This window comes from Benzoatithermus flavus (genome assembly GCF_037908215.1).
GTDB classification, from domain to species: Bacteria; Pseudomonadota; Alphaproteobacteria; order Geminicoccales; family Geminicoccaceae; genus Benzoatithermus; species Benzoatithermus flavus.
Genome location: NZ_JBBLZC010000030.1, coordinates 1 through 51592, shown reverse-complemented (window position 1 = coordinate 51592; position 51592 = coordinate 1). Strand labels below are relative to the sequence as shown.

40 protein-coding genes and 2 pseudogenes are annotated in these 51592 nt (G+C 69.6%); 22 read left to right on the top strand and 20 right to left on the bottom strand.

What is annotated here, in order from left to right; translation table 11 throughout:
- Positions 1-193: 193 nt before the first annotated feature.
- Together U1T56_RS20980 and hemN are read right to left on the bottom strand one after the other, a co-directional pair.
- A complete protein-coding gene (locus U1T56_RS20980) occupies positions 194-904 on the bottom strand; it encodes an SDR family NAD(P)-dependent oxidoreductase (RefSeq protein WP_418161459.1) in 711 nt (236 codons plus the stop codon).
- Positions 905-1003: 99 nt separating this feature from the next.
- Positions 1004-2356 (bottom strand): oxygen-independent coproporphyrinogen III oxidase, encoded by a 1353-nt coding sequence (gene hemN / locus U1T56_RS20975; protein WP_418161458.1) that lies wholly within the window; start codon positions 2354-2356, stop codon positions 1004-1006.
- A 493-nt stretch (positions 2357-2849) separates the two neighbouring features.
- Here hemN and U1T56_RS20970 point away from each other — a divergent pair, with 493 nt between their 5' ends.
- The 5 genes from U1T56_RS20970 to U1T56_RS20950 all read left to right on the top strand — a co-directional run bounded on the left by U1T56_RS20970 (position 2850) and on the right by U1T56_RS20950 (position 9266).
- Positions 2850-4280 carry a hypothetical protein gene (locus U1T56_RS20970; RefSeq protein WP_418161457.1) on the top strand — a complete coding sequence of 477 codons (1431 nt, stop codon included), beginning with the start codon at positions 2850-2852 and terminating at the stop codon, positions 4278-4280.
- Positions 4281-4518: 238 nt separating this feature from the next.
- Positions 4519-5463: an ABC transporter ATP-binding protein gene (locus U1T56_RS20965; protein ID WP_418161460.1), complete on the top strand. Its 945-nt coding sequence runs from the start codon at positions 4519-4521 to the stop codon at positions 5461-5463.
- 16 nt (positions 5464-5479) lie between these two features.
- On the top strand, positions 5480-6214 hold the full coding sequence (locus tag U1T56_RS20960; RefSeq protein WP_418161456.1) for an ABC transporter permease: 735 nt from the start codon (positions 5480-5482) through the stop codon (positions 6212-6214).
- A 12-nt stretch (positions 6215-6226) separates the two neighbouring features.
- A complete protein-coding gene (locus tag U1T56_RS20955; protein WP_418161455.1) occupies positions 6227-8116 on the top strand; it encodes a Gldg family protein in 1890 nt (629 codons plus the stop codon).
- Positions 8117-8132: 16 nt separating this feature from the next.
- The gene (locus U1T56_RS20950) at positions 8133-9266 is read left to right on the top strand and encodes a DUF4340 domain-containing protein (protein ID WP_418161454.1); all 1134 of its coding nucleotides are present in this window, start codon (positions 8133-8135) and stop codon (positions 9264-9266) included.
- A 358-nt stretch (positions 9267-9624) separates the two neighbouring features.
- Here the strand turns inward: U1T56_RS20950 and U1T56_RS20945 are convergent, their stop codons facing one another.
- From U1T56_RS20945 to U1T56_RS20915, 7 genes are all read right to left on the bottom strand, one after another.
- The gene (locus tag U1T56_RS20945) at positions 9625-10605 is read right to left on the bottom strand and encodes an anti-sigma factor family protein (protein ID WP_418161453.1); all 981 of its coding nucleotides are present in this window, start codon (positions 10603-10605) and stop codon (positions 9625-9627) included.
- A gap of 44 nt (positions 10606-10649) precedes the next feature.
- Positions 10650-11186, bottom strand: a complete 537-nt coding sequence (locus tag U1T56_RS20940) for a sigma-70 family RNA polymerase sigma factor (RefSeq protein WP_418161452.1) — start codon at positions 11184-11186, stop codon at positions 10650-10652.
- 390 nt (positions 11187-11576) lie between these two features.
- Positions 11577-13361, bottom strand: coding sequence for a PHA/PHB synthase family protein (locus tag U1T56_RS20935; RefSeq protein WP_418161451.1), 1785 nt, complete (start codon positions 13359-13361; stop codon positions 11577-11579).
- A gap of 352 nt (positions 13362-13713) precedes the next feature.
- Positions 13714-14130, bottom strand: coding sequence for a response regulator (locus U1T56_RS20930; RefSeq protein WP_418161450.1), 417 nt, complete (start codon positions 14128-14130; stop codon positions 13714-13716).
- Positions 14131-14500: 370 nt separating this feature from the next.
- The gene (locus tag U1T56_RS20925; RefSeq protein WP_418161449.1) at positions 14501-14866 is read right to left on the bottom strand and encodes a response regulator transcription factor; all 366 of its coding nucleotides are present in this window, start codon (positions 14864-14866) and stop codon (positions 14501-14503) included.
- A 182-nt stretch (positions 14867-15048) separates the two neighbouring features.
- The gene (locus tag U1T56_RS20920) at positions 15049-15684 is read right to left on the bottom strand and encodes a response regulator transcription factor (protein ID WP_418161448.1); all 636 of its coding nucleotides are present in this window, start codon (positions 15682-15684) and stop codon (positions 15049-15051) included.
- Between the two features lie 16 nt (positions 15685-15700).
- Positions 15701-17785, bottom strand: coding sequence for a PAS domain-containing protein (locus U1T56_RS20915; RefSeq protein ID WP_418161447.1), 2085 nt, complete (start codon positions 17783-17785; stop codon positions 15701-15703).
- A 356-nt stretch (positions 17786-18141) separates the two neighbouring features.
- On the opposite strand from U1T56_RS20915, the gene U1T56_RS20910 reads away from it, so the two are divergent.
- The 4 genes from U1T56_RS20910 to U1T56_RS20895 all read left to right on the top strand — a co-directional run bounded on the left by U1T56_RS20910 (position 18142) and on the right by U1T56_RS20895 (position 23451).
- Positions 18142-18531: a response regulator gene (locus U1T56_RS20910; RefSeq protein ID WP_418161446.1), complete on the top strand. Its 390-nt coding sequence runs from the start codon at positions 18142-18144 to the stop codon at positions 18529-18531.
- Between the two features lie 152 nt (positions 18532-18683).
- Positions 18684-19166, top strand: coding sequence for a response regulator (locus U1T56_RS20905; RefSeq protein WP_418161445.1), 483 nt, complete (start codon positions 18684-18686; stop codon positions 19164-19166).
- A gap of 6 nt (positions 19167-19172) precedes the next feature.
- Positions 19173-21632: an ATP-binding protein gene (locus tag U1T56_RS20900; protein ID WP_418161444.1), complete on the top strand. Its 2460-nt coding sequence runs from the start codon at positions 19173-19175 to the stop codon at positions 21630-21632.
- Between the two features lie 445 nt (positions 21633-22077).
- Positions 22078-23451: a sensor histidine kinase gene (locus U1T56_RS20895; RefSeq protein ID WP_418161443.1), complete on the top strand. Its 1374-nt coding sequence runs from the start codon at positions 22078-22080 to the stop codon at positions 23449-23451.
- 406 nt (positions 23452-23857) lie between these two features.
- Here U1T56_RS20895 and U1T56_RS20890 read toward each other — a convergent pair whose 3' ends face one another.
- The 4 genes from U1T56_RS20890 to U1T56_RS20875 form a co-directional block, all read right to left on the bottom strand.
- Positions 23858-25057: a cyclic nucleotide-gated ion channel gene (locus tag U1T56_RS20890; RefSeq protein WP_418161442.1), complete on the bottom strand. Its 1200-nt coding sequence runs from the start codon at positions 25055-25057 to the stop codon at positions 23858-23860.
- Between the two features lie 105 nt (positions 25058-25162).
- The gene (locus U1T56_RS20885; protein WP_418161441.1) at positions 25163-25669 is read right to left on the bottom strand and encodes a hypothetical protein; all 507 of its coding nucleotides are present in this window, start codon (positions 25667-25669) and stop codon (positions 25163-25165) included.
- Between the two features lie 76 nt (positions 25670-25745).
- A complete protein-coding gene (locus tag U1T56_RS20880; RefSeq protein WP_418161440.1) occupies positions 25746-27419 on the bottom strand; it encodes a cation:proton antiporter domain-containing protein in 1674 nt (557 codons plus the stop codon).
- A gap of 22 nt (positions 27420-27441) precedes the next feature.
- Entirely contained in the window at positions 27442-27810 is a 369-nt protein-coding gene (locus tag U1T56_RS20875) for a hypothetical protein (protein WP_418161439.1), read from the bottom strand.
- Positions 27811-27898: 88 nt separating this feature from the next.
- Here U1T56_RS20875 and U1T56_RS20870 point away from each other — a divergent pair, with 88 nt between their 5' ends.
- A complete protein-coding gene (locus U1T56_RS20870) occupies positions 27899-28192 on the top strand; it encodes a GYD domain-containing protein (protein WP_418161438.1) in 294 nt (97 codons plus the stop codon).
- Positions 28193-28237: 45 nt separating this feature from the next.
- Here U1T56_RS20870 and ettA read toward each other — a convergent pair whose 3' ends face one another.
- Positions 28238-29914: an energy-dependent translational throttle protein EttA gene (ettA, locus tag U1T56_RS20865; protein ID WP_418161437.1), complete on the bottom strand. Its 1677-nt coding sequence runs from the start codon at positions 29912-29914 to the stop codon at positions 28238-28240.
- A 146-nt stretch (positions 29915-30060) separates the two neighbouring features.
- The gene (locus tag U1T56_RS20860) at positions 30061-32214 is read right to left on the bottom strand and encodes a sensor histidine kinase (RefSeq protein ID WP_418161436.1); all 2154 of its coding nucleotides are present in this window, start codon (positions 32212-32214) and stop codon (positions 30061-30063) included.
- Between the two features lie 260 nt (positions 32215-32474).
- Between U1T56_RS20860 and U1T56_RS20855 the strand changes: the two genes are divergently transcribed.
- The 3 genes from U1T56_RS20855 (at position 32475) to U1T56_RS20845 (ending at position 35997) form a co-directional block, all read left to right on the top strand.
- Positions 32475-32846, top strand: coding sequence for a response regulator transcription factor (locus U1T56_RS20855; RefSeq protein ID WP_418161435.1), 372 nt, complete (start codon positions 32475-32477; stop codon positions 32844-32846).
- 220 nt (positions 32847-33066) lie between these two features.
- Positions 33067-33264, top strand: a complete 198-nt coding sequence (locus U1T56_RS20850) for a hypothetical protein (RefSeq protein WP_418161434.1) — start codon at positions 33067-33069, stop codon at positions 33262-33264.
- Between the two features lie 6 nt (positions 33265-33270).
- Positions 33271-35997, top strand: coding sequence for an ATP-binding protein (locus tag U1T56_RS20845; protein ID WP_418161433.1), 2727 nt, complete (start codon positions 33271-33273; stop codon positions 35995-35997).
- 13 nt (positions 35998-36010) lie between these two features.
- Here U1T56_RS20845 and U1T56_RS20840 read toward each other — a convergent pair whose 3' ends face one another.
- On the bottom strand, positions 36011-36673 hold the full coding sequence (locus tag U1T56_RS20840) for an MlaC/ttg2D family ABC transporter substrate-binding protein (protein WP_418161432.1): 663 nt from the start codon (positions 36671-36673) through the stop codon (positions 36011-36013).
- Entirely contained in the window at positions 36670-37467 is a 798-nt protein-coding gene (locus tag U1T56_RS20835; protein WP_418161431.1) for an MlaA family lipoprotein, read from the bottom strand. The genes U1T56_RS20840 and U1T56_RS20835 overlap by 4 nt, the downstream gene beginning before the upstream one ends.
- A 198-nt stretch (positions 37468-37665) precedes the next feature.
- Between U1T56_RS20835 and U1T56_RS20830 the strand changes: the two genes are divergently transcribed.
- From U1T56_RS20830 to U1T56_RS20805, 6 genes are all read left to right on the top strand, one after another.
- Entirely contained in the window at positions 37666-38679 is a 1014-nt protein-coding gene (locus U1T56_RS20830; RefSeq protein ID WP_418161430.1) for an ArsR/SmtB family transcription factor, read from the top strand.
- Positions 38676-39599, top strand: a complete 924-nt coding sequence (locus U1T56_RS20825) for a methylenetetrahydrofolate reductase (RefSeq protein WP_418161429.1) — start codon at positions 38676-38678, stop codon at positions 39597-39599. Before U1T56_RS20830 ends, U1T56_RS20825 begins: the two co-directional genes overlap by 4 nt.
- Positions 39600-39648: 49 nt before the next feature.
- Positions 39649-43146, top strand: coding sequence for a methionine synthase (metH, locus tag U1T56_RS20820; RefSeq protein ID WP_418161428.1), 3498 nt, complete (start codon positions 39649-39651; stop codon positions 43144-43146).
- A gap of 96 nt (positions 43147-43242) precedes the next feature.
- Positions 43243-43653, top strand: a complete 411-nt coding sequence (locus U1T56_RS20815) for a hypothetical protein (RefSeq protein ID WP_418161427.1) — start codon at positions 43243-43245, stop codon at positions 43651-43653.
- A 382-nt stretch (positions 43654-44035) separates the two neighbouring features.
- Positions 44036-45682: a L,D-transpeptidase family protein gene (locus U1T56_RS20810; protein WP_418161426.1), complete on the top strand. Its 1647-nt coding sequence runs from the start codon at positions 44036-44038 to the stop codon at positions 45680-45682.
- Between the two features lie 133 nt (positions 45683-45815).
- Positions 45816-47534 carry a hypothetical protein gene (locus U1T56_RS20805; protein WP_418161425.1) on the top strand — a complete coding sequence of 573 codons (1719 nt, stop codon included), beginning with the start codon at positions 45816-45818 and terminating at the stop codon, positions 47532-47534.
- Positions 47535-47540: 6 nt separating this feature from the next.
- Here U1T56_RS20805 and U1T56_RS20800 read toward each other — a convergent pair whose 3' ends face one another.
- Positions 47541-48842 (bottom strand): NAD(P)/FAD-dependent oxidoreductase, encoded by a 1302-nt coding sequence (locus U1T56_RS20800; RefSeq protein WP_418161424.1) that lies wholly within the window; start codon positions 48840-48842, stop codon positions 47541-47543.
- Between the two features lie 94 nt (positions 48843-48936).
- Positions 48937-49779 (bottom strand): EamA family transporter, encoded by an 843-nt coding sequence (locus U1T56_RS20795; protein ID WP_418161423.1) that lies wholly within the window; start codon positions 49777-49779, stop codon positions 48937-48939.
- A gap of 177 nt (positions 49780-49956) precedes the next feature.
- Here U1T56_RS20795 and U1T56_RS20790 point away from each other — a divergent pair, with 177 nt between their 5' ends.
- Positions 49957-50556: a short chain dehydrogenase gene (locus U1T56_RS20790; RefSeq protein ID WP_418161422.1), complete on the top strand. Its 600-nt coding sequence runs from the start codon at positions 49957-49959 to the stop codon at positions 50554-50556.
- A 42-nt stretch (positions 50557-50598) separates the two neighbouring features.
- On the opposite strand, the pseudogene U1T56_RS20785 reads toward U1T56_RS20790, so the two are convergent.
- Positions 50599-50769, bottom strand: a pseudogene (locus tag U1T56_RS20785) (GYD domain-containing protein); the annotation flags it as partial.
- A 210-nt stretch (positions 50770-50979) separates the two neighbouring features.
- On the opposite strand from U1T56_RS20785, the gene U1T56_RS20780 reads away from it, so the two are divergent.
- Both U1T56_RS20780 and U1T56_RS24695 read left to right on the top strand, forming a co-directional pair.
- A complete protein-coding gene (locus tag U1T56_RS20780; RefSeq protein ID WP_418161421.1) occupies positions 50980-51321 on the top strand; it encodes a hypothetical protein in 342 nt (113 codons plus the stop codon).
- Between the two features lie 103 nt (positions 51322-51424).
- Positions 51425-51592: pseudogene (locus tag U1T56_RS24695) on the top strand (IS481 family transposase); the annotation flags it as partial.

The window sequence follows — 51592 nt, the reverse complement described above, 5'->3', positions numbered from 1 at the left end:
GCGGTCCGCTTGGCCCGCCGGCTCGGCAGCGAGCCCGCCGGGTGCGCGCTGCTGTCGGCCGGCGCCGCCGCGCCGGCGCCGGCCCGGCCGCGTCTCGCCGGCCTGCCCCGCCGCCCGCGCGGTCCTTGACGGCACGCCCGACCAGGACGTCGCTCACGAGAGCAGCCGCTCGCCGAGGCACGGCGGCCCGGCGCTAGAACCGCTCGCACCAGGGTCTGAGCTCGAGCTCGAAGGTCCAGGCGCTGCGCGGCTGAAGATGGAGCTGGTGATAGACCTCGGCGATCGCGGCCGGATCGAGCAGCGCGTCCGGCCCGCGCTCGGCTGCGAGCCTGGCGTAGCGCGGGCTCATGATCTGCCCGTCGATCACGACGTGGGCGACATGAATGCCCTGCGGCCCGAGTTCGCGCGCCATGCTCTGGGCCACGGCCCTCAGCCCGAACTTGCCGGCAGCGAACGCGGCGAAGCCGGCTCCGCCGCGGAGGGACGCCGTGGCGCCGGTGAACAGGATCGTGCCGTGGCCCGCTGGCACCATCGCCCGCGCCGCGGCCCGGCCGACGAGGAAGCCGCCGAAGCAGCCTGCCCGCCAGCTCCGCTCGAACGTCTCGGGATCGAGATCGAGGATCGGGATCCTGACCCAGCCGCCGGCGTTGAACACGACGCATTCGGGCACGCCGAGCTCGCGCCCGATCCGGGCGAACGTTTCCTCCACCTGTTCGGCTTCGGTCACGTCGCAGGGGAACGGCAGCAGCCTGCCGTCGCTGCGGGCCGCAGCCATGGCTTCCAGCGCATCCGCCCGCCTCGCCAGCATTGCCACCCGGCAGCCGGCATCGGCGAAACGGTTGCTGACGGCGAGCCCCAGGCCCGGCCCGACACCGGCCACGACCGCCACGGCCCCATCGCTCATCGATCTTCTCCCCGATCGCGCGGCGGCCGCGCCTTTGCGGCCACCCGGCTCGGGTTGTGTCATGCGCGCATGGGCCTTTGGCCGCAAGGCCGGGCGAGGTCAGACCGCGACGGCGTGGCGCCCCGCGCCGGCCGCGAGATAGCGGTCGAAGGCTGCGGCCGCGACGCGCAGCAGCGCCCGGCAGTCCTCCGCCACGATCACCCGGCTGCCGTCGCGGCGCACGATGCCGAGCCGGAGCAGCTCCGCCATCCGTTCGGGATCGGGCTCGCAGGCCGCGACCGGCATTCCGTGCGCCGCGGCGATCCGGGCGAGATCGACCTCGCCCCGGCACATCAGGGCCTCGATGACGTCGCGCACGAGCCTATCCTCGGCCGTCAGCGCCACCCCGCGCGCGGTCGGCAGGCGCCCGGCCCTGACCGCGTCGCGCCAAGCCTTGAGGTCGACCTCGTTCTGGATGTAGCCCTCGCGGAAGCTCGAGATCGAGGAGGCGCCGAGGCCGATCAGCGTGCCCGCCGGATCGGTCGTGTAGCCCTGGAAGTTGCGCCGCAGCGTGCCCGCGGCCGCGGCCTGCGCCATGGCGTCGTGCGGCAGGGCGAAATGGTCGAGGCCGATCCGGACATAGCCTTCGGCCACGAGCGCGTCGCCGATCGCCTCGTACTGCGCCACGCGCTCGGCCGCGTCGGGCAGGGCCGCCTCGTCGATCATCTGCTGGTGCTGCTTGAAGCCCGGCACATGGGCGTAGCCGAAGACGGCGATCCGGTCGGGCCGCAAGCTCGCGACCTGGCGGACGGTATCGAGGCAGTTCGTCACGGTCTGGTGCGGCAGGCCGTAGAGCAGATCGACGTTGACCCCCGGTACGCCGCGCGCCCGCAGTCCCTCGATCACCTCGGCCGTGACCGCGAAGCTCTGGATGCGGTTGATCGCCTTCTGGACGGTGGGATCGAACGACTGCACGCCCAGGCTCGCCCGGTTGATTCCGCAGTCCCGCAGCGCGTCGAGCATGGCCGCATCGACCGTGCGCGGATCGAGCTCGACCGCGAGCTCGGCTTCCGGCAGCACCCGGAAGTGCTCCTGCACCTTCCGCATCGTGACGCGGAAGCCCTCGGGCCCGAGCGTGGTCGGCGTGCCGCCGCCCCAGTGCAGGTGGGTCAAGGGCAGTCGGCCTTCGAGCTGGGCGGCGACCAGGTCGATCTCGGCCCGCAGACTCGCGCCATAGGCGTCGATCCGGCCCTGATCGCGGGTGAGCCGCGTGTGACAGCCGCAGTACCAGCACAAGACCCGGCAGAACGGTACGTGCAGATAGAGCGAGACCGGCTCGTCGGGTGCTATCCGCTGCAGCCAGAGCGCATGCTGCCCGGGGCCGATCGCCGGGCCGAAATGCGGCGCCGTCGGGTAGCTCGTGTAGCGCGGTACACGGCTGCTCTCGAACCACCGGATCAGTTCCTGCCTCATCGTCCGCTCGAGCCGCTGCTGTGGATGCCATCCCGCACCTAGAACCCGTCGCCGGAGCGCGCCTTGATCTGGGTCAACGGAGGCATCTCGTCGCGGCAGACGGCGTCGGTTAGCCCTGCCCGAAGGACCGTCCGGACCGTTCATGCGCGCACCAGCGACAAGTTGAACGCTTTGCCCTTGATCGCTTGACAGTGGAATTCCAGAAAGTTGTTATACGCCAACTCCTGGTCGCTTAACGCGATAAGCGATGCGCCTGGTCATAGAACGTGACCGCCACCTGACGTGGAACGCTGCCTGAGGCCGGCACCCGTGCGTCGGCGCCGTCGCCAAGACTCACGCGCCAGAGAGGCCGCCGCTGCCGTCCGGTCCCATCCCGAGGACCGGCTGCCGCGGCATCAAGAACGCCCGAGGAAAAGGCCTAATGTCATCACAATACGCAAAGGGCGGTCTTCGCATCGCCGCACGTCTCGTGCATCTTGTCCGCTCTCTGGGTATGGCATGTCTGCTGCTCGCCGGCACTCCCGGCCTGCTCGCCGGCGACGCCCATGCCGCGGGAGTGGAGACGCCGCCGGCGTCGGATCCCAAGATCCAGCGCATCCAGCTCCATCGCAACGGCGAGCGCAGCATCAACTATGTCCCGCTCAGAAGGCAGCTCCAGCCGGAGCGGACCGGCACGCTGCAGATGCGGGTGATCGCGAGAATCGATCTCGACGGCGATCCGCTCGCCAATGTCCGGGGCAACGTCTATCCGATCGACGTAGACGGGAACGGCTCTTACGCGTTCCTGCACTACAACGGCTACCGCTTCATGCGGATCTACAATGCCGACGGCACCAAGCGCTGGCAGATCGACGACCCGAAAGGCCGCGTGCACAAGGACACCGTTCATCGCGACACGCTCGCCGTCCTCGACATCGACGGCGACCGGAAGCAGGAGATCATCCACTGCTGGGCCAACCACGCCACCGGCAGCAAGCGGCTGGTGATCCGCCGCGGCACCAACGGCAGCATCGTCCGGCAGGTGGATCTGGACGCGCCGAAGAGCGACATCTGTCAGCTCGGCGTGTTCTACGTGACCGGGCGGCCCGATCCGATCATCCTGGTCTCGCATCGCGTCAAAGCACCCGATAGCTGCGATCACAACTTCACCGACTACTGGGCGCGGACGGTCGCCTACGATCTCCGCCTCAACAAGCTGTGGGACCGGAACACCTGCAACGCCGGGCACTACGTCTATCCGGTCGACGCCAATTTCGACGGCTACGCCGAAGCGATCTTCGTCGGCCGGCACCTGTTCAACGTCGACGGCACGCAGCGCTGCCGCTTCCCGTTCTGGGGCTCGGATCATGCGGACGCGGTGAACGTCGCCGATTTCGTTCCGGCGCGCAGCGGGATGGAAGCGATCGTCGTGGGCGCGTCCGGCCTGCAGATGGTCGATGTGGACGATTGCACCGTGCTCTGGACGAAGCCGAAATCGGTGATCGACAACCCGCAGCATCTCGGGGTGGCATGGCTCGACCCGAACGCTGTCACACCCACGATCACGGTGCGATCCAAGGGGACCGTCGCCTCTCCTAAGGTCTACATGCTCGACGGCAGCGGCAGAATCCTGAAGACGTTCGCGACGGGCATGATCGGCAGCTTCATCCCGATCCAGAACGCCAATCTCGACGGTGCGCAGGGCAGCGACGATCTGGTCGGCCAGTTCGCGCAGGTGGCGGACCGGTCGGGCGGGATGCGCCTCACCAAGTTCTGGTATTGGAATCTCAAAGGCACCAAGGTCCAGGAGGTGCCGGGCCAGTATCCCTACTCCTACGATCGCTGGTCGGCGTTCCCGGTCGTGGCGGACCTCGACCGTGACGGCCGCGACGAGATCGTCGAGTGGAGCCAGAGCCTGATCGTCGTCGGCAAGGCGGTCGACTGAAGCCGCCCGCATCTCTCGGGTTCGGGACGGAGAAGCCGTCCCAGCTGCGGCCGGTGCGACCCCATGACTCGCGAAACTGTCATTCGGCGAGGGGTTGAACGGTCATCCCGGCGTTCGTATCTGCGCGGGCGGCAGGGACTGGCAGCCGAACAAGACGAATGCTAACACGCGCGCGCCTGGAACAGACCGGGTGCTGTGCCCGAGACCGCAGATGAGGAGGTGCAGGGGAATGACGGAGATGGTCCGTCTCGACCGGCTCGCCAAACGCTTCGGGCCGGTGCATGCCGTGGAGGAGGTGAGCTTCACGGTGGAGCGCGGCGAGGTCTTGGGCTTTCTCGGGCCCAACGGCGCCGGCAAGTCCACGACCATGCGCATGCTCACAGGGTTCCTCGCGCCCACGAGCGGCACCGCCTCGGTACTGGGCCACGACGTGGTCGAGGACCCGATCGAGGCCAAGCGGCGGATCGGCTATCTGCCCGAAGGCGCTCCTCTTTATGGCGACATGACCGTGCTCGCCTTCTTGCGGTTCATCGCCGAGATGCGCGGCCTCGAGGGGGCGCAAGGCCGGCAGCGGCTCGATGCCGCGATCGCGCGGACCCAGCTCGAGGAGGTGGTGCACCGCCCGATCGAGACGCTCTCCAAAGGCTTCAAACGCCGGGTCGGGATCGCCCAGGCGATCATGCACGACCCGCCCGTGCTGGTGCTCGACGAGCCGACCGATGGCCTCGACCCGAACCAGAAGCATGGTGTCCGGCAGCTCATCGGCGAGATGGCCGAGGACAAGGCGATCATCATCTCGACCCATATCCTGGAGGAGGTGGAGGCGATCTGCACCCGGGCGGTGGTGATCGCCCGCGGCCGGGTCGTGGCCGACGAGCGGCCCGATGCGCTCAAGCGCCGCTCCCGCTATCACAACGCGGTCCGTCTCACGCTCAACGCCAACCTCCAGCCGGTCCTCCAACCGCGGCTCATGGCTCTGCCCGGCGTGCGCGGCGTCGAGACCGTGGGCGCGGTCAACGGTGTCGCTACGCTTCTGGCCCTGCCCGAGCCGGGGCGCGACATCGGCCATCCGATCGCGGACCTGATCCGGGAGAGCGGTGTCGCCGTCGACGAGCTCGTCGTCGAGCAGGGCCGCCTCGACGACGTGTTCCGCGATCTCACCATGGCGTCCTCGGCGCACTGACGGGCGGATGATGGTCATGCATGCGGTGCTCACGATCTTCAAGCGCGAGCTTCGGGCCTATTTCGCCACCCCGCTCGCCTATGTCTTCATCGTCATCTTCCTGGCGCTGACCGGCTCCTTCACCTTCTTCATCGGCAACTTCTTCGAGCGTGGTCAGGCAGATCTCGCACCCTTCTTCCTTTTCCATCCCTGGCTCTATCTCTTCCTCGTTCCTGCGATCGCCATGCGGCTCTGGGCGGAGGAGCGGCGCTCCGGCACGATCGAGCTTCTCATGACCCTGCCGACGACGACGTTCTCGGCCGTTCTCGGCAAGTTCCTCGCCGCCTGGGTGTTCGCCGGCATCGCCCTTCTGCTGACCTTCCCGATCTGGCTCACGGTCAACTGGCTGGGCGACCCCGACAACGGCGTCATCCTCGTCTCCTACCTCGGCTCCTGGCTGATGGCGGGGGCGTTCATCGCCATCGGCGCCTGCATGTCGGCCCTCACCAAGAATCAGGTCATCGCCTTCGTCGTGGGGGCGGCGGCCTGCTTCCTGTTCCTCATGAGCGGGATGGACCTCGTGCTCGCGGCGTTCAGGCCCTGGGCACCGCCGGTCGTGGTCGACACGGTGGCCTCGTTCAGCTTCATCACCCACTTCGGGCAGCTCATGAAGGGGGTGATCGATCTCGCCACGCTTCTCTTCTTCGTGTCGCTGATCGTGATCTGCCTTCTGATCAACACGCTGCTCGTCGATCTCAAGAAGGCGGCCTGAGGGAGCCCGAACATGCAGCTAGCATCGCCCGACCGGCGCCGGCTCACGGTCGCCGGCATCGTTCTCGCCGTCGTCCTGTTCTTCGCCCTCAACACCTTCGGCAGCCTCTCCTTGAGGAACCTCAAGCTCGACCTCACGGAGAACCACCAGTTCACGCTTTCACAAGGCACCGAGCAGCTCCTCGGGAAGATCCAGGAGCCCATCACGCTCCGGCTCTACGCCTCGCGCTCCTTGCGGGACGCCAACCCGTTCCTCGGCTCCTACGCCGACCGGGTGCACGATCTCTTGCGCACCTACGCCGACGCGTCGAACGGCAAGATCACGGTCGAGTACATCGACCCCGAGCCGTTCTCGACCGAGGAGGACCGTGCCGTGGGCTTCGGCCTGCAGCCGATCCAGTCCGAGAGCGGCGGTGGGGCCAGTGGCTATCTTGGCATCGCCGGCACCAACACCACGGACGACGTGGACGTGATTCCCGTGCTCTCGCCCGACCGCGAGAGCTTTCTCGAGTACGATCTCACCCGGATGGTCTGGAACCTGGCCCATCCGGAAAAGCCGGTCGTGGCGCTCCTGACCAGCCTGCCGATGAACGGCGACCCGGCCCAGCAGTACCGACCCTGGCAGGTGATGCAGGAGCTCCAGGAGTTCTTCGAGGTCAGGACGATCGGCGGCGACATCGACCGCATCGCCGACGACGTCGCCGTCCTGATGCTGGTCCATCCACAGGCGCTCAGCGAGAAGACGCTCTACGCCATCGACCAGTTCGTCATGCGCGGCGGCAAGGTGCTCGCCTTCGTCGATCCGCACGCCGAGGCGCAGGCGGTGCGCCGGCCACCCGGCATGCCCGAGGACACGTTCTCCGATCTCGGCAAGCTGCTGCCGGCTTGGGGTGTCACCTTCGATCACGACAAGATCGTGGCCGATCCCGACCTGGCGCGGCAGGTCGTATTCCCGAGCGGCGGGCGCGAGCAGGTGATCGACTACCTGCCCTGGCTCGGTGTCGACCAGAGCAGGCTCGCGAAGGACGAGGTGATCACGGCCGAGCTCAACCGCGTGAACCTCGCGACCGCGGGCTTCCTCAAGCCCAGGGAGGGGGCCACGACCAGCTTCACGCCGCTCATGCGCTCGAGTGCCTCGGCGCAGGTGATGGATGCCGACAAGGTCCGGGTCTACCCCGATCCTTACGCCATCATGCGCGACTACAAGCCCGGCGGGCAGGAGCTCGTGCTCGCGGCCAGGATCAGCGGGCCCGTGAAGTCGGCTTTCGACAAGGCGCCGGAAGGGGCCGGCGGCGGGGCCGAGCAGCTCAAGGAGAGCAAGTCGCCGGCCCAGATCATCCTGATCGCCGACAGCGACCTTCTGGACGACCGCAACTGGCTCGCGAACCAGCGCATGCTGGGCCAGCAGGTGACGGTGCCGCTCGCCGACAACGGCAACCTCGTCGCCAACGCGCTCGACTATCTCGTCGGCAGCGACGCGCTCTTGAGCCTGCGCGGGCGCGACGTGACGCTCCGGCCGTTCACCAAGGTCGCCGAGATCCGGCGCGCGGCCGAGCAGCAGTACCGGGCGAAGGAGCAGGAGCTGCAGCAGAAGCTCGACGATCTGCAGCAGAAGCTGAGCGCCTTGAAGCCGGCGGACAGCGGCGCGGGGGAGGAAGGGAATCTGCTCAGCGACGCGCAGAAGAAGGAGATCGAGAGCTTCCGCGGCCAGCTTCTCGAGACGCGGCGCGAGCTGCGCGACGTGCAGCACGCGCTCAGAAAGGACATCGAGGATCTGCGCGATCGGATCCGGTTCATCAACATCGCAGCCGTGCCGCTTCTGGTGGCGGCGCTGGCGATCGTCATGGCGGTCGTCCAGCGCGCGCGCTACCGCCGCCGCTTCGATACGACGGCCCACGCCTGAAGCCGGAGGACGAGCCATGTCACCGAGGAACTTCGTGATCCTGGCCGGTGCCACCGCCGTGAGCCTGGTACTGGCCATCGGTGCCGTCGTGAGCCGCGACGTGCCGGTGACGGCGCAGCCGGCCGCGACCGCTTTCCTTCCCGGCCTGATCGACCGGGTGAACGAGGTGCGCACCGTCCGCATCACCGGTCCCGACGCCAGGACGATCACGGTCGTCGCCGACGAGAAGGGCTGGAAGCTCCAGGAGAAGGGCGGCTATCCGGTCAAGGCGGAGGAGGTCAGGAAGCTCGTGCTGGGCCTGGCCGGCCTCCAGCTCGTCGAGGCCAAGACGGCGCAGTCCGACCGGCTGAAGCGCCTGGAGCTCGAGGATCCGGCAGGCGGCAAGGACGCGAAGTCGCGCGCGGTCGAGCTTCTGGACAAGGACGGCAAGCCCGTCGCCGCCGCCGTGGTCGGCAAGAGCAAGCCCGGCCTCTACGGCAGCGGGCGCTCGGGCGTCTACGTCCGGCGCGCGGGCGAGCCGCAGGCCTGGCTCGCCGCCGGCTCGCTCCAGCTGCCGGGCGACGGGCTCGATCTGGTCGAGCGGGAGGTGATCGATCTGCCGATGGGAAAGATCGCCCGCGTGACGCTCGGCGTCGACAGCCCGAACCCGATTCGGATCCACCGGCCCGACACGGACACGCTGCCCTATACGGTCGAGGCGACTGCGCCCGAGGGTCGGGAGATCGACCGCGACAAGGTCGAGCAGGTCGCAGGCTCCCTGGGGCTCCTCACCCTGCAGGACGTGAAGCCCGCAGCCGAACTGGCGCTGCCGCCGAACGCGCGCCACAGCCGCTACGAGACCTTCGACGGCCTCGCCGTGGACGTGACCGAGGCCAGGATCGGCGAGGGCGATGCCGCCGAGCGCTGGGTGACGCTCGCCGTCTCCGCGCTCGATCCCGCCGCCGCCCCGCCGCCCGCGGTGGCACCGGCCGGCACCGAGGCGAAGCCCGCAGGCGACGCGGCGAAGCCGGCCGAGAAGCCGGCGGCGGAGCGCGCGGCCGAGCTCGATGCGCGCGTGCATGGCTGGGCCTACAAGGTCTCGCCCTATGTGGGCGACCGGCTCGGCGCCGACCTCGACGCCCTGCTCGCCGACAAGCAGGGCTCGTCCTGAGCCCTTCATCCGCCGGACGGGTGGGATGCAGCGCCCGTCCGTCTTGGAGCGGCTCCGGCTCCCCGATTCGGACGGCCCGGGCGCCACGACCGGGCCGTCGTCGTTTCTTCACCTTGCCCGTGGGCGGGCCGTTTGCACCCGTTGTTCCCGCTATCCTCAGGCGGAAGGGAGCTCCGTGTTCTCGTCCTTGGAACGGTCACGATTCTCCCACACCGCCATGCACAGGTTTGTCCCGAACTCTGTGGAAAACCCGTGCCGGACGAGGCACGGCGTCCGGAAAGCGCGAACGGCGGCCGTGGACCTGCCATGGCCGCTGCGCGGGTGTCGTGAGCCGGGGGAGGCGCTCGTGCTTCCGGCCTCAGAGGGACTTCGGCCGGTTCTCGGCAGCGTTGGTGGCGGCAGCGGGGAGCGGGGTCGCCGAAGGCTCCGGCACGGCAGCGGGAGGATGGCCGATCGTGCCGCCGGCATGGCCGACCGTGGCGACCGGTTCCGTCGCCGAGGGCAGGGATGTCGGCTTCACGGCGTTTGCCGGCGGCACGGACGCCGACAGTTCGGCCGTAGCCGCGATCTCGCCTTCGCCGGGTGGTGTCGGCGGGGACAGGAACTCGCCGGTCGCCCGCATGGCGTCGAGGAGCTGCTGGCTCTCCTTGGGGCCGATCAGGGCGAAGACCAGGGAGCCGCGCCGCCAGTTCAAGGAGATGTGCCCCTCGGGCACGAGCGTGAGCGCGACATCGGCATCGCTGCCGACGGCACCCACGAACAGGAACACGCGCCGGCCGTCTTTGTCCTCGTAGACCAGACGGATTGCCGGCGTCTCGCCGCCCTGGAGCGCGTTGCCGCCGACGAAGTGGAGGCCGTAGGCAGCGAGATCGGGTCGCCGGACCGAGTAGGCGGCGAGCTGCTGGTCGAGGCCGGTGCCGTCGAGGCCCTCGCTCGCCGCGAGCTGGGTATTACCGAAAGGATCGCGCCCGAACAGGACCTGCGGTCCGGCGTTGAGGACGAGCGGCGGCCAGGTCAGATGCTCGGCGACCTGGCCGGGCGGGGGGCCCCAGACCACCCACAAGCTGACCAGGCATGCCGCCGCGAGCCCCGAGCCGGCAAGGCCCATGCGGACACGCCGGCGGTGGCGCATGGCGCCGGCGAGCTCGCGGATCAGCTCGTCCGTGCGGGAGTCGGGAACGTAGCCGCGATCGTCGAGCCGCTCGCGAAGCGCCTTGAGCTCGCCCTGCTGGCGCAGGAAGTCGCTCACCCGCTCGGCAGCGAAGGAATCGACGGCGAGATGGGCGACGACCCGGCGGTAACGGCGCCCGTCGAGCTCGCCGTCGACGAAGGCATGCAAATCCTGCTCGCTGACCGCCGAGGATGAATGGCTTGCAGACATGGCTACTTGACCACGCGGAGCCGCGTGACGGAGCCCTGCGTCATGAGCTGGCGCAGGGCCTCGCGCCCGCGGGAGAGACGGGACATGACGGTTCCGATCGGCACGTCCAGCACGCGGGCGGCCTCGAGATAGCTCATGCCCTCGAGGCCGACCAGGAGCACCACCTCGCGCTGCTGCTCGGGCAGGGCCGCGAGCGCTTGCAGGAGGTCGCGGACCTCGAGCCGCCGGGTCTGGTTCGCCGGCAGCGACAAGGTCGCCATGACGTCCTCGATTGGAACGTGATCGACCCGGCTCCGTCGCTTCCGGGTCGCGTCGATGAACACGTTGTGCATGGTAGCGAACAGATAGGCACGAAGATCGCGCACCGGTCGCCATGCGCGCATCTGGCCGAGCACGCGGCTCAGGCATTCCTGAACGAGATCGTCGGCTTCATGCGGGTCGCCCGCGAGGACGAGAGCATAGCGCCGCAGCGCGGCGACATGGGTGGTGAGATCCTGCGTGAGCTTGTCGCGCTCCAGGTTACCGTGCGTCCCCGCCATGTCCTGCCCATCGCCTTCGCTTATCGTTGCAGCACGCCGATCGACTCGGAACGTTTCCCCCTCGTGCCGTTCCGGTCCCGACGAAAGGACGGCTCCGTCGGCCGGGCCGACGGAGCCTAGGCGGTTGGGCGGAAACGCTAGGCGTCCTGGAGGCGGATCGGGAAGCGCGCAACGGATGCCCATTGTACCTGCCGCGGACCCGAACGGGACCGACAGCAGCGCCGAAGCGCCTGCACATCTCGGACCGCGCATCCTGGCCCTGCTCCAACCCAGGGCACCGGCCGTCCCGGCTCCAGATCGCCTGTCCGATAGACGGCGCTTCCGCTGTCCTTATTCCTGCGCGCATCGTGTATGGACGATTTGTCATCTCGTGCCGGCCCGGGATCCATCTCAGTCGCTAGCGCGGACCTTCACGTAGCGGCCCGGTGCATCCTCGATCGGCGGCAGGCTGCCGCGGGCGGGATCCCGGGCCGGCACCTTCCGGCCGCTACGTCGTGCGAGCCATGCCCGCCAGTCCGGCCACCACGAGCCCTCCTTGTGCTCGGCACGCGCGAGCCAGACCGCCGGGTCCGCCGGCTGGCGCGGGTTCACCCAGTAGCCGTACTTGGTGGAGGAGGGCGGGTTGATCACGCCCGCGATGTGGCCCGAGCCGCCGAGTACGAACCGCACCGGTCCGCCGAACCGCAAGGAGCCGCGATAGGTCGAGGCCCAGGGGGCTATATGGTCCTCCCTGGTCGAGAGGAAGTAGCAGGGCACCTCGATCCGTCCGAGATCGATCGGGACACCTTTGAGCACGATCCCGCCGGGCTGCGCCAAGAGGTTCTTCTGGTACATGCTGCGCAGGTAGAAGCTGTGCATCATGCAGGGCATGCGCGTGCCGTCGGCGTTCCAGTAAAGGAGGTCGAACGCGGGCGGTTCGCGGCCCATGAGATAGTTGTTGACGACGAAGCTCCAGATCAGATCGTTGGCGCGCATCAGGCTGAACACCTTCTGCATGTGGCGCGCCTCGAGATAGCCCTTCTTTTGCATGTGCCGCTCGATGAGATCGAGCTGCTCGTCGTCGATGAACACGCCGAGCTCGCCGGGGTCGGCGAAGTCGGTCATGGTGGTGAGGAAGGTCGCGGCCTTGACGCGGTCCTCGCCCTTGGCCGCGAGCCAGGCGAGGAGGCAGGCCGTGAGCGTGCCGCCGAGGCAGTAGCCGATCACCGTCGTCTCGTGCTCGCCGAGCGCCCGCTCGATGGCATCGAGCGCCGCGAGCGGGCCTTCCTCGAGATAGTTCTCGAAGGTCTTGTGCGCGAGCTCCCGGCCGGGGTTGACCCAGGAGATCACGAACACGGTGAAGCCCTGGTCGACCGCATACTTGATGAAGCTGTTCCTGGGCTGGAGGTCGAGGATGTAGAACTTGTTGATCCAGGGCGGGACGACGAGGAGCGGCCGCTTGTGGACCTGCTCGGTCGAGGGCGCGTACTGGACGAGCTGCATGAGCTCGTTCTCGAGGATCACCTTGCCGGGCGAGGTCGCGAGGTTCCCGCCCACGATGAAAGCATCCTCCCTGGTCGTCGAGATCGCAAGCTCGCCCTTGCCCTTCTCGAGATCGGCGAGCAGGTGTTCGAGCCCTTTCAGGAGGCTCTCGCCTTTGGTCTCGGCGGCGCGCCGCAGTACGGCCGGGTTCGTGAGCGCGAAGTTCGTGGGTGAGAGCGCGTCCGCGAGCTGACGGGTGTAGAATGCGACCTTCTCCTTGACCTTCGGCTCGAGCCCTTCGACCGCACCCACCGTGTCCTGGAGCCAGCGCGCGGCCAGAAGATAGCACTGCTTGATCCAATCGAAGACGACGTCCTCGCTCCAGGCCTCGTCCTTGAACCGCTTGTCGGCCGGGTCGGGCGCGATCGGAGGTGCTATCCGCTCGCCGGCGGCCCGGCGCAGCCCGTACTGCCAGAGCTCGCCCATCCGCTGCCAGAGCTGCTGCTGCGCCTGCTCGAGCTTCTCGGGCTCGGCGAGCAGCGCCTGCGAGAGCGCGGCGAAGGCGTTGCCGACGATCTTCGGGTCGGGGATGCGAAAGCCGTCCTCCTCGACCCGGCGCTTCAGAAAGGTCCGGGCCACCCGCCGGCTCCGCTCGAGCAGATCCGCCAGCGCCCGGCCGAGCTCGGCCGGATCGGGCTCGAACGTCTCGGGCATGCTCGCTCTCCTCGGGCACCGCGATGCAGGCGCGTCGCCGTCCTGTTCTTGCTCGTTCCCGCTGCCCCGAGCAGTGGGGCAGCCTCTCGCCGCGCGCAAGCGCGGCGCGTCGCTTTTCCGCAGCCCTTTCGATCGTATGCCGGTCGGCGTTGCACGGGAATCGACCAGCGCTTCGTCCGGTCGATCGTCGGTCATCTGTCGTTCCGTTCGAGCCAGAGCGCGACGAGGCAGAGGCCGATGCCGAGGACGAGCAGAGCCAACGAGAGAATCTGGAGCCATTCCGGCCAACCCATGATCGTGCTTTCGTGCTCTGCGGGCGGGCCGGTCCCGTCCGGTCCCCGTGCCTGGTGGCTCATCCGGCCGGAACGAACAGGCTGGCCACCGCCTCGAGCATGCGCTGCGGGGATGCCGGCTTCGGCAGGAGCAGGGCGTCGTCCCACATGCTCTCCGGGAAATCGGACCGGATGAAGCTCGTGTAGAACAGGAACGGCACCGCGATGAGCCGCAGCATCGCGGCCAGCGGCCACACGAAGTCGCCGGCCAGGCTCACGTCCAGCACGGCCGCATCCGGGCGCGTCGAGCGGACGAGGCCCAGCGCGTCCTCCACCCGGCCCGCAGGACCGAGGACCCTGTAGCCGGCGTCGAGCAAGGTGTACTCGAGATCGAGGGCCGTCAGGGCCTCGTCCTCCACCACCAGCACGAGCGGGCCGCGGGTGTCCGGCTGCTCGTTGCCCGAGGACGGAGCTGCGGGAATGGGACGATGGCGCATGAAGGCCGTCCTTCGGCGGTCGGGTTGCCGGCGGGAGCGGGGTGCAGTGGCACTGTTCCCTGTCGGCGGGACCCGGGCATGGGTTCGCGGTCGAGCCGTGACCGACGGCCGGCTGGCGGCAGCATCGTTCCGATCCCAAGGGCGACGATCGAAGGCTGGAGAACCCCGGTATCGGCCCTGGCGGCCCGACGGAGAACCAGATCATCGCCGGACGTAAGCTGCATTCTTCCCGGGAACGCGCCCGACTTCACCTAAGGGCTGATACGTACCGGCTTGCTGGCGGGGAGCATGGGCGGGCACGGAAGACGGATACCGGGTCGGTGGCTCGCTTGCACCGCAACGAGGCATCATGGCCGAAGAGCCGCCGGGATCAGTCTGGAAGCCGCGCCAGCACGTCGCGAACGGCCCGAAGCAGGACGTTCGCGAGCAAAGGCTTCTGCAGGATCGGCCTCAGTCCCAGGTCGTGCGCCCGCGCCTCGGCACGGGCGACGTTTCCGCCGGTCATCAGCAGGATCGCGAGCTTGCTGCCGCGGGCGCGCAGCATCTCGGCAATGGTGATGCCGTCCATGCCCGGCATGTCGACGTCGAGCAGCACGCAGCCGCGGCTGCCATCGTCGCAGGCGGCCAGCAGCTCCTCCCCGCTGGCGAAGGAGTGGACGGAAAAGCCGGCAGCCACCAGCAAGAACACGATCGAGCGTCGCACCGCCTCGTCGTCGTCGACCACGAAGACCGTCACAGGGGGTGCCATCAGCGCGCTCCGATCGACGCGTGCGGGATCCGGCTCGGGACGGCCGGCAACGGGTTCCCGACGGCTCGTGCCGCAGGTCGGCGCGCCGTCGTCCCGAAACGACCGGAGCAGGAAAGGCCGCTCGCGCCGGGGATGCAACTCCGGTCCGCTACGTAGGGTGGCCGGAGCGGCTACGGCTCGCGCTGCCCCTGCAGCTCCAGCAGGACGCCGAGACGGACGATCTCGGCGAGCGTGCGGGTGCCGAGCTTCTCCATGACATTGGCCCGGTAGATCTCGACCGTGCGTGGGCTGATGCCGAGATCCCCCGCGATCTGCTTGCTCAGCCGGCCTCTGATCAAGCCGTCGAACACTTCCCGCTCGCGGGAGGACAAGGTCGCGATCCGGGCCGCCGCGTTCTCGACCTGCTCCTGCTGCCGCAGTATCCCCGAGCATGCTCGCAGCGCCCGCTCGACCACGGCGAGGAGTGCGCCCGGCGCCAACGGCTTCTCCAAAAGATCGACTGCCCCCGCCTTCATCGCTTCCACGGCCAGCGGCACATCGGCGAACCCGGTCACGACCACCACCGGCAGGCGGCTGCCGCGACGGGCCAGCTCGCGGATCAGCTCGAGGCCGCCCATGCCGGGCAGCCGGACGTCGGTGATTAGGCAGCCCGCCTCGATCCGGTCCAGCTCGGCCAGGAGCGGCTCGGCCGCCTCGTGGGCCCGCACGCGATAGCCCGCGACCTCGAGGTTGAAGGCGAGCGCACGGCGCAGCGCCTCGTCGTCCTCGACGACGAGCACGACGGGCCTGCGGTCGTCGGGCGGCACAGCGGACCTCGTTCCGTCACAGCGGCAGGGTGAAGGTGAACACGGCGCCGCCGCCCTGGTTCGGCTCGGCCCAGATCCGGCCGCCGTGCGCCTCGGCGATCGAGCGGCAGATCTTGAGGCCGAGGCCCAGCCCGTCGTGCTTCGTGGTCACGAACGGCTCGAACAGGCCGGCTCCTCCTTCGGGCGGCAGACCCGGCCCGGAATCGGCGAAGGAGACGGCGATGGTCTCGCCGTCGGCCGTGATCGCCGTGGCGATCCGCAGCTCCCGCCGCGATGCCTGGGTCAGGGCATCCACCGCATTGCGCACGAGGTTCACGACGATCTGCGACACCTGCACCCGGTCGACCACGACCGGCGGCAGGTTCGGTGCCAGCTCCCAGATCACGCGGATGCCGAGCCGGTCGGCCCCCGCCAGGGCCAGGGCCGCGGCCTCGCGCACCAGAGCATCGAGGTCCGCAGGCTCGCGGGCCGCCGTCTCGTGCTCGCTGCCCTTGCGGACGAAGCCGCGCAGGCGCTTCAGGATCTCGCCGGCGCGCGTGGCTTGGTGGAGCACCTCGCCGAGGCCTGCCAGCACGAGCTCGCGGGCATCCGGCCTGCCCGACCGGAGCAGCCTCTCGCAGCCCTCGACATAGCCGGCGGTCGCCGCCAGCGGCTGAGCCAGCTCGTGCGCCAGGGTCGCCGCCATCTCCCCCATGGTGGTGAGCCGGGTGGCGTGCAGAAGCTCCATCTTCAGCTCCCGCTGCTGCTGTTCCGTGCGCATCTGATCGTCGATGTCCTCGGTCGTGCCATACCAGCGGATGATCGGCCCTTCCGGGTGCTCGGCGGTAGGCTCGCCACGGCGCGGGAAGGCGCGCCCACGCATCCAGCGATAGGAGCCGTCGGCCATGCGCAGGCGGTACCGCACGTCGGCCGGCTCGCCCGTGGCGACGGCGTGCCCCCACTGCTGCATGCAGCGCGGCAGGTCGTCCGGATGCACCACGTGGGCCCAGCCCAGGCGCACGGCATCCTCGCGGCTCTGCCCCGTCCATTCCAGCCACCGGTCGGTGAAGCTGATGAAGGCGCCGGTCGGGTCCGCGGTCCAAGGGTTCTGTGGGCTCAGCTCGATGGTGCAGCGGTAATGCTCCTCGCTCTCGCGCAGCGCGGCCTCGGCGCGCTTCTTGTCGGTGACGTCCCAGTTCGTGCCGAGCATCCGCGCGCCGGCGGCACCGCGGAGCAGCCGCCCACGTCCGGCGAGCCAGCGTATGGTTCCGTCGGGAAGCACGACACGGAACTCGTGGGCGAAGTCCTCGCCGGTCCGCAGCACCTCGGCCAGGATCTTCTCCAGCTCCGGCAGGTCGTCGGGATGGACGCAGTCGAAGAAGCGGCCGGTGTCCACCTCGCCGCCCGTGTCGGGGACACCCAGAAGCTCGAACTCGCGCGCGTTCCAGACCGAGCGGTCGGTGCCGACCTCCCAGACCCACATCCCCATCTGCGCGCCTTCGAGCGCCAGGCGCAGCCGCTCCTCGTTCTCGCGGAGCCGTGCTTCGACGACCTGCCGAGCCCGGCGTGCCTCGACCTGCCCGGTGATCACCTCGCTGAACAGCGTGGCCCCGGCGATATTGCCGGCCGCATCCCGCCAGGGCCGCATCGACCATCGAATCCAGTCCATGCGGCCGTCGGCGCGGAGGAACGGATCCTCGTCGCAGGAAAGCTCCTCGCCGGCCAGCACGCGGGCGTGGATGTCGCGCCAGCGCTGCGGGATCTCGGGGAAGATCTCGTAATGCGAGCGGCCGATCAGGCCGATGCCCTCGGGAAGGCCGTAATCGGCGGTCATGCGGCGCGACGCGGCGAGGTAGCGCATGTCGCGGTCGAACATGGCGATCGCCGCCGGCGCGTGCTCGACGAACAGCGCGAACTGCGCCTCGCTCGAGGCCGCCGCAGCGGGAGACGTGCCGCCGTCGGCGGCGAGCGCTGCGGACGGCGGGGGGCGAGCGTTCCGGAACGGAAGGCGCGCACGGGCCGCGCATCGGCGAACGCCGTCGCGCAGGGCGGCGAACCATGTTCTGGCGGGCTCCACGATGCCCCCTGCGTCCGCGTCGAGCCGGCGAAAGTTGTCGGACACGCGTCGAATATCCTGCCCTGACCGGATTCTCCTTAGGATAATTTGAAACGGCGGGCGAAGTCCACCGAGGCCCGAAGCTCGGGTGCGGTGATCATTCGGCGCGAGGGGGCGAATGGCGGCACGACGAGCGATGGCGGCATCCGTTTCCGTGCTCGCCTGGGACGGCCGGAGAGGACGACCGCCGCCGGTGCCGTGCCGCGCAACCATGCGGCAATAAAGATAGACACTTTTTAGATTTACCCGTTTAAGCTCCTTCTCGCTAAACGCGAATATAAGCCCGGCAATCGCGCTCTATGGTGCGACGGGCGGCTGCGGGGCCGGCGAAGGGCCGACCCCGCCGAACCAGGATGCCGACCATGCAAAGCGTGGACAGCGTCCTCGGTGGGCGCAAAGTGCTCATCGCCGAGGACGACCCTCTTCTCGCCCTCGACCTCGAGGATCTGCTGCACGGCTTCGGCTGTGCCGTGCTCGGACCCGTGGCCTCTGTGGCGATGGCCTTCGGTGTCTCGAGCAGCCAGCGACCCGACCTGGTCCTGCCCGATCTCGAACTCCAGGACGGGCGGTCCGTGCCGGTCGCTCAGGTTCTCGGCACCTTGGGCGTGCCCACGGCCCTGATCACCGGCTGCGAGGGCTCGACCGACGAGCCGCCGTTGCGCAGCCTGCTCCGTCTGGTGAAGCCCTGCTCCACGGAGGCGCTGCACGCGCTCCTTCTGCGGCTGGTGCCCGGCACGGCAGCGTCCGCCTGATCTCGAAGCCGGCCGCGCCGTCGGCATCCGGCACGACGATCGGACCGGCCTTCTGGAAGCTCGCCGAGAGTGGGCGGCCCCGCGCGGGCGGCTGTCCCGATGCTCTCGCATCCGCCGGCAGGCGGGACGTTCCCGATTCGGATGAGATGTCGATGTTGAGACGCTTGCTGGCCGGCCGTGGCCGGTCCGATCATACCGTCCCCGCTCCGACGAAGGAGAAAGCCAGGCTCCTCCTCGTCGACGACGACGGTATCCTCTTGGGCTTCCTCGCCGAGACGCTGCGGGATCACGGCTACGAGGTGGTCACCGCCACGGACGGTGCCGAAGGGCTCGACAAGGCGCTGACCGGCCGGCCGGATGCCATCGTCCTCGACCGTACGATGCCCGGTCTCGACGGCTTCGAGGTGCTGCAGCGCCTCAAGCGCGACCGGCGCACGGCGGGAATCCCGGTGCTCATGGTCACGTCCTGCACCGCGAGCGAGGAGGTGGCCTATGGCTTGGCGCTGGGTGCCGTCGAGTATCTGACCAAACCGATCCTGAGCGGTGACGTGGTGCGCCAGGTCGCGCGGATGTTGGGTTCGTCCTTCGCTCCGGCCCCGATGGCGACGGGTAGCGTCGTGCCCCAGAGCCGGTGACGTGCCATGTCCTGCATCCCTGAGGATGATCGCGCAGCGGCACCGAAGTGCCCGATCTGCGATCCCGGCACGCTCGGTGGGGCAATGCTGGCAGCGCTGCTCTATTTCGCCGCCGTCGCCGCCATCGTGCCGACGCGCGAAAACGGGGATATCGCGGCCGTATGGCCGGCCAACGGCATCCTGCTGGCGGCCATGCTGCAGGCCGGCCGGCCGGCGCGCCGGCTCCTGCCTGCCGCTCCGGCGGTGGTGGCGGGAGCCGCTGCCAACCTGCTCCTCGGCATGCCGGTAGGGATGGCGCTCGGGCTCGCGGCGTGCAACGTGAGCGAGGCCGTGCTGGCGGCCACGGCGTTGCGCCGGGGGAGTGGCTTCGATGCCGCCTCGCTGCTCACGATGGACGGGCTCGCGCGCTTCGCGGGGATAGCGGGCATTCTGGCCCCGATGCTGGCCGCGAGCGCCGGAGCCGCCATCGTCGCCCTGGCAGGGGATGCTTCGTTCGGCGCGACCTGGTGGAGCTGGTATGTCGGCGACGCCCTGGGCCTCCTCACCACGGTTCCGTTCTTTCTGTGCTGGGCCAGCCCCTGTCTACGCCCGCGCCGGGGGGTGTGGCCGGCGCTGGAGCTGGCGGCGCTGACCGGCAGCGTGCCGATCGTCACCGTCCTGACCTTCACCCAGCAGCACATGCCGCTCATGTTCGTGATCTTCCCCCTCCTGCTGCTAACGGCCTTCCGCAGCGGGCTACCGGGTGTCACCGCCACCTTGCTGGCGCTGGGCATTTCCGCCACCTGGCTCACGACGCACGGGCAAGGTCCCATGGCGCCGATCCCAGGCGCGGGCACGGCCGAGCGGCTTCTCTACCTGCAGCTCTGTCTCGTGGTGGCGGTGGTCTCGACCCTGCCGGTCGCGGCCGTGCTGGCCGAGCGCGAGCGCCTGGCGCGTCATCTGGCGCAGGCGCGCCGGACGGCCGAGGTGGCGAGCCGGGCCAAGGATCGGTTCCTCGCCGCCATGAGCCACGAGATCAGGACGCCGATGACGGCCGTGCTCGGCATGGCCGACCTTCTGGCCGGCACGTCGCTCGACCCGACGCAGCACCGCTACGTGACCAATGTCCGCCGCTCCGGCCGGCTCCTCCTCGCGATCATCGACGACATCCTCGACTTCATGCGGCTCGGTTCGGGCGAGCTCCGGCTCGAGCGGGTGGACTTCGATCCGGCCGAGGTCGTCGAGCGCGTGCGCTCGAGCATGCAAGTGAAGGCCGCAGAGAAGGGGCTCGTCCTCGACATCCGGCTCGGGCCGGCACGACCGCCGGCCCTGCGTGGCGACCCGCGTCGGCTCGAGCAGGTGCTGCTCAACCTGGTCGGCAACGCGATCAAGTTCACCGAGAAGGGCGAGGTCGTGGTGAGGCTCGCCACGGAGCCCGTGGCGGACGGCACGATCCGGCTCTCCTGCAGCGTGCAGGACAGCGGCATCGGCATGAGCGAGGAGGAGGTGCGCCGCCTCTTCCGGCCTTTCTCCCAGGCGCACGACGGCATCGGGCGCCGCTTCGGCGGCACCGGGCTCGGGCTCGTCATCTGCCGCCGGCTGATCCAGTCCATGGGCGGCACGATCCAGGTCGAAAGCCGGCCCGGTCGCGGCAGCATCTTCCGGTTCGAGGTGATGCTCGAGCGGGGCCGCGATGTGGCTCCTGCCGCCGCGGTCCCGCCCGGCCTGCGCGACCTGCCGCCGCTGCGCGTGCTCCTCGCCGACGATGCGCCGCTCAATCGGGAGCTGCTCCGCGACATGCTCGTCCGGCACGGCCACGAGGTCGTCCAGACGGAGAACGGCGCCGAGTTCCTGGAGCGGGCTGCGCGCGAGCGGTTCGACCTTCTGCTGCTCGACATCCAGATGCCGGTCATGGACGGCGAGGAGGCAATCCGCCGTCTGCGCGCCGACTCCGGCCCGAACCGCCACGCACCGGCGATAGCGCTCACCGCCAACGTGGTCGAGGCGGATCGCCGACGCTATCTCGCGGCCGGGATGGACCGTTGCCTGAGCAAGCCGATCGTCTGGGCGCAGCTCTCCGCCACGATCGCCGCCCTGCTCGCGGCCGACGGGCGGGAGGAGGATGGGCCTGATCCAAAGACGGCGGTCGACTGGAGCTTCGTCGCGGCGACCTTCGGCGACATGCCGGTCGAGAGGCGGGACTCCTACCTGGCGCGAGCGCTCGCCGAGGCCCGGGCCAGCCTGGGCGAGCTGCAGGAGCAGCAGGCCGATGGGCAGGCGGCGTGCCGAACCGCCCACCGGCTGAAGGGCACCGCCCGCAGCTTCGGGCTCGTGGCCATCGGCGCCTGTGCGGAAGCGATCGAACGGGCGGCAGCCACCGGCAGCGATCTTCGAGCGCCGCTCGCAGCGCTCGAGCGCGCCGTGACGACGACCGCAGCGGCTCTCGGTACCGGGCGCTGCGATCAGAAAGGAAAGGGAGGCGCATGATGCGCCTCCCCGACCCTTGCCTGCCGGGTTTTTCGGCAACGACCCGGCTTTCGTCCGCCGCCATCATGGCCGGGCGCGGCGCACGAAGCAAGCGGGCAGTGCCAGCCAAGGGCAGCGATCCGTCACGATCTGTCGGGACGGATGCGGCGGATCGCCGATGCTCGGAGCAGAAGGGCTCATTGCCGGTCGATGGCGTCATCCGCCCCGCCCTCTGACATTTGCTTGGTCCCAATGCGGCAAATTGGCGAAGGGATGCCGCTTTCCGTTGACCGAGGTCGAGATTCGTAGCCACGATGCATCATGCCCTTCGGGCTCGCTCCGGCTCGGTGGGGCGATCCGCGATCCTGAGCCGTCCTGTCGTGGGGTCGCGAACGGCACGATCCGCCCGAGACCGGGCGCTCCGAGAGCGGAGGAAGCGGGCCGCAGCGATGCGGACCCGACCGCGATGGTCTGGAATCACAGTCGCCTCCACCTCTTTCCTCTCGTCCCGGCGGCATCGTGGCGCGAGATCCCGATCTCGCCCGAGCAGCTCCTGCTCGACGACCTCCTGAGCCGACAGCCTCTCCTCGCCGCCCTCAACGTCATCGTGGGCGTGGCCGCGGCCTCGGTCTTGAGCCAGACCGTCCCGTTGAAGGCGATCGGCCTCTGGCTCGGCTATCTCCTGCTGGTCCAGCTCGCCCGCACCGGGCTCTGGCTCGTCCGGTGGCGCTCGGTGGAAATCACCATGGGCCCGTGCGCCGCCCACGAGGTGATGATCGTCTCGGCGGTGGCGGGCTCGGTCTGGGGGATGGCCGGCTTCCTGTTCGGCGGGCCGGAGGAGAGCCCGCTCTTCATCCCGTTCGCGCTCGCAGGCATGACGGGTGGGGCCATCACCACCCTGCCGAGCCATCCGCCCGCCTTCTTCGCCTTCGTCTGGGCGACGCTTCTGCCCTATGGGCTGCGGCTCGCGGGCGAGGCGGATCCGACCGTGCGCACCATGGCGCTGGTCACCCTGCTCTATGGCGTCGGCATCTCGGCGATGGGCTATCTCTCCCACCTCACCCTGCAGCGCGCCGCGAAGCTCAGCCTGCAGAACGTCGAGCTCGTGGAGCGCCTCGAGAGCGCCCGGCAGAACCTCGAGCTGGCCGTGGCGGACCGCACGCGCGAGCTGCGGGAGGCCAACCTTTCCCTGGCGAACGAGATCGTCGAGCGACGGCGGGCCGAAGAGCAGCGGGAACTCCTGCTTCGCGAGCTGCGCCACCGGGTCAAGAACCTCTTGAACCTGGTGCTGGCGATCGCGCATCAGACCAGCGCCCGGGCCCGGACGACGGCCGAGTTCATGGAGCGCTTCGAGGGCCAGATGCGGGCGCTCATGGCGACGCATGACCTTCTGACCGCCTCGGGCTGGAAAGGAGCGGGCCTCGCCGAGCTCGCGAGCCGGTCCTTGCGGCTGCACGTGGGCGACGACCCGGAGCGCCTCCGTCTGCTGATCGAGGACCGGCCGCTCCATGCCGACATGGCCCAGAATCTGGGGCTGGTGCTGCACGAGCTCGCCACCAACGCGATGAAGCACGGCGCCTGGTCGGTTCCGGGCGGTCGGGTCGAGCTCTCCGGCCGGATGATCATCGGCCCGCGTGGCCCGGCGCTCGAGCTGGTCTGGCGCGAGATCGGCGGCCCCCGCATCCAGCCGCCGCGGCATCGGGGGTTCGGCACGACGCTGCTCGACCGCGCGATCCGGGGACGGCACCGGGGCGAGGTTCATCTCGACTGGCAGGAGACCGGCCTCGTCTGCCATATCGTTCTGCCCGAAGCCGCCTCGGGTGGGCCGCCGGAGCGATGACGGCAGGAGCATGCGGACGCTAGGGTTCGAGTGGAGGGTCCTTTGGCAGGCTCTGGCGAGAAAGCGCCACGTTCGGGCCGGCGGCGGCGCGGGAGGGCAAGCCGGCGCTCGGCCAGGAGGCCGAGACCGGGGTGAAGCGCGGGTGGAAGCGTGCCGAGCCCGGCGACGGCGGTTGACGAACGTTCACGGTGCCCGGTGCCATCAAGGAGCCCTGAGCGCGTGTGTTCCCGACCGAAAGGAGCCTCGGACCACGCGACGCCGCCTCGTCTCCAGCCAGAAGGCCGAGGCGGCCACGACCACGAGGCCCGGCGTTCGGAAGCTTTCCGGCAGGGGCGAGGGAAAAACTCGCGATGGTGCCGCCCGGCCCGGCGCGGTGCAACAACGGGGTGCCTGCGCCCGCGTCCCCTCAGGCACCCGGCCCGCTGGCGAGGCCGCCCATGTTGCTCGCGGCACGCCGCTCGACCTCGTCTATGATGGTGCGGCGCAGGCGCGGGTCGCCGGCGAGCAGACGGTGGAAGTCGCTCGCCTGCAGCTCGAGCAGCTTGCAGGAGGTGAGCGTGATCCCGGTCATCTGCCGCGGCCGGCCTTCGAGCAGCGCCATCTCGCCGAAGAACTGGCCGGGGCCCAGGACGACGCGCCGGTCCCTGCGGCGGATGACGACCTGGCCCTCGTCGATGAAGTACATGGCGTCGGGATGCTCGCCGCGCCGGACCACGGTGTAGCGTGGCGGCAGCATGCGCGGGCGCAGCAGCGCCGTGAGCTCGGCGAGCTGCGGCGGCGGCAGGTGCCGGAACAGGGGTACCCGCGCCACCATGGCGGCGGTGGTGGCGAAGTTCCGTTTTTGCAGCTCGTAGGCGAAGCCGGCACCTAAGATCGCGGTCGGCAGCGCGAACATGCCGATGCCGATGACCGCGACGAAGCCGGCCAGTACGCGACCGAGTGCGGTCACCGGGACGACGTCGCCGTAGCCCACCGTGGTGAGCGTGATGATCGCCCACCACATCGCCGCCGGGATCGAGCCGAACGCCTCGGGCTGGACGGCACCCTCGGCATGATGCAGGGCACCCGCGGCGAGCAGGAGGGCCACGGCCAGGATGGTCCCGGCGGCCGCGAGCGAGCGTCGCTCGTTGACCAGCACGATCTCGAAGGTGGCGAGCGCCGGCGAGTAACGAGTGATCTTGAGGATGCGCAGGATTCGGAGCGTGCGCAGGAGGAGGAAATCGCCCGGCAGGATCAATGCCAGATAGGTCGGCAGGATGGCGAGAAGGTCGATCACCGCCATCGGGGTCAGCATGTAGCGGAGCCGGCCCCACAGCGGGTGGGCGTACCGCTCGGCCCGGTCCTCGACCGCGACCCAGACCCGTGCGGCGTATTCCAGCGTGAACAGGAGCACGCAGCCATACTCGACTGCGCGCAGCCATGCGTCCCAGCGCTCCCGGACCGAGGGCACGGTGTCGAGGACGGCGGCAGCCACGCTCGCCACGATGAGGAGCACCAGCGCGTTGCGGATCCAGCGGCTCGCCGGCCCCGGCCACTCCTCGTCCTCGAGAAGCTCGTAGAGCTGCTGCCGGAGCGTGCGGCCGGCCCCGCTCGGATCGACGGACATGAACGTGGTGCGGCTCGCTCCCGTCGGGAACCGCACTCTATATGCGAGAGCCCGCGAAGGCCTGCAACAACCGTCGCGGCAAACCGGCTGTCCGCTCGCGGCGGCTCAGCGGCGGGTCAGAACGAGCTCCCGGCCGCAGGGCGAGCCCGATTCGACGAGCACGATCCGATTGCCGTCCTGTATGCCGCGCCAGACCGAATAGGGCCGGGCGCGGAAGAAGACCGGCCGCTGCATCTTGCTCTCGAGCTCGACGAAATTGTCGCTGTTCTGGTAGCCCTCGATCCACCAGGAGGTGAGAGCACCGCTCACGTGTTGGCCCACTCCCTCGGGGGCCGTGGTCGGGTAGGCCCGCCCATTCACCGCGGCGGGGATGGTGAGCGGATCGCGGTGGACCGTGACGTCGAACGCCAGCGGCGCGCACACGGCGGCCGTGGTGCTGCCGGCAGTGGTGGTCCCGTGCCAGACGATGGCGGTTCCCTCGGGTGCCGGGCGGGTATCGCCCTGCCAGCGCGCGATTACGGGTGCGCTGCTCGCCGTGAACATGTCCACGCACCCGGCCAGGGCCAAGAGGCAGCCCAGGGCGAGGAGCGGGCCGTTGCGAGCTTCTGCCATCGATGTCCCTCCGCCAAGCCGACCGACAGGTAAAGGCCGGCGCGGCCGCGAGGCAAGGGTTCGCGCGCGATGCCCGCTATTCCGCCGTCTGCCGATGCCGTTCGCGCACGGTGCGCGCCGCCTCCTCGATCATGTCCTCGCTGCAGCCCAGCCGCTGCAGCAGCGCTCGGCCCAGGGTCAGGCTGAGCTCGAGCGTTTCCGGCACCACGATGCTCGCACCCAGCCGCTCCAGCCGGTAGCCGAGGGCAGCGTCGTGGCCGCGCACCACGACCGGAATGCCGGGATAGAAGGAGCGCACGTTCGTGACGATCCGCTCCGCGGCGCTGGCCTTGTCGAGCGTGATCACCAAGGCCGCGGCTCTGCCCGTGCCGGCGCGATCCAGGACGAGCGGGTCGCTGGCGTCGCCATAGAACACGGGCCGGCCCGCCTTGCGCGCGACCAGGACGCGGGTGAGATCGAGGTCGAGTGCCACGTAGGGCACGCCGGCGCCATCGAGCATCGCGGCCACGGCGCGCCCGACCCGGCCGAAGCCCGCGATCACGACGTGCCGGTCGGGTGCCTGCTCCACCGTCGGCCCGGGTGCTCGCGGCAGGTGCCGGGCCAGCCAGTCGCCGAGCCGAGCCAGGAGCGGGGTCGCCGCCATCGACACCGAGATCACGAGCAGGGCCGTGGTATGCAGCTCGCTGCCGATGATGCCTGCTCCGGCCGCCGCGGCGAACAGCACGAACCCGAACTCGCCGCCTTGCGTCATGAGCAGGGCGGTGCGCAGCGCCGCGGCGGCGTGGAGGCCGAACAGCCGGCACAAGGCGAGGATGACGACTCCCTTCAGAAGGATCAGCACGAGGACGGCCACGAGGATGCGCGGCCAGTGCTGCAGGAGCAGGCCGATGTCGATCGCCATCCCGACCGAGATGAAGAAGAGGCCGAGCAGCATGCCTTTGAAGGGAGAGATCTCGGCCCCGATCTGGTGATGGAACGGCGACTGCGACAGCACGACGCCGAGGAGGAAGGCGCCGAGCGCCGGCGACAGGCCGGCATGGTGCGTCACCCAGGCCGCGACCAGGACGGAGAGCGCCGCCATCAGGGCGAAGCCCTCGGCGCTGCGCTGGCGCGCCACCATGGCGAAGGCGCGCGGCAGCAGCAGTCCCCCGAAGGCGACGATGCCGAGAACGGTTGCGAGCGTGAGGAGGAGGCGCGGCCCCGGCGAGACCGCAGCGGCATCTCCCGCCGGCCCCGGTGCCAGAAACGGTACCAGGGCCAGAAGCGGCACCACGGCGATGTCCTGCAGCAGCAGGATGGCGAAGGCGGTGCGGCCGTGCTCCGAGCCGAGCTCGTCCCGCTCGCTCAGGAGCTGCAGCACGAAGGCGGTCGAAGAGAGGGCGAGGCCCAGTCCCAGGATCAGCGCCGCCCGCCAGGGCTGGCCCGCCACGAGCGCCGCTCCGGCGAGCGCAGCCCCGCTCAGGACCATCTGCAGCGTGCCGAGCCCGAAGAACGCCCGGCGCATCGCCCAGAGCCGCCGCGGCTCGAGCTCGAGGCCGATGACGAACAGGAGGAACACGACACCGAGCTCGGTCGCCGCCGTGAGCGGGCCGATATCGATCACAGGTCCCGGTGTGTGCGGCCCCAGCACGACCCCCGTGGCGAGCAGCCCCAGGACCGAGCCGAAGCCGGCGCGATGGAACAGCACGATCGCCACCGTGCTGGCACCCAGCAGCAGCACGGCCGTGGTCAGGAGCTGGTCGAACAGCATGATGCCGGTAGGCGTGCCGGCGTCAAGGCGCGCTCGACGTGCACGAAGGTGCCACGGCCGCGAGGTCCTGGCAGCAGGGCAGGGTGCAATAGTCGAGCCGACCGCTCTCGCTGTCGATCCGCCAGACCCAGAGCGTGCCGACCGGGCTCGAGTTCTCGGCGTTGATCGCGAAGGGGCCCGTGGCGGCCGGGGCCGCCGGCGCCGACCAGGCCGAGCAGACGAGGCTCTGCGTTCCGGCGCGCAGGCAGGCCGAGACGCGGCCGTCGAACCGGTCGAGCCGCCAGGCGACGAACCGTCCGCTCTGATGCGCGGCACTGAGCGCGTAGCGCTCGTCCGGATGACCGGCACGCTCGTCGCGCTCGGCGGCCGTGGCCACGAGCGGCAGGGCCACGCTCGCGGTCGCGAGCAGGCACCCGAAAGCGTAAGATGGGCGGCCGGCGCGCCTGTGCCGCCGCCGGGCGTCAACCATGAGGTGCACCATGCCGACCTATGTCGCCCTTGCCAACTATACCGAGAAGGGGATGCAGAACGTCCGCGATTCACCGCGGCGTCTCGATGCGGTGCGGCAGCACCTGCGCGAGATGGGCGGCGACATCGTCTCCTTCTACCTGACCTTGGGCGAGCACGACATCGTCTTCGTCTACGAGGCGCCGGACGATGCGATCTCGGCCCGTTTCCTTCTGCTCTTGGGTGCTGCCGGCTTCGTCAGGACCAAGACGATGAAGGCGTTCCCGGAAGCGGCATACCGCGAGATCATCGCATCCTTGGGCTGAGCGGCAGGGGCCCGGCCCGGCATCATGCCGGGCCGGGCAGCGGCCTCACGCCACCTTCAGGGGCTTGTACTTGATCCGGTGCGGCTGGTCGGCGTCGGTGCCGAGGCGCCGGTGCCGGTCGGCCTCGTAGTCCTGGTAGTTGCCCTCGAACCAGACCACCTGCGAATCGCCCTCGAACGCCAGGATGTGCGTGCAGATGCGGTCCAGGAACCAGCGGTCGTGGCTGATGATCATGGCACAGCCGGCGAAGTCGAGGAGCGCATCCTCGAGTGCCCGGAGCGTGTCGACGTCGAGGTCGTTCGTGGGCTCGTCGAGCAGGATCACGTTCGAGCCGGACTTGAGCAGCTTCGCGAGGTGCACCCGGTTGCGCTCGCCGCCCGAGAGCTGGCCCACCTTCTTCTGCTGGTCCGAGCCCTTGAAGTTGAATGCACCCACATAAGCACGGGCCGGGATGCTGCGCTTGCCGAGCTCGATCTGGTCGAGCCCGCCCGAGATCTCTTCGAATACGGTCTTGTTGGGGGCGAGCGCGTCGCGGCTCTGGTCGACATAGCCGAGCTTGACCATGTCGCCGATCCGGATCGTGCCGCCGTCGGGCTGCTCCTGGCCCATGATCATGCGGAACAGCGTGGTCTTGCCGGCACCGTTCGGACCGATGATGCCGACGATGCCGCCGGGTGGCAGCTTGAAGCTCAGATCCTCGATCAGGAGACGGTCGCCGAAGCCCTTCCTCAGATGATCGGCCTCGATGACGAGATCGCCCAGGCGCGGGCCCGGCGGGATGACGATCTGGGCGCTGTCGGGTGCCTTCTCGCGCGACTGCGCGAGGAGCTCCTCGTAGGCCGAGATGCGGGCCTTCGACTTCGCGCGCCGTGCCGCCGGGCTCTGGCCGATCCACTCCTGCTCGCGGGCGAGGGTGCGCTGGCGCGCCTTCTCCTCGCGCTCCTCCTGCTCGAGCCGCTTCCGCTTCTGCTCGAGCCAGCCGGAATAGTTGCCCTCGTAGGGGATGCCGCGGCCGCGGTCGAGCTCGAGGATCCAGCCCGCGACATTGTCGAGGAAGTAGCGGTCGTGGGTCACGGCGACGACGGTGCCGCGATAATCCTTCAAGAAGCGCTCGAGCCAGGCGACCGATTCGGCGTCGAGATGGTTCGTGGGCTCGTCGAGGAGCAGAAGGTCGGGGTTGGAGAGGAGGAGACGGCACAAGGCCACCCGGCGCCGCTCGCCGCCAGAGAGCTTGGTCACGTCGGCGTCGCCCGGCGGGCAGCGCAGCGCGTCCATCGCGATCTCGAGCGTGCGCTCGATCTCCCAGCCGTTGCAGGCGTCGATCTTCTCCTGCAGCTCCGCCTGCTCGGCCATGAGCGCATCCATGTCGGCATCGGGGTCGCCGAACCGCATCGATACCGCGTTGAAGCGATCGAGCAGCGCCTTGGTCTCGGCGACACCGTCCATGACGTTGCCGAGCACGTCCTTCGTGGGATCGAGCTGTGGCTCCTGCGGCAGATAGCCGACCTTGACACCCTCGGCCGCCCAGGCCTCGCCGCCGATGTCGTGGTCGAGCCCGGCCATGATCCGAAGCAGCGTCGACTTGCCGGCGCCGTTGATGCCGAGCACGCCGATCTTGGCGCCGGGAAGGAAGGCGAGGGTGACGTTCTTCATGATCTCCCGGCCGCCCGGGTAGATCTTGGAGACGTTCTTCATCACGTAGATGTACTGATAAGCGGCCATTTCTCTGGATAGTCTCGGGAGACCGCGGCGATGCGCGGCCTTCTCCCGCGAAGGATGTTGGGGGTGACGTTACGCTCTCGTGCGTGCCTAGCACGAGAGCGGGCCGGATTCTATCGCCCCGTTCGGGCCGGTGCCGGCAGCAGGGCTCAAGGAGGGAGGGCCGGATCGGCCTCGGGCCGGGGCTCCGGGCCGGTCTCGCGGCGGTGCCGCTCCGATCGGGCCGGGAAGTTCACGACGGCCTCGAAGCCGTGCGTGCCGTCGATCGTGAGCGTGCCCTGAAGGCGCTTCACGAAGCCGTGGACGAGCTGCATGCCCAGGCCCTGCTCGAGCACGGTCTCGCCGTTCGCGACGATGCCGGGTCCGTCGTCGTGCACGCTCAGAACGTAGCGGTCGCCGTCGGGCCGAAAGCGCACCTGCACCGTGCCGCCGTGCCGGTCGGCGAGGCCGTGCCTGATGGCGTTGGTCACGAGCTCGTTGACGATCAGGCCCAGAGGCACCGCCCGGTCGAGGTCGATGGCGCTGCCCGGCTGCGAGTCGACCTCGATCCGGATCTCGCCCACGCGGGCGCCGCGCATCCCGGCCTCGAGCCGGGCGCACAGCTCGTGGAGATAGGAGCCGAAGTCGAGCGTGCTGATCTGGGTGCCTTCGAACAGGGCCGAATGGAGCTCGGTGATCGTGCTCACCCGCCCGCACGCCTCGTCGAACGCATCGCGCACCTCGTCGCTGCCACTGCGATTGGCCTGAAGGCGAAGCAGGCTGATGATCACCTGCAGGTTGTTCTTGACCCGGTGATTGATCTCGCGGAGCATCAGCTCGCGCTCGCGCAGGCTGCGCTCGCGCTCCTGAGTGATCATCGCCCATTCGGTGACGTCGCGGCAGATGCCGCCCGCCCTGACGATCCTGCCGGCGCCGTCCCGGATGGGGAATCCGCTGTCGCGTATCCAGCGTATGCCACCGTCGGGGCGGACGATCCGGTAGGTGAGGGCGACCTCACGCCCGCCCAGCACTTCCGGCAGCGCCTTCTCGACCTTCGCCCGGTCGTCCGGGTGCACGGTATCGAGGAAGGCGATCTCGCCCCGTAGCAGCGCGTCGCCGCTTCGCCCCCAGATCTGGGCGAAGGCCGGGCTGATGTAGTCGTGCCGGTTCCGCTGCCGGTCGAAGATCCAGAGCACGTCGTGGCTGTTCTCGGCGAACTGCCGGAAGCGCGCCTCGCTCTCCTTGAGCGCCTCGAGGGTCTCCTGCATCTGCGCTTCGTGGGCCTCAAGGCTCGCGGCCATGCCGTCGAAGGCCGCACCCAGCCGGGCCAGCTCGGAGTGCCGGTCGGCGAGACCCGCCCTGGCACCGAAGTCGCCGGCGCGCCAGCGCTCGGCCGCGCGCAGGAGAGCCTCCACCGGCTGCACGATGAAGGCCCTGCCCGCGAAGTGGGCAGCGGCCAGCGCCAGGAGGAGGCACGAGCCGATCAGCAGCAGGCCGCGCCAGCTCGCGGTCGCAAGCTCCGGAAGTGCTTCCCGTGGCGAGAGCGAGACGATCACGAGCAGCGAGCGATTTGTCGTGGCGGCCGGCGGCACATAGGCGATGATCCGAGACGCGTCGTCGTCGATGCCGGCGAGCACGCCGGGCCGGTCGGCCGCGAGCATCCAGCGAAGCTCCTCGCGCACGGGCTGGCCCACCTGCGCGGCCTCGGGCAGGCGCAGGATCGGGCTCCCGTCGCGGCTCGTGACGGCGAGCGTGGCGCCGGGCGGCAGCACCCGCGCCGCGAAATGCCGGCTCAGCCATGCGAGGTCGAGGCTGGCATGGACCAGCCCGCCCGTCCTGCCGTCCGGACCCGCGAAAGGCAGGGTCATGGGCAGGACACCTCTGCCGGTGAGCGGGTTTTGGGTATAGGTGCCGACGGCGAAGCCCTCGCCCTTTCGCCCCGTCTCGAACCAGGCCGTCCCGGACGCGTCGAGGCTCGCTACGGGCACGTCGTCCCCGGCGCAGAACCAGCGGCCGGAACCGTCGACCGCACCGACTGCCACATATTTCTCGATGCCGTGCGCGAGCTCCGTCACGAGCTGCCGGCAGGCGACGGCATCCTGCCGGCGCACCGAAGGTGCCGCGGCCAGCGACAGGAGGAGCGTGCGCGCCCCGTCGAGGATGCCGTCGAGCTCGCCGGCGGCGGACTGGGCGAGGCGCAGCGCCTCGGCCCGGACCTGGACCTCGCGATCCCGGCGCAGGATCAGCTCGTCCCAACCCTGGATGCCGATCGCCGGCAGCACCGCGAGCACGACGAGGAGATGCAGCCGTGTCACCAGGCTCATGCCGCCGTATTCGCTCGTTTGCGCATGATCGATCTGCCCGTGCGCTCCGACGGCCGGAGCGGCTTCGTTCTGCCACATACTCGTTTCGGGTGGGAGAGAACGAAGGTTCCTCCGCCTTGACGGGATACCGGAGCCGCGAGCCTAGCCCCGTCCGGGGCTGAGGCAAAAGGTATCGTGTGTCCCTGTCGCCCCTTGACCTAAGGTTCGTGCAATAAGCTCGGGCCGGAGAGCCGCTGCCGCCGGACCGAACGGGAGGACAGATGAGCAAGCGTATCCTCGTGGTGGACGACGAGCCCAACATCGTGATGTCGCTCGAATTCCTGATGCGTCGAGCCGGGTTCGAGGTCGAGGTGGCCAGAAACGGCAAGGAGGCGCTGGACGCGCTCGAAGGCACCCCACCCGATCTCCTGCTGCTCGACGTCATGATGCCCGAGTTCGACGGCTACGAGGTCTGCGAGCGGATCCGGGCCCGGCCGGAGTGGAACGGCACCAAGATCATCATGCTGACCGCGCGCGGCCGCGACGTCGAGCGCGAGCGTGGCCTGGCGCTGGGCGCGGACGCCTACGTCACCAAGCCGTTCTCGACCCGCGACCTGGTCGAGCAGGTCAAGCGGATGCTCGGCGTGAGCTGAGCATCCCGGTGTTGCGCCGGCGCTTGATCGCTCGGCGCACTCTGCTTTACTGCTCGCTCGAGCGGACGCGTACGGCCCCAGCAGGCTGGCGAAGCACCAAGAAGTCCGGGGTCTCGGGCCGGCTCGTGCAGCCCGGCCCGAGGGTGGGGGGCGCTCCAGGCCAGCGGCGGAACGGCAGGGTGCGCTGCGCGTGGGCCGCGGAACGGGAACCGAATCGCCCATGGTCGATCCACGCCGTCGCAACCGGCAGCTCGCCGTCTTTCTCGTGAGCCTGATCCTCCTGAACTTCCCGGCGCTCGCGATCGTGGACGGCATCATCCTGCCGAGCGGCGTGCCGCTGACACCCTACTACCTCCTTCTGGTGTGGATCGGCACGATCGCGCTGACGGCACTCACCGTGGTCTGGCGACGAGGCTGAGGCCCCATGCTGACCGCGGGTGCCGTCCTCCTCGCCTCGCTGCTCTATCTGGGCCTCCTGTTCGCCATCGCGTCTTGGGGCGATCGCCGGTCCGACCAGGGCCGCAGCGTCATTCGCAGCCCCTACATCTATACCCTCTCGCTGGGCGTCTACTGCACCGCCTGGACCTTCTACGGCAGCGTCGGCCTCGCCTCGAGCCAGGGGCTCGATTTCCTGCCGATCTATCTGGGCCCTACGCTCGCGGCCCTGCTGTTCGGCTTTCTGGTTCGAAAGATCGTCCGGATCACCAAGGCCTACGGCATCACCTCGATCGCCGACTTCATCGCCGCGCGCTACGGCAAGAGCGCGCTCCTGGCCGGCCTCGTCACCGTGGTCGCGATCCTGGGCGCCATTCCCTACATCGCCCTTCAACTCAAGGCGGTGGCCGCCAGCGTCACCGCGCTCGTCGGCAGCTCCGGCCTGCCCGTCGCCGGCGCCGGCGGCACCGATACGGCGCTCTTCGTGATGCTGCTCCTCGCCCTCTTCAGCGTGCTCTTCGGCACCCGCCACATCGACGCGACCGAGCACCACGAAGGCATGGTGCTCGCCATCGCCTTCGAGAGCGTCGTGAAGCTCGCGGCCTTCCTGATCGTCGGCGCCTACGTGACCTGGGTGATGTTCGACGGCTTCGGCGACATCCTCGCCCGCGCCGTCGAGCTGCCCGACGGGCCGCCCCTGACGATCGGCGGCGGCACGGCGGGCTATGCCGACTGGTTTCTCACCACCCTCCTCGCCGGCCTCGCGTTCCTGTTCCTGGACCGGCAGTTCCAGGTGGCGGTGATCGAGAACGTCGACGAGGCACACCTGCGCACCGCGAGCTGGCTCCTGCCGAGCTATCTCTTCGCCATCAACCTGTTCGTTCTGCCGATCGCACTCGCCGGCGTGGTCCGGGGCCTCGCCGAGCGCGACCTCTACGTCCTCCTCCTGCCGATCGCCTCGGGACAGGAATGGCTCGCCGTGATCGCCTATCTCGGTGGGCTTTCGGCCGCGACCGCCATGATCATCGTCGCCACCGTGGCGCTCAGCACGATGATCTCGAACGATCTCGTCATGCCGGTGCTGCTGCGCCTGCATCTTCTGAGGCTCACCCGGCGGCGTGATCTCTCCGGCCTCATCCTGATGATCCGGCGCGCCGGCATCGTGGTACTCCTGCTCCTGGGCTATCTCTTCTTCCGCCTCGTCGGCGAGAGCTTCTCCCTCGTCAGCATCGGACTCATCGCCTTTTGCGGTGTTGCCCAGGTAGCTCCCCTGATCGTCGCCGGGATCTACTGGAAGCAGGCGAACCTCATGGGCGCCATGCTGGGCCTTCTGGCCGGCGTCCTCGTCTGGGGCTATACTCTCGTTCTACCGGCCATGGCCGAGGCCGGGGTGATCGATGCGGGCTTCGTCGCGCACGGACCTTTCGGCTTCCGGCTGCTGCGCCCCCATGCGCTCTTCGGCCTCGAAGGCCTCGGGCCGGTGAGCCACGCCGTCGTCTGGAGCCTGGGGGTCAACACGCTGCTCGTCGTGCTCTGCGGGCTTCTCGGCTGGCAAGGCCATCTCGAGCGGCTGCAGGCCGTGCTGTTCGTGGACGTCGAGCAGCGCGAAGGGATCGGCCGGCTCTGGCGCGGCGAGGCCAAGGTCGCCGCGCTCCGCGGTCTTCTGATCCGCTTTCTGGGCCAGCACCGGGCCGACGCGGTGTTCGCCATGGACTTCCGCCGCCGCGGCGAGGTGCTCTCGCCCGACGAGACGGCCGACGCGGCGCTGGTCCAGCTCGCCGAGCGGCAACTCGCGCGTGCCATCGGCTCGGCTTCGGCGCGGGTGATGATCGCTTCCGTCGTGCACGGCGAGGTGATCGGGCCGGACGACCTGATCCAGATCCTGGACGAGACCTCGCAGGTGATCGAGCACAGCCAGCAGCTCGAGCAGAAGTCGCGCGAACTCGAGCGGGCGACGGCCGAGCTCAGGGACGCGAACGAGCGCCTGCGGCAGCTCGACCAGCTCAAGGACGACTTCCTCGCCACGGTGAGCCACGAGCTTCGCACCCCTCTGACCTCGATCCGCTCGTTCTCCGAGATCCTCCTCGACAATCCCGATCTCGGGCAGGAGGAGCGCGACCACTTCCTCGAGATCATCGTCCGCGAATCGGACCGGCTCACCCGCCTCATCAACGACTTCCTCGACCTCTCCAAGATCGAATCCGGCCGGATGGAGTGGCACGTCTGCGAATGCGGGCTGCGCGAGATCGTGGCCGATGCGGTGGCCGCGACCCACGGCCTCTTCGTCGAGAAGCGGATTCGCCTGACGCAGAGCCTCGCCGAAGCGCCGAGCCAGGTGCGCTGCGACAAGGACCGGATGATCCAGGTGATGATCAACCTGCTCTCGAACGCGTCGAAGTTCGTGCCGGCGGACGGCACGGGCCATGTGCACATAGCGCTCGGGCAGAAGGACGGGCTCTATCTCGTTCGGGTCGAGGACAACGGCCCCGGAGTCCCCGAGCCCTACCGCGAGGCGATCTTCGAGAAGTTCCGTCAGGTGAGCGGCAGCACGCTCAAGGGCAAACCGCAAGGGACGGGGCTCGGGCTCGCCATCTGCCGCCAGATCGTCGAGCATTTCGGCGGCCGGATCTGGGTCGAGGACGCGGCTCTGGGTGGAGCCGCCATCTGCTTCACCCTGCCGGCGGCGGCCGTGGCCGTGGAGAGAGCGGCGGCTTGAAGGTCGGTGCGGCTCAGGTGCCGGTCGGGGAGCGCCCGGCGTCGCGCCTGGCGATGCGCTTCCTCATCTCGGCGAGGAGACCGTCGATGCCGCTGCGGCCGATGATCTCGGCCGCCTCCGAGCGCTGGGTCACGACGAGGCTCACCCCTTCGGCCACGATGTCGACCAGAAGATAGCCGCGCTCGCCCTTCCGCACGCGCCAATCGACGAGGATCGGCGGCTTGCCGTTGGTGCGGTTGATCCGGGTCGAGACGATCGTATCGCGCTCGTCGACCGGCTTCGCGTCCGTGATCTCGAAGGTCTCGCCCGTGTACCAGCTGAACCGCTCGGCCATGGTCTGCATGACCAGCGCCCGGAACAGCTCAAGATACTCGGCCTTCTGCGTCTCGCTCGCCTCGCGCCAGTAGCGGCCCATCACGAGCCGTGCGATCAGATCGAGGTCGGTCGCCTCGTCGAGCAGACGCTTGAGTTCCTGCAGTTTGCGCGCGTTCTCGGACTGCGGCTCGTTCAGGATCTGAACGGTCCGATCGCCGAGCCGCTGGATGAACTCCCTGGGCGTAGCGCTCGCATCCGCGATCGCCGCGAGGCCGGACCGCGAGGACAGAAGCAGGGCCGCCGCAGCCCCCAGGAGCGCCCCGCGTCGGGACGTGGTGTCGGAAAGGCCGAAGTGCGTCATGGTTCCGTGCCTTCGTCCTTGAAGATGTCCTCGTAGTTCTCCTGCCCCCCCGGGGGCGGAGCGGCGCCGTTGCGGATGTCGGCCGCACGCCTTTGCGCGTAGATCGTGCGCACCGTGGCGTAGAAGTCGAGGCTGTTCCGCTTGAGATCGTCGATGACCTCGATGTTGGCCTCGCGCTCGGAAATGGCTGAGCCGCCGAGCCGCCCCAGCCGCTCGTCCGTGTCGATACAGCAGTTGTTCAAAGGATCGATCGCCCAGTCGCCGACACGCCCGAACGCGTCGCGCACGTTGGAGGGACCCAGGAGCGGCAGCATGATGTAGGGTCCGGGCGGCGCCCCCCACACGCCCAGCGTCTGGCCGAGATCCTCGTCGTGCGGCAGGTAGCCGAACGTGCTCGCCGCGTCGAACAGCCCGAACACGCCGAGGGTCGTGTTGATCATGAGCCGGCCGAGCGTGATCCCGGCCCGCTCGCGCTCGCCCTGGAGGAGATCGTTCACGAAGATCACGGGCGAACGCAGGTTGGCGAGGAAGTTGCCGACCGAGCGGCGCACCGGCTCCGGCGCCACGTAGCGGTAGCCGCGCGCCACGGGCTCGAGCACCCATTCGTCGGCGAGCATGTTGAAGCCGAAGACGGCCCGGTTCACGGGCTCGATCGGGTCCCAGACGGTCTCCTGCGCCCGGACTTTGGCGGATGGGGCGAGTCCGGCCAGCAGCGTGAGTGCCAGCACACCCGAGCGGCCATGCCGCGCACGGACGGAACGAGCCGGCGCGGCACGATGCACGGCCTCATGCATTCCGCTTGTTCCTCCACACCCCGCAGGATCGCGGCGCCACCAGGAAGCATCACCGTCAGCGCTCTTAGATGGTGCGTGTCCCGCTGACAAGCGAGCCCCCGCGGCCGAATCCACCGCCCGCGACATTCGGTGCAAGCGTGTTGACGGAAGTATATAAAGACATGTACATATCCTCTCGTCGTTATGGTATGGAAAGACATGGCTCCCGATCTCGCCCCCGCGACGGGCTCGCTCGACACGCTCCTCGATGGTCTCCGCGCCGCGGCGGACCCCTCGCGGCTGCGGCTGCTCGCGATCTGCTCGCAGGGCGAGTGGACGGTGAGCGAGCTCGTCCAGATCCTCGGCCAGAGCCAGCCGCGCATCTCGCGCCACCTGAAGATCCTGGCCGAGGCCGGGCTGCTCGACCGCTTCCGCGAGGGAAGCTGGGTGTTCTACCGCCGGGCGCAGAGCGGGGAAGGGGCGCGGCTCGCCCGTTCCTTGTGCCGCCTCCTGCCCGACCGCGATCCCGTCATGCGGCAGGACCAGCGCCGGCTCGAGGCGGTGCGCGAGGCGCGCCGGCAGCAGGCCGAGCGCTTCTTCAACAACCGGGCGAGCGAGTGGGACAGCGAGCACGACCTCGCCGTGCCGAGCGCGGTGGTCGAGGCGGCCTTGCGCGAGCTGTTCGCCCGCGAGCGTGCCACGAGCCTCGTCGACATCGGCACCGGCACGGGCCGCATCCTGCAGGTGCTCGCCGGCCAGATCGGCTTCGGCCTCGGTATCGACCTCAGCCACGAGATGCTGGCCGTGGCCCGCGCCAACCTCGACCAGCGCGAGGCCCGGAACTGCCAGGTCCGGCACGGCGACATGTACCAGCTGCCGCTGCCCGACCGTGCCTTCGCGGCCGCCACGCTGCACCAGGTGCTGCATTTCGCCGACGATCCGTTCGCGGCGCTGGCCGAGGCCGCGCGCGTGCTCGCACCGGGCGGGCGGCTGATCGTGGTCGATCTCGCCCGCCACGAGCTCGAGCATCTGCGCGAGCAGAAGAAGCATCGCCGTCTCGGCTTCAGCGACGACGAGATCGGCAACTGGTTCAAGGAGCTGGGCCTCGTCGCCGAGGAGCCGGTGCGGCTGCCGGGGCCCGAGCTCACGGTGGTGATTTGGACCGCCCGGCGCGCCGCTCCGGCCGTCGAGGGCCACGATACGAGCGATCTGACCAGGAGGGATGCCGCATGATCTCGGCTGCGTGCAGCGGGGGGACGGCCAGGACCATGGCGTGGCTCGACGAGCCTTTGCCCTCGGTCGAGCTCTCGATCGAGGTGTTCCCGCCGAAGGGGCCCGAGGCCGCGACCCGGCTGTGGAGCAATCTCGGGCTGTTCGCTGCCGCCTGCCCGCGCTTCATCTCGGTCACCTGCGGTGCCGGCGGCTCGGGCGAGGAGGGCACTTTTCCGCTCGCCGTCGCGATCCAGAACCATTTCGGCGTGCCGGTGGCAGCACACCTCACCTGCGCCTACTCCTCGCGCACCGAGATCGACGCTCTCGCCCGCCGCTACTGGGAGCAGGGCATCCGCCGCGTCGTGGCGCTCCGGGGCGATCCGCCCAAGGGTGCTGCGCGCTACGAGCCGCGCCCGGACGGCTACGCCTATGCCGCCGATCTCGTCCGTGGCCTCAAGGCCGTGGCCGATTTCGACATCAGCGTCGGCTGCTATCCCGAGATCCATCCCGAGGCCCTGAGCGCCGAGGCCGATCTCGAAAACGTCCGCCGCAAGGTCGAGGCGGGGGCGAACCGCCTGATCACCCAGTACTGCTTCGACACCGACAGGATCCTGCGCTTTCGCGACCGGCTGGTCGCGGCCGGAATCGAGGTCGAGTTCGTGCCCGGCATCATGCCGATCCACAGCTTCTCGCAGGTCCGGCGCTTCAGCCTCGCCTGCGGCGCCGGCATCCCCGCCTGGCTCGAGCGCCTGTTCGACGGCATCGAGGAGGGCTCGCCGCTCCACGGCATGATCGCAGCAAGTGTTGCCGCCGAGCAGTGTCGCCGGCTGGCATCCGAAGGCCTGACCCGGATGCACGTCTACGCCCTCAACCGGGCCGAGCTGCCGCTGGCGATCCGCCAGCTCCTCGGCACCGGGCCCGCCGTCGCGGCCGCGGCCTGAGCCGCCCGTCCGCCGTTGCCCGTCTCGCCTTTTTGGGATTGGTTCGCCGATGGCCGATTTCCTCAGCTTCGCCCGTGAGCGGGTGGTTCTCCTCGATGGCGCCATGGGCAGCCAGATCCAGGCGAGGGATCTGACGCTCGACGATTTCTGGGGGCAGGAGAACTGCTCGGAGATCCTGAATCTCAGCCGGCCCGATCTCATCCGCGAGATTCATGAAGGCTATCTCCTCGCCGGCGCGGACGCGGTCGAGACCAACAGCTTCGGCGGCTCGCCGATCACGCTCGCCGAGTTCGGCCTCGAGGCGCGCGCTCTCGAGATCAACCAGCGCGCCGCCCGGATCGCCCGCGAGGCGATCGAGGAGGTGGCGGGCGACGGCCGGCCCCGCTTCGTCATCGGCGCGATCGGCCCCGGCACCAAGCTGCCGAGCCTGGGCCATGTCTCCTACCGCGAGCTCGAGGCGGCGTTCACCGTCCAGGCCGAGGGCCTGATCGCGGGCGGTGTGGACGCGCTTCTGATCGAGACCTGCCAGGACCCCTTGCAGATCAAGGCCGCCGTCAACGGCTGCCGCCATGCTTTCGTGCGCCGGGCCCGGGAGCTGCCGCTCATGGTCCAGGTCACGATCGAGACCACCGGCACCATGCTGGTCGGCACCGACATCGCCGCGGCCGCTACCATCGTCGACGCGCTCGGCGTGCCGGTCATGGGCCTCAACTGCGCCACCGGCCCCAAGGAAATGGCGGAACACGTCCGCTATCTCGCCCGCAACTGGCGCGGCCTCGTCTCCTGCCTGCCCAATGCCGGCCTGCCCGAGCTGCGCTGCGGCCGTACCCACTATCCCCTCTCGCCCGAGGAGCTCGCCCGCTGGATCGAGCGCTTCATCCGCGAGGACGGGATCAACATCGTCGGTGGCTGCTGCGGCACGGGTACTGCGCACATCCGCGCCCTCGACGCCATGCTGCGAGGCATGGCCGAGGACGGCTGGCGGCCACGACCCCGCGCGCGCGCGCCCGAGCCCGTCCCGTCGCTCGCCTCGCTCTTCTCGGCGGTGCCGCTGCGCCAGGAGAACACGTTCCTCGCCATCGGCGAGCGCTGCAACGCCAACGGCTCGAAGAGATTCCGCGAGCTCCAGGCTGCGGGCGACTGGGACGGCTGTGTCGCCATGGGCCGCGAGCAGGTGAAGGAGGGCAGCCACGCGCTCGACGTCTGCACTGCCTTCGTCGGCCGCGACGAGGTCAAGGAGATGACCGTCGTCGTCGAGCGGATGCGCGGCCAGGTGGACAGCCCGCTCGTGATCGATTCGACCGAGCTGCCGGTGCTGGAAGCCGCCCTCGAGCTCTATGGCGGCAAGGCGGTCCTGAACTCGATCAACTTCGAGGACGGGGAGGGGCCGGCCACGGCCCGCATGACCCTGGCCCGCAAGTTCGGCGCCGCCGTGATCGCACTCACGATCGACGAGCACGGCATGGCGAAGACGCGGGAGGACAAGCGCAGGATCGCGCGCCGTCTCGTCGAGTTCGCCTGCGGCCGCTTCGGCCTGCCGCCGTCCGACCTCCTGATCGACCCGCTCACCTTCACGATCTGCACCGGCAACGAGGACGACCGGAAGCTCGCCCTTTGGACCTTGGAGGCGATCGAGGACATCCGCCGCGAGTTCCCGGACGTCCAGATCATCCTGGGCCTTTCCAACGTCTCCTTCGGCCTCAACGCCGCAGCCCGCCACGTCCTCAACTCGGTGATGCTCGATCACGCCATGAGGCGCGGCCTCACCGGTGCCATCGTCCATGCCAGCAAGATCGTGCCGCTGCACAAGATCCCGGCCGAGGAGGTCAAGGTCGCGGAGGATCTGATCTTCGACCGCAGGGCGCCGGGCTACGATCCGCTCCAGGCGTTCATCGCCCTTTTCGCCGACCGCAAGGCCGGCGAAGGGGCGGCGAGGCAGCGGCCCGAGACGATCGAGGAATGCCTGAAGCAGCGGATCGTCGATGGCGACAAGCAGGGCCTCGAGGCCGACCTCGATCAGGCGCTCGAGCGCTACGAGCCCCTTGCCATCATCAACGACATCCTGCTCGACGGGATGAAGGTGGTGGGCGAGCTGTTCGGTGCGGGCAAGATGCAGCTTCCCTTCGTGCTGCAGTCGGCCGAGACCATGAAGAAGGCCGTGGCTTATCTCGAGCCGTTCATGGAGCGGGTCGAGGGCACGCAGAAAGGCACCATCGTGCTCGCCACCGTGAAGGGCGACGTGCACGACATCGGCAAGAACCTCGTCGACATCATCCTCACCAACAACGGCTACAAGGTCGTCAATCTCGGCATCAAGCAGCCGCTTAGCACCATCCTGGAAGCGGCAGCCGCGCACAAAGCCGATGCCGTCGGCATGTCGGGCCTCCTCGTGAAATCGACCGTCATCATGCGCGAGAATCTCGAGGAGATGCGGCGCCAGGGCATCCGTTACCCCGTGCTCCTGGGCGGGGCGGCGTTGACGCGCGCCTATGTCGAGGAGGATTGCTGGCAGGCCTACGGCGAGGGGCCGGTCGCCTATGCCCGCGACGCCTTCGACGGCCTCATGCTCATGGACAAGGTCGTGACCGGCGGCTTCGAGGCCCATGTCGCCGAGCGCGTGGCGAAGGCCGCCCAGCGCAGCGCCAAGAAACCGCGCACGCTCGCCTTCGCGAACGGTGCCGGGGTGATGGCGGCCCGACCGGTCGATCTCGAGGAGATCCGGCTGCGCCGCCACGAGCTCACGCGCAGCGTGCCGGTGCCGACCCCGCCCTTCTGGGGGGCGCGGGTGATCGAGCACGTGCCGGTGAAGGCGCTTCTCCCCTACCTCAACGAGCAGATGCTCTATCAATTCCACTGGGGCTACGAGAAGCAGGGCCGCAAGCTCGACGAGTTCCTGGCCTGGGCGCAGAAGGAGCTGCGCCCGGTGCTGGCCAAGCTCGTCGCCGAGGCCGAGACAGAGGACATTCTCGCCCCCAAGGCGGCCTACGGCTATTTCAAGGCCGCGGGCGAGGGCAACGACATCGTGCTGTTCGCCGAGGACGGCCGCAAGGAGATCGCCCGCTTCCGTCTGCCGCGCCAGCAGAAGGAAGGTGGCCTTTGCATCGCCGATTTCTTGCGCGACGTGGACGAGCCCGAGCGTGACGTGATCGGCCTGCAGGTAGTGACGATCGGCCAGCGCGCCTCGGAGGCCGCGCGGGAATGGTTCGCGGCCGACCGCTACCAGGACTATGTCCGGCTGCACGGGCTCGGCGTCGAGCTCGCCGAGGCCTTGGCCGAGTACGTCCACGCCCGGATCCGCGCCGAGCTCGGCTTCGGCCACGAGGACGCGCGCGAGATGCGTGAGCTCCTGAAGCAGGGCTATCGCGGCTCGCGCTACAGTTTCGGCTACCCCGCCTGCCCGAACCTAGCCGACCAAGCGGCGCTGCTCGACCTTCTGGGCGCATCCCGCATCGGCATCGAGCTCTCCGAGGAGGACCAGCTCTGGCCCGAGCAGAGCACCAGCGCCATCGTCGTCCACCACCCCGAGGCGCGCTACTTCAACGTCTGAACGATGTCGGCGAGCCATCCGTGCCCGCCGAGCCGCAGGAACCTCGGGCAGGAAGCTAGGTTCTCCGTCCGATGCATCGCCCGGAGGATGGAACCCATGCGCGCCCTGCTGCTCACGACCGCCCTGGCCACGGCTCTCGTCCTGCCCGGCCTCGCCGGTGCCCAGCAGAGCCTGCCGACCGAGCCGCCGCCCAACCCGCAGAAGGTCGTTCCCGACCAACGGCTCGAGAACGTGAATCAGCGCCTCCTGACCGCATCCGAGCAGCTCCACAAGGCGGCCGAGGATCGCGACAAGGATCATGCGGCCAGGGCGCTGGACTACGCTTACGACACCGTCCAGGAGGTGCGCAGCGTCTTCGCCGGGCTGCCACAGGACCAGCGGGCACCTTACGACCAGGCGTTCGCCGAGGCCGAGCGGACGCTGAAGACCAAGGACCCTGCAGCCAGCGCCGAGGCCCTGAAGCAGCTCCGCGAGCGCGTGCTCGACCTCGTGGCCGGCAAAGGCTGAGCCGCGCCGGTTCGGGCGAAGCTGTCGCTTGCGAACGGCCCGAGCCGCGCCGGCGTCCGCCAACTCCTCCTCATGATAGCTTCCCGGCATCCCGGTCGGACTGCCGATGCCGCCAAGGCCCGCCGCCCTGGCAGATAGCGTAGCTATCAGCCATTGCCGATCTACATCTTCATGATCGGAATCCGAATTATGCTCGCGCTATGGTGTGGCAGGTGCGACGCATGGTCTCGTTCGGAGATTGTTCGGGATGCGCAGGCTGACGTATGAATAGAATTGTGACCGCAGCGATACTCGCGCTGAGGGTTGCTTTGGGGTAGCTTGCCGCCGAGGCGGCCCCTGCTGGATCAATCTCTCTCGGGTTGCCGTTACGAGCATGGGAACGATGGGTCGTACCGCTTGTGTCATCGCGGCGCTTCTGCTCTGCGCAGGCGCCGTGCCGTCGGCTGTCAGGGCGGCCGATACTCGTCCGGTGCCGTCGCCATCGCTGGCCGCCGCTCCTGATCTGCAGCAGGAGCCCGCCCTTCGGGCCCTTTATGCCGCCCGCGGCTTCGCCCCGCTCTGGACCGGCAGCCGCGAAGCCGAGCGCCGGCGCACCGCGATGCTGGCTCTCCTGGCGCTGGAGAGCCGCGTCGAGCCCGCCGGCAGCGACACCATGGCGCTCGCGGGGGCGTTCGCGAAAGGCGGCAAGCCCGATGCCTTGCAGCAGGCCGAGTTCCGGCTCACCCGTGCCGCGCTCGCCTATCTCGCCCGGCGTAGCGGCGGTGCCGACGTGCCGACGGCCAAGGCCCTGCGCGCCTTGGCCGACCTCGACCAGGCCCAGGTGACCCCACCTTTGGCGCTCGCCCTCACCGAGCTCGAGATCGTGCGGGACCTGGGCGGCTGGCATCGCGTCGGAACCGTGCCGGGACCGGCGCCGAGCGTGCCGCCGTTCGAGGTGGCGAGCCCCGAGATCGACGTGGCCCCGGCCTTCCCGCCCAGGAAACGGCTGCCCGACATCGCCGATCTGCGCCGGCGTCTCGTCCAGTCCGCCGATCTGCCCGCGAGCGAGCTCGCCGGCACCGAGATGGACGACCGGCTCACGGATGCGGTGCGCAGCTTCCAGAAGCGTCACGGGCTGGCGCCCGACGGGGTGGTCGGCGGCCGCACGCTCACGGCTCTCAACGCGCCGGTCGCGGATCAGATCGGGCAGGTGCGGGTGAATCTCGCGCGCCGCATCGAGGACCGCTCGCATCTACCGCGCTACGTCGAGGTCAATGTCCCCGGCTACGAGCTGCGCCTGGTCGAGCACGGCAAGGTGGTCCTACGCTCGCGCGTGATCGTCGGCGACGAGGACAAGCCCACCCCGATCTTCGACAACCGCATCCGTTACATCGAGCTGAATCCGTCCTGGTACGTGCCGACGAGCATCACCCCGGAGCTGCTCGACAAGGAGAGAAAGAAGCCCGGCTATCTCGCCAAGAACGGCTTCTACTGGCGCGCCTCGGCCGAAGGTGGAGGCCAGGGCCAACTCGTGCAGCGGCCCGGGCCCGAGAACGCGCTCGGCCGGATCAAGTTCCTGTTCCCCAACAACCACTCCGTCTACCTGCACGACACGCCGCAGCGTGGCCTGTTCGCCCGCAGCGAGCGCAGCCTGAGCCACGGCTGCATCCGGGTCGAGAAGCCGATCGAGCTGGCGCTGGCGCTGCTCAGCCGCGAAGGCTGGGACGCGGCCAGGCTCGACGCCGCCTTCGCCTCCGAGAAGACGCGGCGGATCGAGCTGCGCGAGACCGTGCCGGTCTTCCTCGACTACCGCACCGCCTTCGTCGACGACGATGGCCGCCTCAACCTGCGGCCCGATCTCTACGGCCACGATGCCGGGGGGATCACGGTGTTCAAGGGCAAAGGCCTGCCGCCCGAACCCCGGCCGGAGCCCGAGCCGGCGCCGCTCGCCCCGACAGCCGACCCCCTGGCGCTTCGCTCCGCGAGCGGCGATCCCGCCGCCGTGACCGGCCTCGGCCAGCCGGCCGCTCAGGCTCTGCCGCGATCCTGATGCGGCCGGGACCTTGGCGGCCCGTGCAAGAATTTCGTCGCCGCCATCGTTCCGGTCGCTAATCTCTTCTCCTGGCAAGACCTCGCCCGACATGCTGCCGGGACGAGGCCCGCCAGCAGGGGGGAGATGGCCGATGACCGTCGAGACCACGGCAGGGATCACACGCTTCGGATGGGCACGGGCCCTGCCGCTGGCCATGACACTGGGCTTTGCGCTCTGCACCGGGGCCGCGGCAGGAGAGCTCTCCGGAAACGACGGTCTGCTGCCGGGCCAGAAAGTGACCACCGGCACGCTGGCGCCGGACGAGCCGGGACCGGCGGAGCAGGCGGTTCCGCTGCGGTCGATGTCGCCGCGGGAGCGCGCCGCCCTCCTGCACCGCAGGCAGGACCGGCCGGCGCGGCCGAGAGCCGTCCGAGCGGAGATGGTGCCGGAAAGCGAGGCGGCGACCCTGCCGCCCGAGACCGAGCTCGTCGGGCCTCCGGCCTTCACCGGAGCACCACCGCGCGCGGCGCTGGTGTTCGGCCGGAACAGCCCGATCGGGCCGGCCGAGAGCCCGAACGCCCTGGCCCTGTCCGAGCCCGCCGCCGTCAACTGGGGCCGGCGCGTCTTCGCCACCGCGAACCCCGACCGCGCCGGCTACTCGACCGACGGCGGCAGAACCTGGACCGAGATCGCGCTGCCGCCGGGCCCGCGGGAGGCGCCTTATCTCTGCTGCGACCAGAACGTCGTCATCGATCCCGGCGGCACGGCCTTCCATTCGGCGCTCTACATGGCCGATCCCTTCTTCGCCGGCCCCGGGGTCGTCCGGCTGTTCGTGCGCCGGAAGCTCGACAGCCCTGCCGCTGCCTGTTCCTACACCTTCCCGTTCGATCCGAGCGTTCAGCCGGACTATCCCCACATCGCGCTCGGCAGGAACTATCTCTATCTCGGCGTGAACGAGCTCGACGCGAACGATCCGGAAGGTCCTGCGACCGCCCGCATGTACCGCGTGCCGCTCGCGGCGCTGCGGCGCTGTGGCCGCCTGTCCTTCACCTCGTTCGCCCAGGCCGATCCCGAGATCGGCCAGCGCATCTGGGTGCCGGCGGAGGGCGCTTACGACGAGGCGGCAATGTACTGGATGCAGCACGAGACGGACCACACGATCCGCATCTTCACCTGGCCCGAGAGTGCGCGCGTGCCGCGCCAGACCGTCCGCTTCGTGCAGCCCAGCCGGTTCGAGAACCCCGACTGTCGCGGCGGTATCGGTGATTTCGACTGGATCGGCGACCGGTTCGGCTTCCGGATGTCGCCCTGGTCGATCGCGGGCTTCAGGGTGCGCTGCACCGTCGCCAAAGGTGCCAACGAGCCCGAGGGGGTACTCGCCTGCTACTGGAACTCCGCACCCGTGGGCGGCATTCCCCAGGCCCATGTCCGCTCGGCTGTGCTCGCGCTCCTCGATCTCCGCGTGCGGGCGCAGCCCCATCTGTGGAACGCGGACCGCTGCATCGGCTACCCGGCCGTAACCTCGAACGTCCTGGGCGACATCGGGATCAGCGTCGCCGCCGGCGGCCGGGCCGGGGGCGGCGGGCTCGCCGTGCGCGGCTATGTCGGGATCGACGACCGCTCCACGCCGGGCGTGGGCCATTTCCGGAAGCTCCACCGGGCGGCGTTCGGGATCGCCAACGGGAGTGACGAGCGCTACGGCGATTACGTCACGATCCACCCTTATCGGACCTGCGGCCGCTGGTTCGGTGCGACCAGTTTCGCCTGGGACCGGGCACCCGTCGAGAACGGCAGTTCGGTCAACGCGCATTGGGTCGAGTTCGGCCGCGAGGCCTACCGGGCCTGCTACGATGCGGCCGCAAGCCGCTGAGGCGCTTCAGCCCAGAACCGAGAAGCTGCTGTCGCGGTTGACGGAGCGCAGCCGCGAGAAGAAGCCCATGTCGATCGTAAGGCCGGTGTAGCGTCCCTCGAGCTTCAGGGGCTCGCGGTCGTGGTCGAGGCCCTGCTCGCAGGCCTGGATCAGCTCGGCCATGAGCACGCCCACGAGCGGCGCGTTCTTGAACTGGTTGCCGCTGGTACCCACCGCCATGTAGTAGCCCTTGAGGCTCGAGCGGTCGTAGATCGGAATCCAGTCGTCCGAGACGTCGTAGAGCGCTGCCACGCCCGATGCCTGGCTCGGGATCGGCAGAGTCGGGATGCGCAGCGCCGTGCGGTAGACCTGCGCCGTCCACTGCTCGGTGAGCTCGCGGTTCCAGTCGTCGGGATCGACCCATTCGAGCGGATCGCAGGCCGGCTCCAGCCCGCCGATCAGGAGCTTGTTGCCGATGTCCGAGCGCCAGTAGCAGCCGACGTCGCCATCGGCGCAGACGAGCCCGCGACGGGAAAAGTCGACCCCGGGCGGCGCCGGGACATAAGCCACCTCCTGCCGCAGCGGCCGGGTGCTCACGCCCATGTCGGCCTCGACCCCGGCCATGCGGTTGATCACGGCCGAGTGCGGCCCCGCGGCGTTCACCACCACGGCCGCATCGATCGCCGTGCCGTCGGCGAGGGTCACACCCTGCACCCGCCCGGCCGCGCTGCGGATCGCCATCACCTTGGCGTTGAAGCGGAAGCGCGCGCCGCGGCGCTCGGCCGCCCGCTGCAGGTTGCGCGCGGCGAGCTGCGGGTCGGAGACGTAGCCGCAGCTCGGGAACATCACCGCACCCGCGATCTCGCCCGAGCTCTCGCCGAAGGCCGGGTCCTCGGGTCGCCGCGGTGGGGCGTAGCGCCCGAGATCGTAGAACGGCAGCTCGCGCTTCAGCCGCGGCGCATCCCAGTCTTCGAACGGAATGCCGAGCCGCTCCATGAGGGCGCAGACCGGGCGCAGATGCCGGTTTTCCTCGGTCTTGATCACGACCGAGCCGGTCTCGACGAAGCGGGCGAGCTCCTCGTCCGCCGGCAGGTCCAGATGCTCCCGCCAGTGGCGCCAGTAATGATAGCCCTCGTAGGCCAGTACCGTGCCGGAGAGGGTCGAGTAGTAGACCCGGATCACCGCGGCCGAAGCGCTGGTCGAGCCGTAGCCCGCCGCCGGCAGCGCATCCACATTGAGCGTGCGCCAGCCCTTGCGCGCGAGCTCGAGGGCGATGGCGCACCCCATGATCCCGGCCCCGACGATGACCGCGTCGTACCGCTCGCCCATGCTCCGCTCCGCTCGAAGATGTTCTGGACGCGGCGGAGCTTAACCGGGTTCGGAGCTCGTCTCCAGCGCCCGAGCCGTGCCGGAGAGGGCAGCCTCAGCTCGCGAGCTTGAGGAGCCCGATCCCGCCGGCGACGATGCAGGCGGCCGTGACCCGCTCGCGGCCGAAGGGCTCGCCCAAGAGGCGCGTGCCGATCACGGCCGCGAGGATGACGCTGGTCTCGCGTAAAGCCGAGACATAGGCCATGGGTGTCGTGCGCATCGCCCAGATCACGAGTCCGTAGGCCGCGAACGAAAGCAGCCCGCCGCCCATCGCCGGCAGGAGCACCGGCGGCAGCGCCGCCCTCAAGCGGCGCCGCTGCAACCACAGCACGCCGAGCCCGAACGGCAGCCCGTCCAGGAAGAAGAACCAGACGATGTAGGAGAGCGTGCTCTGTGCCGCCCGGATGCCGAGCCCGTCGCAGATCGTGTAGCCGGCGATTGCGAGCCCGCAGGCGGCGGCGAGCAGAAGCGGCCTCGTGCTCTGCCCCGGCGCGCGCCGGCCGAAGGCGATGACGAGAATGCCGCCCGAGATCAGCGCCAGCGCCGCGAGCCCGCCCGGGCTCGGTACCTCGCCGGCGACGAGAAGCCCCAGGATCGCCACGACCGGCGGTGCCACGCCCCGCGCCACGGGATAGACCTGGCTGAGATCGCCGGTGCGGTAGCCGAGGCACAAGAAGGCGCAGTAGCCGACGTGGATCGAAAGCGAGAGGACGATCCAGGGCCAGGCCGCCGCCACCGGTGGCTCGACCACGAGCAGGAACGGCAGGCAGACGAGCGTTCCCGTCAGGTTCACGACCGCGAGCCGCAGGAACGGATCGCCGCCGTGCTTGACGAGCGCGTTCCAGGTCGCGTGCAGGATCGCCGCCCCGAGGACGACGGTGAAGACGAGTGGGGTCAAGGTCGGCCGCCCAAGGTCCGAGATGGTCGCCGTCTTGTCGTCGCACGGTCACGCTAGCGGCTCCTCCGCCCGGCCGCTACGGCCGACATCCCCGCGCGCACGCATGGCCCTTGTGTCGCCGACGCGAAACCGGTCATCTGTCACCCCGAGGCGACACGGAAGAGAAAGGAGCGGACCATGCGCATCGTGCTGGTGGGGGCCACGGGAACGATCGGCCGGGCCGTGGCCAAGGAGCTGGGCGAGCGGCACGAGATCGTGGCGGTCGGCAGCAGAAGCGGCGACGTCCACATGGACATCACCGAGGCGGCTTCGATCCGTGCCGGGTTCGAGCGGATCGGGCGCGTGGACGCCGTCGTCTCCGCCGCCGGCAAAGTCAAGTTCGCGCCGCTCGAGACGATGACCGAGGCCGACTACTGGCTCGGCCTCAAGGACAAGCTCATGGGGCAGGTGAACCTCGTCCTGATCGGCCGCGATTTCGTCAACGACGGCGGCTCGTTCACGCTCACGAGCGGTGTCTTGAGCCACGATCCGATCCGCTTCGGCAGCTCGGCCTCGATGGTCAACGGCGCCATCGACGCCTTCGTCCGTGCCGCCGCGATCGAGCTGCCGCGGGGCCTGCGCATCAACGCGGTGAGCCCCGGCGTGCTTCTCGAATCGATGCCGAGCTACGGCCCCTACTTCCGCGGGCACGAGCCCGTCCCCGCCGCCCGCGTGGCGCTGGCCTACGCCAAGAGCGTGGAGGGCCTGCGTACCGGGCAGGTGTTCAGCGTGCTCTGACCAGGGCTCCGCAGCGCCCGGTGCCGCGAATGCCTCGCGCGCCTCGTCCGTCGTCATGGCGAGCGTGGTCTTCAGGTCCGTGACCGACCCCGCCGCGGCGGCCGGCGCCACGGTCGCCGCCTCCTCGGGGCCCGGCATTTCGGACACGATCAGGAAGTCGTGCTCGCCGAAGGTGACGCAGTAGGCGAGCATCCTGCGCCCGCCGCCCCGCACAATTTCGCCGCCACCGGTCTCCGATTCTCGGGCCTGGCGGTCATGCCCTTGATCGCCTCCCGGCTGTAGGCCCCTGGGTGACGAAGATCGGCATGGCTCGACCTCCCGACATGCTCCAGCGGGGACGGAGCTTTGACATCGAACGGTCCAGCCCTAAATGGTTCATCCGGCAAGTTGCGGGGTATGGTGGTGGCCTCTCCTGGATGGGCCATGCGTGGCCCGCCGGTTTGCCTGCGTGACCTGCCCGCCGAGGAGCGCTCGGCGGTGGAGGCGCTGGCCCGCTCGCGGCGGCCCCGGCGCGGCGGCTGGCGCGCGCCCGCGGCGGCTGGCGCGCCAGCCGGGGCGAGACACCGCCCGGCATCGCGGTGGAAGGTGCTGCGCTCGCGCGCCCTCGCGGGACGCCGCTTCGAGACCTGGGAGGAGGTTGCCGAGGCCGTCGCGCAGGCGACCGAGCGCTGGAACGCGCACCGCCAGCCCGTCACCGGGGGACAGCGACGGCGCCATCGCCCGCACCGCCAGCCCGGCATCGCCCTCCTGCCCAAGGCCGCATGACTTGCCGGATGGAGCAGTAAGCTGTCTGGTTGCGGAACATTGTCGTGACCCGGTCCAGGATGTGATCGAGACCGAAGGCTGGCGGTCATCGGCGGCCAGCCCGATGCTCTCGATCCATCCCGACGCCCGTGCCACGCCCGCCGTACGCGCCGAGATCGCCCGCTCGCCCGAGCGCACCGGCATGCTGGTCCGGTGCTACGGGGTCAGCACCGAGACCATCCGCGAGGTGCCGGGCATCACGATCCACAGCCACCGCGACCTGGAACGTCTG

Bases quoted from the DNA above. Each gene is read 5' to 3' on its own strand.
- U1T56_RS20980 (WP_418161459.1), bottom strand. From the start codon at position 904: ATGAGCGATGGGGCCGTGGCGGTCGTGGCCGGTGTCGGGCCGGGCCTG.
- hemN (WP_418161458.1), bottom strand. From the start codon at position 2,356: ATGAGGCAGGAACTGATCCGGTGGTTCGAGAGCAGCCGTGTACCGCGC.
- U1T56_RS20970 (WP_418161457.1), top strand. From the start codon at position 2,850: ATGGCATGTCTGCTGCTCGCCGGCACTCCCGGCCTGCTCGCCGGCGAC.
- U1T56_RS20965 (WP_418161460.1), top strand. From the start codon at position 4,519: ATGGTCCGTCTCGACCGGCTCGCCAAACGCTTCGGGCCGGTGCATGCC.
- U1T56_RS20960 (WP_418161456.1), top strand. From the start codon at position 5,480: ATGCATGCGGTGCTCACGATCTTCAAGCGCGAGCTTCGGGCCTATTTC.
- U1T56_RS20955 (WP_418161455.1), top strand. From the start codon at position 6,227: ATGCAGCTAGCATCGCCCGACCGGCGCCGGCTCACGGTCGCCGGCATC.
- U1T56_RS20950 (WP_418161454.1), top strand. From the start codon at position 8,133: ATGTCACCGAGGAACTTCGTGATCCTGGCCGGTGCCACCGCCGTGAGC.
- U1T56_RS20940 (WP_418161452.1), bottom strand. From the start codon at position 11,186: ATGGCGGGGACGCACGGTAACCTGGAGCGCGACAAGCTCACGCAGGAT.
- U1T56_RS20935 (WP_418161451.1), bottom strand. From the start codon at position 13,361: ATGCCCGAGACGTTCGAGCCCGATCCGGCCGAGCTCGGCCGGGCGCTG.
- U1T56_RS20930 (WP_418161450.1), bottom strand. From the start codon at position 14,130: ATGCGCCATCGTCCCATTCCCGCAGCTCCGTCCTCGGGCAACGAGCAG.
- U1T56_RS20910 (WP_418161446.1), top strand. From the start codon at position 18,142: ATGCAAAGCGTGGACAGCGTCCTCGGTGGGCGCAAAGTGCTCATCGCC.
- U1T56_RS20905 (WP_418161445.1), top strand. From the start codon at position 18,684: ATGTTGAGACGCTTGCTGGCCGGCCGTGGCCGGTCCGATCATACCGTC.
- U1T56_RS20900 (WP_418161444.1), top strand. From the start codon at position 19,173: ATGTCCTGCATCCCTGAGGATGATCGCGCAGCGGCACCGAAGTGCCCG.
- U1T56_RS20895 (WP_418161443.1), top strand. From the start codon at position 22,078: ATGGTCTGGAATCACAGTCGCCTCCACCTCTTTCCTCTCGTCCCGGCG.
- U1T56_RS20890 (WP_418161442.1), bottom strand. From the start codon at position 25,057: ATGTCCGTCGATCCGAGCGGGGCCGGCCGCACGCTCCGGCAGCAGCTC.
- U1T56_RS20885 (WP_418161441.1), bottom strand. From the start codon at position 25,669: ATGGCAGAAGCTCGCAACGGCCCGCTCCTCGCCCTGGGCTGCCTCTTG.
- U1T56_RS20880 (WP_418161440.1), bottom strand. From the start codon at position 27,419: ATGCTGTTCGACCAGCTCCTGACCACGGCCGTGCTGCTGCTGGGTGCC.
- U1T56_RS20870 (WP_418161438.1), top strand. From the start codon at position 27,899: ATGCCGACCTATGTCGCCCTTGCCAACTATACCGAGAAGGGGATGCAG.
- ettA (WP_418161437.1), bottom strand. From the start codon at position 29,914: ATGGCCGCTTATCAGTACATCTACGTGATGAAGAACGTCTCCAAGATC.
- U1T56_RS20860 (WP_418161436.1), bottom strand. From the start codon at position 32,214: ATGAGCCTGGTGACACGGCTGCATCTCCTCGTCGTGCTCGCGGTGCTG.
- U1T56_RS20855 (WP_418161435.1), top strand. From the start codon at position 32,475: ATGAGCAAGCGTATCCTCGTGGTGGACGACGAGCCCAACATCGTGATG.
- U1T56_RS20850 (WP_418161434.1), top strand. From the start codon at position 33,067: ATGGTCGATCCACGCCGTCGCAACCGGCAGCTCGCCGTCTTTCTCGTG.
- U1T56_RS20845 (WP_418161433.1), top strand. From the start codon at position 33,271: ATGCTGACCGCGGGTGCCGTCCTCCTCGCCTCGCTGCTCTATCTGGGC.
- U1T56_RS20840 (WP_418161432.1), bottom strand. From the start codon at position 36,673: ATGACGCACTTCGGCCTTTCCGACACCACGTCCCGACGCGGGGCGCTC.
- U1T56_RS20835 (WP_418161431.1), bottom strand. From the start codon at position 37,467: ATGCATGAGGCCGTGCATCGTGCCGCGCCGGCTCGTTCCGTCCGTGCG.
- U1T56_RS20830 (WP_418161430.1), top strand. From the start codon at position 37,666: ATGGCTCCCGATCTCGCCCCCGCGACGGGCTCGCTCGACACGCTCCTC.
- U1T56_RS20825 (WP_418161429.1), top strand. From the start codon at position 38,676: ATGATCTCGGCTGCGTGCAGCGGGGGGACGGCCAGGACCATGGCGTGG.
- metH (WP_418161428.1), top strand. From the start codon at position 39,649: ATGGCCGATTTCCTCAGCTTCGCCCGTGAGCGGGTGGTTCTCCTCGAT.
- U1T56_RS20815 (WP_418161427.1), top strand. From the start codon at position 43,243: ATGCGCGCCCTGCTGCTCACGACCGCCCTGGCCACGGCTCTCGTCCTG.
- U1T56_RS20810 (WP_418161426.1), top strand. From the start codon at position 44,036: ATGGGTCGTACCGCTTGTGTCATCGCGGCGCTTCTGCTCTGCGCAGGC.
- U1T56_RS20805 (WP_418161425.1), top strand. From the start codon at position 45,816: ATGACCGTCGAGACCACGGCAGGGATCACACGCTTCGGATGGGCACGG.
- U1T56_RS20800 (WP_418161424.1), bottom strand. From the start codon at position 48,842: ATGGGCGAGCGGTACGACGCGGTCATCGTCGGGGCCGGGATCATGGGG.
- U1T56_RS20790 (WP_418161422.1), top strand. From the start codon at position 49,957: ATGCGCATCGTGCTGGTGGGGGCCACGGGAACGATCGGCCGGGCCGTG.
- U1T56_RS20780 (WP_418161421.1), top strand. From the start codon at position 50,980: ATGCGTGGCCCGCCGGTTTGCCTGCGTGACCTGCCCGCCGAGGAGCGC.